The 57,671-nt window shown below is 70.2% G+C and carries 40 protein-coding genes and 2 pseudogenes; 30 read left to right on the top strand and 12 right to left on the bottom strand.

The genetic code is table 11. From position 1 onward, the window contains the following. The first annotated feature begins 363 nt into the window (after window positions 1-363). The 3 genes and pseudogenes from ACWCRD_RS28470 to ACWCRD_RS28460 all read left to right on the top strand — a co-directional run. A complete protein-coding gene (locus ACWCRD_RS28470; RefSeq protein WP_450968618.1) occupies window positions 364-1,047 on the top strand; it encodes a haloacid dehalogenase type II in 684 nt (227 codons plus the stop codon). Between the two features lie 278 nt (window positions 1,048-1,325). Continuing rightward, a complete protein-coding gene (locus ACWCRD_RS28465; RefSeq protein ID WP_450968617.1) occupies window positions 1,326-1,538 on the top strand; it encodes a hypothetical protein in 213 nt (70 codons plus the stop codon). Between the two features lie 274 nt (window positions 1,539-1,812). Beyond that, window positions 1,813-1,932 (top strand): annotated as a pseudogene (locus ACWCRD_RS28460) (hypothetical protein); the annotation flags it as partial. Between the two features lie 357 nt (window positions 1,933-2,289). Here the strand turns inward: ACWCRD_RS28460 and ACWCRD_RS28455 are convergent. The 4 genes from ACWCRD_RS28455 to ACWCRD_RS28440 form a co-directional block, all read right to left on the bottom strand. Further along, window positions 2,290-3,561 carry an MDR family MFS transporter gene (locus tag ACWCRD_RS28455; protein WP_450968616.1) on the bottom strand — a complete coding sequence of 424 codons (1,272 nt, stop codon included), beginning with the start codon at window positions 3,559-3,561 and terminating at the stop codon, window positions 2,290-2,292. Between the two features lie 11 nt (window positions 3,562-3,572). Further along, entirely contained in the window at window positions 3,573-5,342 is a 1,770-nt protein-coding gene (locus tag ACWCRD_RS28450; protein ID WP_450968615.1) for an ABC transporter permease subunit, read from the bottom strand. Between the two features lie 119 nt (window positions 5,343-5,461). Then, window positions 5,462-6,970, bottom strand: coding sequence for an ABC transporter substrate-binding protein (locus ACWCRD_RS28445; RefSeq protein WP_450968614.1), 1,509 nt, complete (start codon window positions 6,968-6,970; stop codon window positions 5,462-5,464). A 147-nt stretch (window positions 6,971-7,117) separates the two neighbouring features. Further along, window positions 7,118-7,795, bottom strand: coding sequence for a GntR family transcriptional regulator (locus ACWCRD_RS28440; protein WP_450968613.1), 678 nt, complete (start codon window positions 7,793-7,795; stop codon window positions 7,118-7,120). A 262-nt stretch (window positions 7,796-8,057) separates the two neighbouring features. Between ACWCRD_RS28440 and ACWCRD_RS28435 the strand changes: the two genes are divergently transcribed. The 5 genes and pseudogenes from ACWCRD_RS28435 to ACWCRD_RS28415 form a co-directional block, all read left to right on the top strand. Further along, window positions 8,058-9,446, top strand: coding sequence for an amino acid permease (locus tag ACWCRD_RS28435; RefSeq protein ID WP_450968612.1), 1,389 nt, complete (start codon window positions 8,058-8,060; stop codon window positions 9,444-9,446). Further along, window positions 9,443-10,207: an SDR family NAD(P)-dependent oxidoreductase gene (locus ACWCRD_RS28430; RefSeq protein WP_450968611.1), complete on the top strand. Its 765-nt coding sequence runs from the start codon at window positions 9,443-9,445 to the stop codon at window positions 10,205-10,207. The genes ACWCRD_RS28435 and ACWCRD_RS28430 overlap by 4 nt, the downstream gene beginning before the upstream one ends. A 22-nt stretch (window positions 10,208-10,229) precedes the next feature. Further along, entirely contained in the window at window positions 10,230-11,504 is a 1,275-nt protein-coding gene (locus ACWCRD_RS28425) for an aminotransferase family protein (protein WP_450968610.1), read from the top strand. A 5-nt stretch (window positions 11,505-11,509) separates the two neighbouring features. Beyond that, window positions 11,510-12,382, top strand: coding sequence for an aldehyde dehydrogenase family protein (locus tag ACWCRD_RS28420; protein ID WP_450968817.1), 873 nt, complete (start codon window positions 11,510-11,512; stop codon window positions 12,380-12,382). After that, window positions 12,313-12,861: pseudogene (locus tag ACWCRD_RS28415) on the top strand (aldo/keto reductase); the annotation flags it as partial. The gene ACWCRD_RS28420 and the pseudogene ACWCRD_RS28415, both read left to right, overlap by 70 nt. On the opposite strand, the gene ACWCRD_RS28410 reads toward ACWCRD_RS28415, so the two are convergent. The 3 genes from ACWCRD_RS28410 to ACWCRD_RS28400 all read right to left on the bottom strand — a co-directional run bounded on the left by ACWCRD_RS28410 (window position 12,792) and on the right by ACWCRD_RS28400 (window position 18,716). Then, window positions 12,792-13,262 carry a hypothetical protein gene (locus ACWCRD_RS28410; RefSeq protein ID WP_450968609.1) on the bottom strand — a complete coding sequence of 157 codons (471 nt, stop codon included), beginning with the start codon at window positions 13,260-13,262 and terminating at the stop codon, window positions 12,792-12,794. The pseudogene ACWCRD_RS28415 and the gene ACWCRD_RS28410 sit on opposite strands and share 70 nt — an antisense overlap. Before the next feature lie 265 nt (window positions 13,263-13,527). Continuing rightward, window positions 13,528-15,717: a catalase/peroxidase HPI gene (katG, locus tag ACWCRD_RS28405; RefSeq protein WP_450968608.1), complete on the bottom strand. Its 2,190-nt coding sequence runs from the start codon at window positions 15,715-15,717 to the stop codon at window positions 13,528-13,530. A 245-nt stretch (window positions 15,718-15,962) separates the two neighbouring features. Next, on the bottom strand, window positions 15,963-18,716 hold the full coding sequence (locus ACWCRD_RS28400; protein ID WP_450968607.1) for a SpoIIE family protein phosphatase: 2,754 nt from the start codon (window positions 18,714-18,716) through the stop codon (window positions 15,963-15,965). A 201-nt stretch (window positions 18,717-18,917) separates the two neighbouring features. On the opposite strand from ACWCRD_RS28400, the gene ACWCRD_RS28395 reads away from it, so the two are divergent. The 22 genes from ACWCRD_RS28395 (at window position 18,918) to ACWCRD_RS28290 (ending at window position 48,628) form a co-directional block, all read left to right on the top strand. Next, window positions 18,918-20,012 (top strand): PP2C family protein-serine/threonine phosphatase, encoded by a 1,095-nt coding sequence (locus tag ACWCRD_RS28395; protein WP_450968816.1) that lies wholly within the window; start codon window positions 18,918-18,920, stop codon window positions 20,010-20,012. Window positions 20,013-21,083: 1,071 nt separating this feature from the next. Then, window positions 21,084-22,562, top strand: coding sequence for a sugar transferase (locus ACWCRD_RS28390; RefSeq protein WP_450968606.1), 1,479 nt, complete (start codon window positions 21,084-21,086; stop codon window positions 22,560-22,562). A gap of 103 nt (window positions 22,563-22,665) precedes the next feature. Further along, window positions 22,666-23,982: a nucleotide sugar dehydrogenase gene (locus ACWCRD_RS28385; protein WP_450968605.1), complete on the top strand. Its 1,317-nt coding sequence runs from the start codon at window positions 22,666-22,668 to the stop codon at window positions 23,980-23,982. Further along, window positions 23,939-25,237 (top strand): glycosyltransferase family 4 protein, encoded by a 1,299-nt coding sequence (locus ACWCRD_RS28380; RefSeq protein ID WP_450968604.1) that lies wholly within the window; start codon window positions 23,939-23,941, stop codon window positions 25,235-25,237. Before ACWCRD_RS28385 ends, ACWCRD_RS28380 begins: the two co-directional genes overlap by 44 nt. Further along, window positions 25,234-26,604 (top strand): polysaccharide biosynthesis protein, encoded by a 1,371-nt coding sequence (locus ACWCRD_RS28375; protein ID WP_450968603.1) that lies wholly within the window; start codon window positions 25,234-25,236, stop codon window positions 26,602-26,604. Before ACWCRD_RS28380 ends, ACWCRD_RS28375 begins: the two co-directional genes overlap by 4 nt. Beyond that, on the top strand, window positions 26,601-28,118 hold the full coding sequence (locus ACWCRD_RS28370; RefSeq protein ID WP_450968602.1) for a Wzz/FepE/Etk N-terminal domain-containing protein: 1,518 nt from the start codon (window positions 26,601-26,603) through the stop codon (window positions 28,116-28,118). Before ACWCRD_RS28375 ends, ACWCRD_RS28370 begins: the two co-directional genes overlap by 4 nt. 3 nt (window positions 28,119-28,121) lie before the next feature. Continuing rightward, a complete protein-coding gene (gene asnB, locus ACWCRD_RS28365) occupies window positions 28,122-30,056 on the top strand; it encodes an asparagine synthase (glutamine-hydrolyzing) (protein WP_450968601.1) in 1,935 nt (644 codons plus the stop codon). Window positions 30,057-30,075: 19 nt separating this feature from the next. Further along, on the top strand, window positions 30,076-32,256 hold the full coding sequence (locus ACWCRD_RS28360) for a bi-domain-containing oxidoreductase (protein ID WP_450968600.1): 2,181 nt from the start codon (window positions 30,076-30,078) through the stop codon (window positions 32,254-32,256). Continuing rightward, window positions 32,253-34,211 (top strand): alginate lyase family protein, encoded by a 1,959-nt coding sequence (locus ACWCRD_RS28355; RefSeq protein WP_450968599.1) that lies wholly within the window; start codon window positions 32,253-32,255, stop codon window positions 34,209-34,211. Before ACWCRD_RS28360 ends, ACWCRD_RS28355 begins: the two co-directional genes overlap by 4 nt. Window positions 34,212-34,221: 10 nt before the next feature. Beyond that, window positions 34,222-35,763 (top strand): right-handed parallel beta-helix repeat-containing protein, encoded by a 1,542-nt coding sequence (locus ACWCRD_RS28350; protein ID WP_450968598.1) that lies wholly within the window; start codon window positions 34,222-34,224, stop codon window positions 35,761-35,763. 1 nt (window position 35,764) lies between these two features. Then, window positions 35,765-37,045 carry an O-antigen ligase domain-containing protein gene (locus ACWCRD_RS28345; protein WP_450968597.1) on the top strand — a complete coding sequence of 427 codons (1,281 nt, stop codon included), beginning with the start codon at window positions 35,765-35,767 and terminating at the stop codon, window positions 37,043-37,045. A 2-nt stretch (window positions 37,046-37,047) separates the two neighbouring features. Further along, the gene (locus ACWCRD_RS28340) at window positions 37,048-38,292 is read left to right on the top strand and encodes a glycosyltransferase (protein WP_450968596.1); all 1,245 of its coding nucleotides are present in this window, start codon (window positions 37,048-37,050) and stop codon (window positions 38,290-38,292) included. After that, the gene (locus tag ACWCRD_RS28335) at window positions 38,289-39,539 is read left to right on the top strand and encodes a methyltransferase domain-containing protein (protein ID WP_450968595.1); all 1,251 of its coding nucleotides are present in this window, start codon (window positions 38,289-38,291) and stop codon (window positions 39,537-39,539) included. Before ACWCRD_RS28340 ends, ACWCRD_RS28335 begins: the two co-directional genes overlap by 4 nt. Then, window positions 39,536-40,330, top strand: coding sequence for a sugar phosphate nucleotidyltransferase (locus ACWCRD_RS28330; protein ID WP_450968594.1), 795 nt, complete (start codon window positions 39,536-39,538; stop codon window positions 40,328-40,330). The genes ACWCRD_RS28335 and ACWCRD_RS28330 overlap by 4 nt, the downstream gene beginning before the upstream one ends. Further along, entirely contained in the window at window positions 40,327-40,974 is a 648-nt protein-coding gene (locus tag ACWCRD_RS28325) for a PIG-L deacetylase family protein (protein WP_450968593.1), read from the top strand. Before ACWCRD_RS28330 ends, ACWCRD_RS28325 begins: the two co-directional genes overlap by 4 nt. A gap of 3 nt (window positions 40,975-40,977) precedes the next feature. After that, window positions 40,978-42,003, top strand: a complete 1,026-nt coding sequence (locus ACWCRD_RS28320; protein WP_450968592.1) for an NAD-dependent epimerase/dehydratase family protein — start codon at window positions 40,978-40,980, stop codon at window positions 42,001-42,003. Next, window positions 41,991-43,274 (top strand): DUF4910 domain-containing protein, encoded by a 1,284-nt coding sequence (locus tag ACWCRD_RS28315; RefSeq protein ID WP_450968591.1) that lies wholly within the window; start codon window positions 41,991-41,993, stop codon window positions 43,272-43,274. Before ACWCRD_RS28320 ends, ACWCRD_RS28315 begins: the two co-directional genes overlap by 13 nt. Before the next feature lie 5 nt (window positions 43,275-43,279). Then, window positions 43,280-44,569 carry a hypothetical protein gene (locus ACWCRD_RS28310; RefSeq protein ID WP_450968815.1) on the top strand — a complete coding sequence of 430 codons (1,290 nt, stop codon included), beginning with the start codon at window positions 43,280-43,282 and terminating at the stop codon, window positions 44,567-44,569. Next, window positions 44,566-45,513: a glycosyltransferase family 2 protein gene (locus ACWCRD_RS28305; RefSeq protein WP_450968590.1), complete on the top strand. Its 948-nt coding sequence runs from the start codon at window positions 44,566-44,568 to the stop codon at window positions 45,511-45,513. The genes ACWCRD_RS28310 and ACWCRD_RS28305 overlap by 4 nt, the downstream gene beginning before the upstream one ends. Continuing rightward, window positions 45,510-46,730, top strand: coding sequence for a polysaccharide pyruvyl transferase family protein (locus ACWCRD_RS28300; protein WP_450968589.1), 1,221 nt, complete (start codon window positions 45,510-45,512; stop codon window positions 46,728-46,730). The genes ACWCRD_RS28305 and ACWCRD_RS28300 overlap by 4 nt, the downstream gene beginning before the upstream one ends. Next, the gene (gene rfbC / locus ACWCRD_RS28295) at window positions 46,727-47,278 is read left to right on the top strand and encodes a dTDP-4-dehydrorhamnose 3,5-epimerase (RefSeq protein ID WP_450968588.1); all 552 of its coding nucleotides are present in this window, start codon (window positions 46,727-46,729) and stop codon (window positions 47,276-47,278) included. The genes ACWCRD_RS28300 and rfbC overlap by 4 nt, the downstream gene beginning before the upstream one ends. A gap of 6 nt (window positions 47,279-47,284) precedes the next feature. Continuing rightward, window positions 47,285-48,628 (top strand): glutamate-1-semialdehyde 2,1-aminomutase, encoded by a 1,344-nt coding sequence (locus tag ACWCRD_RS28290; protein WP_450968587.1) that lies wholly within the window; start codon window positions 47,285-47,287, stop codon window positions 48,626-48,628. Window positions 48,629-48,630: 2 nt separating this feature from the next. Here ACWCRD_RS28290 and ACWCRD_RS28285 read toward each other — a convergent pair whose 3' ends face one another. The 5 genes from ACWCRD_RS28285 to ACWCRD_RS28265 all read right to left on the bottom strand — a co-directional run bounded on the left by ACWCRD_RS28285 (window position 48,631) and on the right by ACWCRD_RS28265 (window position 57,517). After that, complete coding sequence (locus ACWCRD_RS28285; protein ID WP_450968586.1) at window positions 48,631-49,317, bottom strand: phosphatase PAP2 family protein; 687 nt, start codon at window positions 49,315-49,317, stop codon at window positions 48,631-48,633. 145 nt (window positions 49,318-49,462) lie between these two features. Continuing rightward, on the bottom strand, window positions 49,463-51,643 hold the full coding sequence (locus ACWCRD_RS28280) for an RICIN domain-containing protein (protein ID WP_450968585.1): 2,181 nt from the start codon (window positions 51,641-51,643) through the stop codon (window positions 49,463-49,465). A gap of 165 nt (window positions 51,644-51,808) precedes the next feature. Further along, complete coding sequence (locus ACWCRD_RS28275) at window positions 51,809-53,080, bottom strand: SGNH/GDSL hydrolase family protein (RefSeq protein ID WP_450968584.1); 1,272 nt, start codon at window positions 53,078-53,080, stop codon at window positions 51,809-51,811. A gap of 69 nt (window positions 53,081-53,149) precedes the next feature. After that, window positions 53,150-55,567, bottom strand: a complete 2,418-nt coding sequence (locus ACWCRD_RS28270; protein ID WP_450968583.1) for a glycosyl hydrolase family 95 catalytic domain-containing protein — start codon at window positions 55,565-55,567, stop codon at window positions 53,150-53,152. Window positions 55,568-55,657: 90 nt separating this feature from the next. Beyond that, the gene (locus ACWCRD_RS28265) at window positions 55,658-57,517 is read right to left on the bottom strand and encodes an alpha-galactosidase D (RefSeq protein ID WP_450968582.1); all 1,860 of its coding nucleotides are present in this window, start codon (window positions 57,515-57,517) and stop codon (window positions 55,658-55,660) included. Between the last annotated feature and the right edge of the window lie 154 nt (window positions 57,518-57,671).

The raw sequence follows: 57,671 nt of genomic DNA, 5'->3' as shown, positions 1-57,671 counted from the left end.
TGCACAGGCACAAAATACGCGGTCGATCTCGCGGCCTCATGTCCCTTGTTGCCGGATTCTCGCCAGTGCTTCACTGATCATCACCCAGAGCCGGAGAGAGGCTCATCGCATCGGAGCAGCAACGATGCTGCCGCCGACTGCCTGATCAGCATTCGCCGTCCCGGGCCCCGTCCGGCGGCTCGTCCTCCAACGGCGACCCCTGGCCACCGCCCAGCCCCCATGCCCTCTTAACAGGTCGCCGCCCCAACGACTCGGCAGCCTCATGAACTTCCTATGCAGCCGACCTCATCTGGCCGCATTCAACTTGATCGTGACTCCCGGTAACCGGAATGTCCTGTATCCACGGAAAAGAGGTTGAACATCATGCGTCAGATCGTCACCTTCGACGCCTACGGCACCCTGGTCGACTTCCAGCTCGGCCCCACCACCCTGAAGGTCCTCGCCGACCGGCTGGACCTGGACCGTCTGAACGTCGACGAGTTCCTCGACGACTTCCGCATCATGCGGTTCCATGCCGTCCTGGAGGCATACCGCCCCTTCCACGAGGTGCTGCCTGCCAGCCTGGAGACAGCGATGCGTCTGCACGGTCTGGAGTACCGGCAGTCCGACGGCGAGGCCCTGGTCGCGGCCGTGCCCACCTTCGGCCCCCACCCCGAGGTCCCGGCCGCCCTGCAGGCGCTGAAGTCCCGATACGAGATCGCCATCATCTCCAACACGGACGACGACCTCATCGCCCAGAACCTGGCCCACATCGGCGTCGAGTTCGACCATGTCATCACTGCCCAGCAGGCCAAGGCGTACAAGCCGTCCCGGCAGACCTTCGAGTACGCCTTCCAGACCATGGACATCGACCCCGCCCAGGTCATCCACGTCGCCCAGGGCTGGGAGTACGACCTCATCCCCACCCGCGACCTCGGCCTCGCTCGCCGCGTATGGATCAACCGCTACGGCCACAACGGCTCGATCGGCGCCCGCGGCAGCGCCGACTACCAGCCCTTCGACGAACTGCCCGACCTGTCCGGCCTGCCGGCTCTGCTCGGCTGCTGAAGCAGGGACTCGGACGACACACCTCTGGACTACCAGGAAGACCCGAGGACGTACGTAAGCGCTACGGGCGGCCGCGGGCCCGGGAACTGTACGACGCCTTCCGCGAGGCGGTGGACGTGGTGGAGGAGCTGACGGTCGAAGAGCAGATCGAATGCCACGCGTAGGGCGTCTGGCCGTCGCCTTCAAGTCGCAGCACTTCCAGAGCATGCAGGCCAGGCAGCGCGACCTAGCCGACAACTTCGGTCACGGCACCACGCTGCTGAGCAAGAGCGATCTACGTGCCGAGCTGGGCTCCGACCACCACCACGGAGCCCAGCTCGACCCGGCTCATCGCGCACCTTCACGTCGGCAGATACGCCCATGGCCGGGCCGAGGCCGCCCAACGCGCCGAGGTTCAGGTCCACGAACGCAACGCCGCGACCGCGCTGCAGCGCCTCCCCGAGGGCGGTTTCCTCGTCGAGACCCTGCACGGCACCATCCGCGCCACGTAGGTCATGGCGGCCACCGACGTCTTCACTGACACGGCCATGCCATGGTTCGGCAAGCGGCTGATCTACGTCGGCAGCTTCGTCATCGTCACCGAGCCACTGGGCGATGAGCGGGCCCGGCGGCTCATCTCCAACAACGCGTGGTCGTGTCCTCCAAGAACATCGGCCACTACATTCGCATCACCCCGGACAACCGCCTGGCCTTCGGCGGCCGGGCCCGCTTCGCCCGTCAGACCCAGCCTCGGACGTGAAGAGCGGTGACGTCCTGCAGCGGGAGATGACCGAGATCTTCCCGCAGCTGGCCGGGGTGAAGATCGACTATGTATGGGGCGGCATGGTCGGCTTCTCCTACGACCGCGTTCCGCACGCGGGCGAGGCCAACGGCCTCTACTACTCCATGGGTTACTGCGGCCACGGCGTCCACAGGGCCACCTACATCGGCCGCGCCATGGCCGAGGTCATGGACGGCCACTCGAGGCCAACCTCATGCGGGGCCTCGGCCTGCCAGGCGCTCTCCGCTGCGGGATATCAGCTCGGCAAGCGCGCGGTTGACGCCACCGAATCCGATGAGGGCGAGATCGTATCGGCCCATGAGATCGCTCCTTCACAGTCCGCCGCCTTCACGGTGCGGCTGCTCAGAGCCTCGCTTCTCCGCCTGTCACCTGCTCCATGTCACAACGGCCACGATGCATGTCGATCTGCTGAGTTCCATGTCGAATCGCCCACCTCACCGCCGACAACCCCCTCGGAGACCTCAGGCCGAAGCAGGACCGCGGCGCGGCAGCAGACCCACCGCAAGGGCCGGTACGGCGGCGAGGACGAGCCACGGTACGGCGGCCGGGAGCCCCAGGTCGAGCAGGGAGCCGGTGGCCGAGCTGCCGATGAGGACGATCAGGCCGGAGACGGAGGACAGCGCGCCGGTGTAGAGGCCGATGCGGCCGTCCTCGGCGAGGTCGGGCACCCAGGCGCGGGCGGCGGGGACGACCAGCATCTGGCCGAGGGTGAGCAGGACGACGTATCCGGCGGCGGGCAGCAACCCCGGCACACCAGTCCAGCCGGCGGGCCGGGCGGCGGCAACGACCCCGAAACCGGCCGCGATGAGCAACAGCCCGCCCATCATTGAGCGACGTAGGCCCAGGCGGTCACCTGCCCAGCGTGTGACGGGCAGTTGGGCGCCGACGACCAGCAGGGAGGACAGGGCGAACAGCCAGGACAGGGCTGCCTGGGAGCCGGTCGCGCGCTGCACCTCGTCCGGCAGGGCGAGGTAGAGCTGGTTGTAGGCGAGCAGGTAGGTGCCGTAGGCGCAGCACAGGGCGAGGAAGCGGCGGTTGCGCAGCAGCAGGCGCGTGCCGCCCCGCTGCCGGGTGCGCGCTCGGCCGGGGATGTGCTGTGGCATGAGCCGGATGTGCCCGGCCAGGACGATGACGAAGACGGCGGCTCCGGCGAGGCAGGCGGTGCGGAAGTCCACGGCGAGCAGCAGGCCGCCGAGCAGCGGGCCGACGAAGGCACCGGCCTGTCCGGCCGCGCTCAGCAGAGCCAGTACCCGGGTGCGTGAACCGTGGCCCTCCTCCTCCCAGATCACCGCCTGCCGGGCCACTTCGGACTCCACCGCCGGGGAGAACAGCGCGGCGGCGAAGCCGATGAGGAGCACCGCGCCGATCACCGTCCAGGTCTGCTCCGCGTACCCGAGCCAGGCGAACCCGGCGACCCGCAGCACGCAGCCGGTCAGCACGATCGGGCGCACGCCGTAGCGGTCCACGAGTGCGCCGCCGACCACGAACAGGCCCTGCTGGCTGAAGGTCCGCAGGCCCAGGACGAAGCCGACCATCCACCCCGCCATGCCGAGCGTGCTGTCGAGGTGCTCGGCCAGGAACGGCAGGACGGCGTAGAAGCCGATGTTGAAGGTGAGTTGGGTCAGGATCAGCAGCCGCAGGAGCGGTGACAGGTGCTGCCAGGTCCGCTCACGTGAAGGCTTTGTGAACCGGACGGTTCGGTGGGTCAGGATGCGGGAGATGAGATCCGTCATGGAGGTGTCCATCACTTGCTGGGTGGTGTGAGTACGGGCGTACGAGGTGGCGCCGGCACCGTCTGCGCCGTCCCGCGGGGACGGTCCGTGGGTGCTCCCGGGTGGGACGGCGCCCGCCGCCTCGGCCGGGGGATGCGTACTCCACCGGCCGCGGTGACCGCGAGTGCGCCGAGCAGGGCCAGGACGGCGGCGGGGGCGAGGACGGCCCAGGGGGCGCGTTCGGCGTACGGCTGGTTCTCGGCGAGCAGCAGGCCCCATTCGGGGGAGGGGGGTTGGGCGCCGAGTCCGAGGAAGCTGAGCGCGGCCAGGTTCAGGGCGATGCCCGGCAGTCGGAGAAGGGTGTGGCGGACGACGGGCGGCAGGACGGCCGGGAGCAGTTCGCGGGTGAGCAGATACCAGTCGGTGGCGCCGAGGGCGCGGGTGGCGGTGAGGTGGGTGGTGGCGCGTTCCTGTTGGAGGAGGGCGGAGGTGTGGGTGGCCAGCGGGGTCCAGGCGCCGACGGCCACGGCGATGGCCGGGGTCCAGGGGCCGCTGCCCGCGAGGCCGGTGACGAGGAGTCCGGCCAGGACGGGTGGTATGGCGTTGATGGTGTCGGACAGGGGCCCGGAAAGGCGGGGGAGCAGGCCCAGCAGGACGCCGGTGGCGAGGGCGGCGGCGCTGACGGCCAGGGCTATGCCGAGGGTGGTGAGAACGCCGTGGGCGATGCGGGCCAGCATGTCGCGGCCGAGCGCGTCGGTGCCCAGCACATGTGCGTACGAAGGGGGTTGGAGCCGGGCGGCGGGGTCCAGGGCGAGCGGGTCCCGTGGCAGGCCGAGGCCGATGACGGCGGCCAGCAGTGCCCCGTACAGCAGGGGAAGGATGCCGCGCGCCGGCGGTGCGGGCGGATGCAGGGAGTGCAGGGCGCCGTCGCGCAGCGCGGGCCCGCTGAGCAGCCGGGCGGCGAGCCGCGCCAGGGCACTGGCGATCGCGGCGAGCAGGACCAGAGCGAGCGTGCCGGTCTGCAGGACGGGCAGGTCCTGGGCGAGGGCCGCCCGCAGGGTGAGCTGACCCAGACCGGGGATGTCGAAGATCTGCTCCACGGCGACGGCTCCGCCGGTGAGGCCGACCACGAACAGCCCCAGGTTGGGCAGAAGTCCGGGCACGCAGCGCCGCAGCGCCTTGCGGGCCACGGACCTGGGCGGGACGCCCCGGGCGGCGGCGGCCAGCGCCCACGGCTCTGCGAACGCGCCGGGCAGCAGGTCGTCGAGGAGCCGGCCAAGGACAGCGCCGGTGGGCAGCCCCAGCGCGAGGGAGGGCAGGACCATCCACTGGGGGCCGTACCAGCCGAGGGCGGGCAGCCAGCCGAGCTGTACGCCGATGACCGAGGCGAGCACGGAGGCGACGAGGAACTCCGGCAGCGCGGCCAGCACCGCCGATCCGGTGCTGCCCGGACGCCTGGTGCCGAGACGGCGCTTCGAGCCCAGCCACAGGGTGCGGGCGCACACGGCACCGGCCGTGCACGCGGCGACTGCGACAGCTCCGGCCATGAGCAACAGGGAAACGCCGAGGGCCTGTGTGACGGAGGGCAGCGCCTCGCTGCCGGAGACCCAGGAGCGGCCCGCGTCCCCGTGCAGCAGCCCGTCCAGCCAGCGTCCGAGCAGCAGTAACGGACCGTCACTCAGGCCGAGTTGGTCCCGTACGGCCTGTAGCGCCTCGGGGGTGGGATCGCGGTCGGCGGCGCGGGCCTTGAGTACGGTCAGCGCGGGGTCGGTGCGCGACAGCCACGGCAGCAGGCCGATCACGCAGACCAGGGCGGCGGTGAGGACGGCACGCCACAGCAGCGTGGGGCCGCCGCCCTGCGCGAGATCACGCAGGGCGGCAGGCAGGGCGGAGGGGCCGCCGTGGCGGCCGGATGTGCGGTTCAGCGCCGGGTTCCTGTTCCCACGTACTGGCGCTCGTCCCAGCTGAACAGCGCGCCCTGCACCGACTTGGCGATGCCCAGGACGGCCTTGACGTGGACGAGGGGGATCACCGCGTCGGTGCCGAGGATCGCCGTCTCGGCCTTCATGGCGGCGTCCTGCCGCCTGCCGGTGTCGGACTGTGCCTGGGCGGCGGCGACGAGCCGGTCGACGCTCTTGTCGCACAGCAGCGACAGGTTGTACGTGCCGTGGCAGGTGAAGTCGCTGGCCAGGACGGAGACGGGGTCGCCGGTGTCGAGCATCATGTTGCGGGAGGTCACGGCGGCGTCGTACTTCCCGGCCAGCATGTCGCTTTCGACCTGCGAGTCACCGCGCACCACCAGGTTCACCTTGAACCCGGCCTTCTGCAGGTCCTGTTGCAGCACCTGGGCGACCTCGGGCAGCTCGGGCCGGGTGGAGTAGGTGGCGATGGTGATGCTCTTGCCGTCGGGGGCGGTGGCCTTCGTCCGTCCGGTGGGCGCGACGCGCTTGCCGGCAGCCCAGGGCAGGGCGGGGCCGAAGAGGCCCTTGGCGGGTTCGGCGTATCCCTCGTACACCTGCTTGGCGATGACGGAGGCGCCGACGGCTTCGCGCGCGGCGGCCCGCAGTCCGGGGTCGGTGAAGGGGCCGGACCTGGTGTTCAGGTACAGGCTGGTGTCGCGGGCGGTGTCCGTCTCGTGGACGGTGCCCTTGTCCAGGGAGGCGATCTGCGAGACGGGGATCGCCTGCGCGATGTCCGCCTGGCCGGTGCGCAGGGCGTTGGCGCGGGCGGTGCCGTCGGCGATGAACTGGACATCGATGCCCGGGGCTTGCGCGCGGCCGGCCCAGTAGTCGTCGAAGCGGCTCAGGGTGGCTGCGGTGTCGCCGGTGATCTTCGTGATCTCGAAGGGGCCGGTTGCCGTGCCGGCCGGGTTCACCGTGCCGTTCCTTTCGTACGCCTTCGGAGAGAAGACCGCCAGGCTCGGGTTCGACAGCCGCAGCGGCAGCACCGGGTCGGCCGTGCCGGTGCCGACCCGCACCCGGTCCTTGCCCTCGGCCCGGGCGGTCAGCCGCACGCCGGTCAGCGCGGTGGGCGCCGGCTCGGCCCGGGCGGCGTGCGTGAGGGCGGAGGCCACGGCCTCGGCGGTGACCTCGGTGCCGTCCTGGAACCGGGCGTGCCGCAGCGTGAACACCCAGCTCCGGTCTCCCTTTTCGCTGTTCCACGACTCGGCCAGCGCGGGGATCGCGGTGCCGTTGGCGTCCAGCCGGGTCAGCCCCTCCGACACACCCAGCCGGGACATGATGAACGAGTCCTGGCCGTAAGGGGAGTAGTGCTCGGTCGGGGCGAAGGCCAGCGCCACGCGCAGCCGGGCTCCGGCCGCCGTGTTCGACGAGCCGGAGGGTGAGGAGTCGTCCTCTTGCGAGGCGAAACAGCCGCTGAGGAGGGGAGCGAGGAGCAGGCCGGCTATCAGCCGGCGGCGGGGTCTTCTCATGGTTCGCGTACGTCTTCCGGCGGTGGCGATCACGGGCGTCGACGGAAACATACATGAAAACCGTTTCCATTTCACCGGCGGGTTCGCGGTGTGGAAGCGTTTCCCCCACGGGGCGGTTCGGTCTTCGTCGTGCGCGGGGTGCCGGCGTCAACCGTCGTTGTGGGCAGCCAGGATGCGCTGCACTCTTTCGGCGTTCGTCTCGATGTGATGGCTCGCCTCGCGCTGTGCTCGCCGGGCGTCGCCTGCCCGAATCGCTTTCATGAGCGGCTCGTGCTCGCTGACCACCTTGCACGGGTTCTCGTACTCCCGCTCGTGCGCGGACAGTGCCATGAGGTAGAAGCGCAGTTCCCGGGTCAGTCCCGCATGGAACGCGTCGATGCGGCTGTTGCCGAGGGCTGCCACGATCGCCGAGTGAAAGGCCAGGTCCGCGGCCACAATGTCGGCACGCTCGTGTGAGGCGGTCACCGTCTCGAGGCGGGAGTAGGCCTCCTCCACGACCGCGAGTTGCTCGGCGGAGAGAGGGGTCGCCAGTGCGGCCGTCTCGAGGTGCCGGCGCGCGGTGTAGAGCTCTGCGACCGTCTCGTGGGTCGGAGAGATGATCACGGCCCCGCGGTTCACCTCGAACCGGACCAGGCCGCCGTGCTCGAGCAGACGGACCGCCTCACGGACCGTGTTGCGCGCGATGCCGAGTTCCGCGGCGATCGCACTCTCGCGCAGTCGCTCACCAGGCCGGAAGGCCCCCGCGAGAATCCGCTGCGAAAGACCGTCGGCGATCTGCTGTGCGGTCGTCGTCCTGCGGGCCACCAACCCGTCGAGTGCCGTCATGGCGTCATCGTACCGACTCGGAGCTCTAGCGCTCAACAGTAGAACTGTTCTACAGTTCCACACCGACGGCGGCACAGCTCGACTTTCCCCTGGGCCAGCGTCTCCGCTCCGTCGCCCGACGCGGCAAGACCTGCCCCCGGCACACCACCGCGAAGCCAGGCGCTCCACGTCCCCATCCGACCCGCAGACCGCCTGACGCTCACACGGCTCCCGTTGTCGCATGCGCGACCCCGGCAACGACGCCGCAGAAAGGCTCATAACAGTGCAGACAACCCCCGAAGTCACCACAGAGCGCCTCCAGACGGACGCGCCAGGACCGCTCAGACAACGGCACGTCCGAATGATCGCCCTCGGCGGCATCGTCGGCGCGAGCCTCTTCGTCGGCAGTGGAGCGGTCATCCATACCGCGGGTCCGGCGAGCATCCTCTCCTACGCCCTCGGCGGCCTCCTGGTCATCCTCGTGATGCGGATGCTGGGGGAGATGGCCACCGCTTCCCCCACCCTCGGGTCGTTCATGGAATACGCCCGCGCCTCGCTCGGCGGCTGGGCGGGGTACACCATCGGCTGGCTGTACTGGTACTTCTGGGTGGGCGTCGTGGCGTTCGAGGCGGTGGCCGGCGCGAAACTGCTCCTGCTGTGGATCCCGGGCGTACCCCAGTGGGTCTTCTCCCTGATCCTGATGACCCTGCTCACCGCCTCGAACCTCGTGTCCACCCGCTCGTTCGGCGAGACCGAGTTCTGGCTGGCCTCGGTCAAGATCGTCACGATCGTCGTCTTCCTTCTCGCCGGCACCCTCTTCGCGCTGGGAGTCTGGCCGGGGTCGACGCTGTCGGTCGGCAACGTCACCCACGGCGGCTTCGCCCCCCACGGTCTGTCGGCGATCCTGCACGGCATCGTGATGGTGATCTTCGCCTACGTCGGCACGGAGATCGTGACCATCGCCGCGGCGGAATCCGCCGACCCGGTGAAGTCGGTGGTCAAGGCGACCTCCTCGACGGTCTGGCGTGTGATCATCTTCTACGTCGGTTCGGTGACCCTGCTGGTGATGATCACCCCGTGGGAGCAGATCCCGACCCAGACCAGCCCGTATGCGGCCGCCTTCGGCAAGATGGGCATTCCGGTGGCGAGCACCATCATCAGCGTGGTCGTCCTCACCTCCGTGCTGTCGGTCCTCAACTCCGGCCTGTACACGGCCTCGAGGATGTTGTTCGCACTCCAGCGTCACAACTGGGCGCCGAGATGGGTCGCCGACCGCAACCGGAAGGGGACGCCCTGGAAGGCGATTCTGGCCTGCACGTCCGCCGGTTATGTCACCGTCGTCATGAGCTACGTCGCCCCGGACTCCGTCTTCGATTTCATCATCAACTCCGCCGGGGCCGTGGGGCTGTTCGTCTACGCGATCATCGCCGGATCGCAGCTGCGCATGCGGCGCCGGCTGGAGCGCGAGGCCCCCGAGCGGCTCAAGCTCCGCATGTGGGGCTATCCGTACCTGAGCTGGATCACCCTGGTGGGCATCCTGGCCGTGGTGGGCTCCATGCTGCTGGTTCCGGACGCCCGCTCGCAGCTCTACCTCAGCGTCCTCAGCCTGGCCGTCATCCTCGCCACGTACGTGGTTGTGCGGTACGTGCAGAAGGCCGCCGCACGTCGATGACGAGCGAGGTACCGACGCCGACCCGGGTGGCCCTTGTCACGGGCGCCACCTCCGGGATAGGCGCCGAAGCTGCCCGGCGACTCCACCATGACGGACACGCCGTGCTTTTCAGCGGCCGTTGCGGCGAACGCGGCGAGGCTCTGGCACGTGAACTCGGCCGGAACAACGCCTGCTTCGTCCCGGCCGATCTCACCGGGGACGGCGAACCCGACCGCCTCCTGGAACATGCCATCGACCGGTTCGGCAGGGTCGACGTCGTGGTGAACAACGCGGCAGCCGATCACACCGGAGAACTGCTGCACGTCCCGGCCGCCGAGATCCGCCACACCTTCGAGATCAACACCTTCGCCGCGATCGCCGTCCTCCAGGCGGCAGGGCGCGCCATGCGGCAGTCGGGAGGCAGCATCGTCAACGTCACCTCCCGGCTGGCCACGGTCGGCGTTCCCACGATGGGCGTCTACAGCGCCAGCAAGGGCGCGATGAAGGCCCTGACGGCAGCGGCCGCGGTGGAACTCGCGCCGTACGACATCCGCGTCAACGCCGTAGCACCCGGCATGACCCGCACCCCGCTCTACGAGGCCTGGCTCAGCTCCCACAAGAACCCGGAAGCCGCCGCCCGCCAAGTGGCAGACCGCATTCCGCTCGGCCGTCCGGCCACACCGCAGGACGTCGCACACGCCATCGCGTTCCTGGCCTCACCCGACGCCGGCTACATCACCGGCATCACCCTGCCCGTCGACGGCGGCTACACCGCCCAATAGCCCGCACACCCAGGGAAAAGTCATGTCCCACGAGAACCCGCCCGTCCTGACCGGTCCCGCCCTCTGGAGCGCCCAGGCCCACCTCCCGTCCGTCCTGGGACGCCAGCTGACCGTCGACCGCGCCGAAGGAAGCCACGTGTTCACCACGGACGGCCGCCGTCTGTTCGACGGCACCGCCGGCCTGTGGCACGCGAACGTCGGCCACGCCCGTCCCGAACTAGCCGAGGCCGCCTACGAGCAGATGCGGCGCCTGGAGACCTACCACATCTTCGGCCGCTACCTGAACGACCGAGCTGTCGAACTCGCCGAGCGCCTGGCCACGCTCTCGCCCATCGACGACCCCAAGGTCATCCTCAACAGCGGCGGCTCCGACGCCATCGACGTCGCCTGCAAACTCGCCCGCCGCCACTGGCAGCGCGAGGGACGCACCGGCAAGACGGCGATCCTCAGCCGCGAGTTCGCCTACCACGGCCTGCACGCCTACGGCACCAGCATCGCCGGCCTCGACTTCAACCGCGCCGGCTACGGCACCGAGTCCCTGGTGCCCGAGACCGCGCGTATCTCGACCCACGACATCGAGGCGGTGGAGCGCAGGGTGCGCGACATCCACCCGGAGAACATTGCGGCGGTCGTGACGGAGCCCATCCAGGGCACCGGCGGCGTCAACCCGCCCGCGCCGGGCTACCTGGAGGGGCTGCAGCGCATCTGCCGGGAGAACGACATCCTCCTGATCGTCGACGAGGTCATCACCGGGTTCGGACGCACGGGTTACATGTTCGCCTCCGAGCGGTACGGGCTGCGGCCCGACCTGATCACCTTCGCCAAGGGCGTCACGTCCGGCTACGCCCCACTGGGCGGCGTCCTCGCCGCGCCCCACATCTGGCAGCCGTTCTACCGCGACTCCTCCGACACCCCCGTCTTCCGCCACGGCGCCACCTACGCCGGGCACGCGACCGCCTGCGCCGTCGCCCTGCGCAACCTCGACCTCCTTGAAGAGGACAAGCTGCTGCCCCGAGTGACCGAACTGGAGCAGCTGCTGGCCCGCGAACTGAACGGCCTCACGGCCCGAACAGCGGTGGTGGAGACGCGTGTGGCAGGTTTCCTGGGCGGCATCACGCTGACGGACGACATCAGCGCCGAAGCGGTCACCGACGCACTGGTCGAACACGGTTTCATCACCCGACCCCTGCGCGGCAACACCGTGCAGATCAGCCCGCCGTTCATCACCACCGACGACGAGATCCGGCAGCTCGTGGCCGCCATCGACACCGTCCTTGCCGTACAGGAAGCCAAGTGACCACCATGCGCGCCCTTCCCGACGCCGATCCGACCGCCCTGGCCGACTCCGAGAAGGTCCTGGCCAACCTCGATCTCGCCGTGCCGGGCGTGAACCGCACCTTCGACGTCCACGACCCGTCCACCGGCCAGACGATCGCCCAGGTCCCCGACCTCGACGTCCAGCAGGCCCTGGACGCCGTCGCCCGCGCCGACGAGGCCGGCCGCTCCTGGTCCGCCACCACCACCCGGCACCGCGCCGACATCCTGCGCACCTGGTACGACCTGATCCTCAGCAACGCCGAGATGATCGCCCTGCTCATCACCCGCGAGATGGGCAAGCCGCTCCCCGAGGCCCGCGCCGAAGTCACCTACGGCGCGGACTTCGTCCGCTGGTACGCCGAGGAAGCGGTACGCCCCGCCGGAAACCTCCGCGATGCTCCCACCGACGGGGCCCGTCTGTTCACCCGGCGCGCACCGGTGGGGCTGTCGGTCCTCATCACACCGTGGAACTTCCCCCTCGCCATGGCCACCCGCAAGATCGCCCCGGCGCTCGCCGCCGGCTGCCCCGTCGTCATCAAACCCGCACCCAACACCCCCCTGACCACGATCTTCGCGGTCCAACTCGCCATCGCGGCCGGTGTCCCCGAAGACCTGGTGCAGGTCGTCACCACCACGGACGCCCCTGCTTTCAGCACCGCAGTGCTGGCCGATGCACGAGTGCGCAAGGTGTCCTTCACCGGTTCCACCGGGGTCGGCAAGGCGCTCCTGCGGCTCGCGGCCGACAACGTACTGAAGAGCTCCATGGAACTGGGCGGCAACGCCCCGCTGCGCACTGGGTCGCCGAGCGGCGCGGGCTGGCCCGGCCGCGCACCGAGCAGCCGGTCTACTCGATCCTGAACCGGGGCATCGAGCGCGAGGTGCTCCCGGTGGCGCAGGAGTTCGGCATGGGCACCCTGGTCTGGTCACCGCTCGGAGGCGGCCTGCTGACGGGGCGGTACCGCAAGGGCCAGGAGGCCGCGACGCACCGGTCGAAGTTCGGCTTCCGGCAGCACACGGACGACCGTCGGCTCGACGTGGTCGAGCAGCTCATCCCGCTGGCCGAGGAGGCCGGCCTGCCGCTCACGCATCTCGCGATGGGCTTCGTGCTCGCCCACCCGGGCGTGACGTCCGCCCTCCTCGGACCGCGGACCATGGAACACCTGGACGACCTGCTCGCGGGCGCCGACGTCACCCTCACCGACGATGTGCTGGACCGGATCGACGCGATCGCGCCGCCCGGCACCGACACCGGCACCCTCGACCACGCCTACCAGCCGCCGGCCATCGAGCGCCCCGAACTGCGCCGCCGACCGGCCGGCGAACGCACGGCGGCATGACGCCGGCTCCTGCCGGAGCCCTGCCTGGCGGTTGGAAGTTCAACGGCCAGTGGCCACAGTTCCTTGGCGGTTCCGTGCTTGTACCACTCCTCGACTATCCGCTCCAGGGGCGTCTGGCGCCGATGGCGAACGGCCCATTGCAAAGCGAACTGCCCGACGCGCTCTGCTACAGCAAGTCGCCCGTCCCTGCTGATGATCTCCAGGGCTTCCCTCTCGACCTTTAGGGTGTCGAGTTGTTCGGTCAGCTTCGCCGCCCTGGCGTAGACATGCCCGATCGGATCGCCGCGCAGAACAGCTGCAGCCAGCAGGAAGGTGCGTTCGAAGCTTGTACGGGACCGCCCTTCGGGTTCATGCCACGTGTAGAGCTCGTGGGGCCTCCCCCTGAGGGCAAGCCCAGACATGAGTCTTGGCCGCCGTGATGGCGACGATCGGGGACAGCGTGACACCCGCGCGAGCATTTCTGCTGTGGCCGAATCGTCCGAGAAGCCGAGGCTGGCTGCTTGCTGGAGAACTGACCCGGCGGCCTCAAGGAACAGTCCGGATACCGCGTAGCGAGTGACGCCCCGGGGCGGTGGGCACGCGTTCTGCCGCTGGAGTGCGCGTGCCCACGGGAGCGTCGCGGGGGCTCTGTGCTCGCCGCGTCATCGCCCCGACCGGGACATCGGGTCAGGAGAGGTCGAACCGATCGAGGTTCATCACCTTGTCCCACGCGGCCACAAAGTCACGCACGAACTTCTCTCCCGCGTCCTGGCACGCGTAGACCTCCGAGACGGCCCGAAGCTGGGAGTTCGAACCGAGGATGAGGTCGACCGCGGTGGCGGTCCACTTGAGCTCGCCCGTGGCGCGGTCCCGGCCTTCGAACACGTTCTCGTCCGAAGTCGATGTCTGCCACTGAGTGCCCATGTCGAGCAGGTTGACGAAGAAGTCGTTGGTCAGTGTCTCCGGCCGGTGCGTGAAGACGCCGTGCGGGGATCGCTTGAAGCCGGTGTTCAGGACCCGCATGCCGCCGATCAGCACCGTCATCTCGGGAGCGGTCAGCGTCAGCAGGTTGGCGCGGTCCAGCAGGAGGGTCTCCGGCGACAACTTCTCTCCCGTCCGGAGGTAGTTGCGGAATCCGTCGGCCCTGGGTTCGAGCACGGCGAACGACTCCACGTCGGTCTGTTCCTGCGAGGCGTCCGTGCGCCCCGGTGCGAACGGGACCGTGATGTCGTACCCGGCGTTCTTCGCGGCCTGCTCGACGGCCGCGCACCCGCCCAGGACGATCAGGTCGGCGAGCGAGACCTTCGTTCCGCCGGCATGCGAGAGGTTGAAGTCCTGCTGGATCTGCTCCAGCTTCTGCAACGCCTCGGCCACCTCGGGCAGCTGGTTGACCTCCCAGTCCCGCTGCGGTGCGAGCCGAAGCCGTGCCCCGTTGGCCCCGCCACGCTTGTCGGTGCCGCGGAAGCTCGCCGCCGCCGCCCAAGCGGTGGTGACCAGCTGGGAGATGGACAGTCCCGAGGCGACGATCCTGCTCTTGAGGGCGGCGATGTCCTCGTCCGTGACGAGCTCGTGATCGACCTCGGGGACGGGATCCTGCCACAGTTGCGGCTCGGGAACCCACGGGCCGAGGTAGCGCGCGACGGGTCCCATGTCGCGGTGCAGCAGCTTGTACCACGCTTTGGCGAACGCCTCCGCGAGCTTGTCCGGGTTCTCGTGGAAGCTCTTCGCGATCGGGCCGTAGACCGGATCCAGCTTCAGGGCGAGGTCCGTCGTCAGCATCATGGGAGCGTGCCTCTTCGACGGATCATGAGCGTCGGGCACCGTGTCCTTGGCCGAAGGGTCCGTGGGAGTCCACTGTTTGGCACCGGCGGGGCTCGTCGTCAGCTCCCAGTCGTACCGGAACAGGTTGTCCAGGTACCCGTTGTCCCACCTCGTCGGCTCGGTGGTCCATGCGCCCTCGAGCCCACTGGTGAGCGCGTCGGCGCCCTTGCCGCTGCCGTACATGTTCCGCCAGCCGAGGCCTTGCTGCTCGACGGGGCAGGCCTCGGGTTCCGGACCGATGTACGCCGGATCGACGGCACCATGGCACTTGCCGAAGGTGTGACCGCCGACGATGAGTGCGACCGTCTCCTCGTCGTTCATCGCCATGCGTCCGAATGTCTCGCGAACGTCCCGGGCGGCGGCGATCGGATCCGGGTTGCCGTTGGGCCCCTCCGGATTGACGTAGATCAGTCCCATCTGCACCGCACCGAAAGGCGTGGCGAGTTCCCGGTCGCCGCTGTAACGCTCATCTCCGAGCCAGGTGTCCTCGGGCCCCCAGAAGATTTCCTCGGGCTCCCAGATATCCTCTCGCCCGAAGCCGAACCCGAACGTCTTGAACCCCATTGATTCCATCGCGCAGTTGCCGGCGAAAACCAGGAGGTCGGCCCAGGAGATTTTCCGGCCGTACTTCTGCTTGACCGGCCAGAGCAAACGGCGCGCCTTGTCGAGACTCGCGTTGTCCGGCCAGCTGTTGAGGGGGGCAAAGCGCTGAGCGCCGCTGCCGCCACCGCCCCGGCCGTCGGCGATCCGGTACGTGCCCGCCGCGTGCCAGCTCATCCGGATGAAGAGCGGCCCGTAGTGGCCGTAGTCGGCAGGCCACCAGTCCTGCGACGTCGTCATCACCTCGAAGACGTCCCGCTTCAGCGCGTCCAGGTCGAGGGTCGCGAACTCTTTCGCGTAGTCGAAGTCCTCGTCCATCGGATTGGAGAGGGACGAGTGCTGGTGGAGAATCTGAAGGTCCAGCTGGTTCGGCCACCAGTCCCGGTTTGTCCTGGGCCGAGTCGGCGTGGGGGTCGGTGAGGGGATTGCTGGGTTCTCGCTTTCGCTGCCGGACACGTCCGTCCTTCTTTCTGTCTCCGTGTTTCCACGCACAATGCCGATGATGGTGATGTGTCGGCGTCCGTATGGTCGCGCACCGCACACCGCACCGCTACGAAACACGCAGAGCGCCCCGCATGACAGACGTGCGACGAGCGGCTGCTTTCTGCTCCCCCGGACTTCCGGCGCAAACCGATTCCGGGTTCCCGGATATTCTGACCGCAAACCGTCGGAAAAGTGGCCGGGAACTCACGCCGTCGCCCTCATGTCGGGGTTCCCGGGCCTGCCGCCTCCTCGTCAGGGGGCGTAGCCACGTCGGCCGGTGCCGGGACGGGCTGCTGGACGGCCTTGGGCAGGGCCTGTTCGGCCCAGATCACCTTGCCCTGTGGGGTGTACCGGGTGCCCCAGCGCTCAGCCATCTGTGACACCAGGAACAGGCCCCGGCCGCCCTCGTCCGTGGTCGCGGCGTACCGCAGATGCGGTGAGGTGCTGCTGCCGTCGGACACCTCGCAGATCAGCGTGCGGTCGCGGATCAGCCGTACGTGAAACGGCTCGGCGCCATAGCGGATGGCGTTGGTGATGAGCTCACTCAGGACGAGCTCCGTGGTGAAGCCGAGTTCTGACAGGCCCCAGGCTTCGAGCTTCTCGGACACGGCGTCGCGCATCCCCGCGACCGCCGCCGGGTCCGGCGGTACATCCCAGTCGGCGATCCGGTCGGGCGGCAGTTCCTGCGTGCGTGCGACGAGCAGGGCGACGTCGTCCTCGGGGCGCTCGGGGAGCAAGCTGTCCAGCACGTCCTGGCAGGTCTCCTCGGGCGGCCGTCCGGGGTGGCCCGTCAGCGCATCGCGCAGCAGTTCCATTCCCAGATCCAGGTCGCGCCTGCGGTCCTCGATGAGGCCGTCGGTGTACAGGACGAGCTGGGTTCCCTCCGCGAGGCACAGCTCCGCGGTCCGGAACGGCATGCCGCCGAGGCCGAGGGGCGGGCCGGCCGGCACGTCCGGGAAGGTGACGGTTCCGTCGGGCTGGACCAGTGCGGGCGCCAGATGCCCCGCACGCGCCGTGACGTAGCTGCGCGTCACGGGGTCGTAGATCCCGTACAGGCAGGTGGCGCCCACGAGGCCTGCGGCACTCTCGGCCGACTCGTTCTGGTCGATGCGGCCGACCAGGTCGTCCAGACGGCTCAGCAGCTCGTCGGGCGGCAGATCGAGGGAGGAGAAGTTGTGCACCGCGGTCCGCAGTCGACCCATCGTGGCGGCGGCGTGGAGGCCGTGGCCGACCACATCGCCCACGGCCAGTGCCACCCGGCTCCCCGGCAGGGGAATGACGTCGAACCAGTCCCCGCTCACGCCCGACTGGGCGGGGAGGTAGCGGTAGGCGATGTCGAGGGCGTTCTGCTCGGGCACGGCCTGCGGCAGCAGGCTGCGCTGGAGGGTGACTGCGAGGGCGTGCTCACGGGTGTAGCGGCGGGCGTTGTCGATGCTTGTCGCGGCACGGGCCACCAGTTCCTCCGCCAGCGACAGGTCCTCCTCGTCGAAGGGCTGACGTGGTCGCGCGCGCCAGAAGTTGGCCATGCCCAGCACGACGCCGCCGGCCTGGACGGGGGCGCTGATGAGGGAATGGATGCCGTAGTCGATGATCGCCTCGGCGCGCCCCGGGTCCTGCACGCGCCAGCCCGTGGCCGTCGGCAGATCGCTCACCAGCTGGGAGCGGCCGCTGCCGTAACCGCGCGCCTGGGGCGTGGAGGGAAGGTAGTCGAAAAGCCGCCCCTGCTCGGAGAGCGGATGGTCGTCCCGGATGCCGCGCACGGCACCGCGTCGCATGTCCTTCGCCGTGGGCGCCGGCTCCTCGCCGTGCAGGACGGCGTCGGCCAGGTCCACAGTGACGAAGTCCGCGAAGCGGGGAACGGGGACGCGCGCCAACTCGTCGGCGGTGCGCAGCACGTCCAGCGTGGTACCGATGTGGAGTCCGGCGTCGTACAGCAGCCTGAGCCGTTCCCGCGCCACATCTGCCCTGCCGGTCACCGCCTGCAGTTCGGTGGTGTCGCGCAGCGTCACCACCGTCCCTTTGGGGCCGCCCTCGCGATCCGTGGGCCGCTGGTTGACCGCGAGCAGCCGATCTCCGGCGAGGTGCACCTCGTCAGTGGCCTCGTGTCCGGAGACGAGAAGCGCCTTCGTCTCGGGATCGAGGCCCGGCAGATCCGAGACAAGCCGTCCCTCGACGTCCGGGGGCAGCTCCAGCAGTCGTCTGGCTTCGTCGTTCGCCAGCATCAGCCGCCCGTCGGCAGCCACGATCAGCACCCCTTCCTTGACGGAGTGGAGCACCGTGTCGTGGTGCTCGTACATCAAGGTCATCTCGTCCGGGGCCAGGCTGTGTGTCTGCCGCCGCAGCCGTCGGCCCACCAGGACCGTCACACCGGTGGACAACGCGAGCGCCCCGGCCCCTGCCCCCAGGATGATCGGTAGTTGGCGGTCCACCTGACTTTCGACGTTCTTGACCTTCATCCCGGCTGAGACGAGGGCCACCACCTTGCTGTCGGCGTTCTTGACCGGGACCGTGGCCTGCACCTCGCGACCGAGCGGGCCCTTGACGCTCTCCACGTAGACCTTCCCCGCCAGCGACGGCCCGATCTTGCCCACGAACCGCTTTCCGATGCGGTCCGGCAAGGGGTGCGTGTACCGGATGCCCTTGGTGTCCATGACCACGATGAAGTCGACGCCGGTGGCCCGGCGTGCCGCCTCGGTGAGCGGCTGGAGAATTTTGCTCGGCTCCGGGGCCCGCAGTGCCGCCAGGATGCCTGGTGAGTGTGCGAACGTCTGCGCGACGGCCGTGGAGCGGCGCTTGGCCTCGGCGCTGGTGTCCCGCTCCGACTGCAGGACGAGGGCAAAGACGCCGGCGGTTACGAGCAGCACCACCAGGGCCACCTGGAAAACCAGCACCTGCCCGGCCACGCTTCGCGTGCCCTTGCTGATCAGCCCCTTTGCTGAGGGGCGCTGAAAACGGGCGAAACGATTCGCCATGCGACCTTTCTAACACCGGTGATCCCAAGTGGCCAGGCCTGCCCGCGCTGCCCTTGCCCGGCTGAGTTCGGGTGTCTGTGTGGTCATGCGCGGTATGGGCCGGTCCTCAGGGCGGGGCAGGTCGCCCCGATCGCTCGCGTGACGTGCGTGACGTCCCCGCGACCGATGTCCGCTCAGGTCGATATGATGCATTTTGTGATCATGCTTGGGCGGCTGTGGCGCCGTCGTCCTGCCTACGGCGGCCGATGGGAAGCTGCCCGGCTCTCACCCGTGATCCTGACCGTCCTCATCGCCGGCCTGGCGTTCTCCACCCCCAGGGAAATCGCCGTCAGCCGCCTTCTGCCCGCCGCACCCGCCCTTGCCGCCGCGATGTGGCCCGTGCTCCCCACGATCCTGCTGGGGGCGTTCTGCCTGCTGACCATGATCGTTCTCAGCTTCTTCTACACCGATCTGGGCACGCAGTACACGTCGGCCGCGATCATCGCGGTCACTTTGGCGGCCGCGTACGCGAGCCATGTCCGGCTTCAGCGAGAGGAAATACTCTTCCAGGTCCGGCTCGTCGCCGACGCGGTCCAGAAGGTGCTGCTGCGCCCGCTGCCGCGCCGCATCGAGGACGTCGAGATCGAGTCGCTGTATCTGGCGGCCCAGGAGCAGGCCCGGGTCGGCGGCGACTTCTATGAGGCGATCGGTACAGCGCACGGGGTCCGGCTGCTCATAGGTGACGTACGCGGCAAGGGCATGGCCGCGGTGGGTGCGGCCTCGGCGGTGATCAGCTGCTTCAGGGAGGCCGCGTACGACGAGCCCGACCTGCAGGGCATCATCCACCGGCTGGAGACCACCATCACGCGCCACAGCGCTGCGTTTCCCGTCCAGGACCAGTCGGAGCACTTCGCCACCGCTCTCCTCGCCGAGATCCCGTCCGGCGGCGGCCACCTGCGACTGCTCAACTGCGGGCATCCCCCGCCGCTGATCGCGCACCGTGGGCAGGTCCGGATCCTCGAGCCCACCATCCCCTCGCCGCCCCTCAACCTCGCGGAGCTGATCGGTGACCGCTACTGGGTCGACATCGTCGCCATCGCCCCGGGTGACCAGTTGCTGCTGTACACGGACGGCGTATCGGAGACCCGGGACCACACGGGCCAGTTCTTCCCGCTGTCCGACTGGATGCGGCGGCAGGGCCTGGAGCAGCCCCGCGAGCTGCTCGACCGGCTGCACAGGGATCTGCTGCAGCACAGCGGCGGAAGGCTCGACGACGACATCGCCGCCCTCGCGCTGAAGTGCTCTCGGGGGCCATGACGGGAGGAGTTGCGGGGCGTCGTCCCACGGGCCCGCCGGCTTCGGCTGCGCGCTGCGACGCAGGTCGGCCGGCACCGAGTCAGCACGCCACCAACCCCGTGCTGGTTCCGTGCTGACTTCGAGGGCCAGAATCAAGTAAAACCGCAGGTTCTAGCCCCGATCGAATGAGTTGTCGTACCACTCGACGGTGGTGCCGATGAGGCTGGCGGCGACGATGCGGGGAAGGTTGGACGGGGCTGGCGGAGCGGTCGCGGGGGAGGACATCGGCACCACTTCCTGGCGGTCGACGGGGACGATTGCGTGTCGCCACACCGTAGGAACGGGCAGATCCATCGCTCAGATTGTCGAAAGTGACCCTTGACTTCCCCGCGGTCCGGGGTGAGCCGTCTGCGCAGCCTCGGCGTCCGCCCACCTGAACGGGGCGGCCAGATTCCGCTTTCCTGGTGCCTTCGACCGCTCCCACAGGCAACCACCGCCCCTCGCTCATCGACGAGATCTCGCCGGACAGACCCTGTCCGCGCCCGGCAGCACAGGTCACAGGCACGTCCTTCGTCGCTACGGCACCTGAGGGCGGGCACCGATCCATTGGAGCCATCTTCAAATCTCGGGCACAAATTCCACACGTTCCTCTCTCCAGGCGGGTTCCGATGGTCTAGATTGACCTTGCTTCGCATGCTGGGACACGAGGCGACAAATGGTGATCCATGGGTCGGTGATGCAGACGGGCGCGTAGCCGTGTCTCTGGCGCCGACGTGGGGGTGATCAATTCTTGGGGCCCGAAAGGGGCTTCGGGTGCGGGGAGCATCCGAGGTGTCGACGGGTTTCCGTACAACTCGAGAGTCTGGCCGGGCATGTGAGTGTGCCGCGGCCGGGGCGAGTTGTTCAGGTGCGGTTGCAGTAGCCGTGATGTCGTGCGCGGGAGGCGGGGGCCTCTTTCGGGAAGGGACAGCGCATCGCGGGGGGCGGGGACCTCCCAAGGGGAGGAAGCGTGCGGGAGGCGGGGGCCTCCCGTGGGGGAGGGGCAGCAGTGTTGGACGAACACGTCGTACCACTGGGGACCGGGGGGTTTCTGTGCGGCAGGGGGGAATAGTCGACCCTTTTTCGTCGGCGCGCGGGCGTCTGGCGAAAGAGGCGATCAGCCGGCCCGCGAGCGACTGGGAGCAGCGGTACCGCCGTACCGTGATCACCAGCGACACCGTGGCCACCGCCTCGGTGGTGGGGACGATAGGCAACTTCTTCGGGGCCCGGGACGCGGCCAACTGGCACGAGAAGTGGGGGATACTCGCCTTCGGCACCTGGCTGCTCGTGCTGGCAGCGCTTGCGGTCGGACGTGCCTGGGCTCCGGCCGTGCTCGGCCAGGGCGCCGAGGAATTCCGAAGACTCGGACGCTCACTGTTCGCGGCGACCGTCGTACTGGCGCTCGGCGGGATAGCCCTCACCTCGCGCAACATCAAGCTCTGGATCTTCGTCGCGATCCCCGCGATCGCGGTGGTCACCATGACGGAGCGGTATGTGCTCCGCCTCTGGCTGCACAAACAGCGCAAGGAAGGCCGGTGCCTGAGGCCGGTGCTCGCCGCCGGAAGCCCGGCCACCGTGCGCGACCTGATCACCCGAACCCGCAAGTTCCCGCACATCGGCTGGCGCGTTGAGGCCGTGTGCACGCCGGACGGTCGCGGACGCGACGGCGACCAGCTGGACGGCGTGCCGGTGGTCGGCCGGCTGACGGACGTCGCCAAGCACGTCCACCACGACGGCTACCGCGTCGTCGCCGTCACACCCGACCCGCACTGGACGCCGGACCGGCTGCAGCGGCTGGCCTGGAACCTCGAAGGCAGCGACGCCGAGATGGTCGTGGCGCCGGTGCTGATGGAGGTGGCCGGCCCGCGGCTGCACGTCGACGCGGTGCTCGGTATCCCGCTGCTGCGGGTCAGCCTCCCGGCCTTCACCGGAGGCCGCCGGGCCATCAAGGCGGTCGTCGACCGGGTCGGCGCTGCGGTCCTGCTGATGCTGTTCGCGCCGCTGATGGCGTTCGTCGCGGTGCTCATACTGGCGGACAGCCGGGGCGGAGCCTTCTACCGCCAGCGCAGGGTCGGCAAGGACGGCCGCGAGTTCACCATCCTCAAATTCCGCACCATGGTCGTCGACGCCCACCGGGCACGTGCGGAACTCGCCGACCAGAACGAGGGCGCAGGGCTGCTGTTCAAGGTCCGCCACGATCCGAGGGTGACCCGGGTCGGGGGAGTGCTGCGCCGGTACTCGATCGACGAACTCCCGCAGCTCTTCAACGTGCTGACGGGATCGATGTCGCTCGTCGGTCCACGGCCGCCCCTGCCGGAGGAGTGCGCCGCGTACGACCCCGACATCCGGCGGCGGTTGCTGGTCAAGCCCGGGCTCACCGGTCTGTGGCAGATCAGCGGACGCAGCGACCTGCCGTGGGAGGAGGCGGTCCGCCTCGACCTCAGGTACGTGGAGGACTGGTCGCTCGCCCTGGACACGGTGATCTTGTGGAAGACGATGCGTGCGGTGCTTCACGGGCAGGGGGCCTACTGATGCGCGGGGGGCGTCGTCCGGCCGACATGTGGACGGCAGGCCACAAGGGCCTTGCTGGGGGGATCGCAGGCCACAAGGGCCTGTGTGGGGGGAGGAACGGGTCATGAGAGTCAGCGTTTTCGGGCTCGGCTACGTGGGCTGCGTATCGGCCGCGTGCCTGGCCAGCATGGGGCACGAGGTCATCGGCGTGGACGTCAACCAGGTGAAGGTCGACCTGGTCAACGACGGCAAGGCCCCGGTGGTCGAGGAGCGGATCGGTGAGCTCATCGCCGACGTCGTGCGGACCGGAGCCCTGCGCGCCACCGCCGACGTCCGCGAGGCCATCATGGACAGCGAGATCTCGCTGGTCTGTGTGGGCACGCCGTCGGAGCCCAACGGCAGCCTGTGCACCACGTACTTGGAGCGGGTCACCGAGGAGATCGGCGCCGCGCTCGCCGAGCGCGGCGGGCGGCACACCGTCGTGTTCCGCAGCACCATGCTCCCGGGCACCTGCCTGAACCTGCTGGTGCCGATCCTGGAGAAGAACCTCGGCGGCACGGTCGGGGTGGACGTCGGGGTCGCGGTCAACCCGGAGTTCCTGCGCGAGGGCACGAGCGTGCGGGACTTCTTCGACCCGCCCAAGACCGTCATCGGTGAACTCGACCCGGCCAGCGGCGACGCCGTGATGGCGCTGTACGAGGGCCTGCCCGGCGAGGTGTTCCGGGTGCCGGTCCCGACGGCCGAGGCGATCAAGTACGCGGACAACGCGTTCCACGGACTGAAGATCGGCTTCGCGAACGAGCTGGGCGCGGTGTGCCAGGCGCTCGGGGTGGACTCGCACCAGGTGATCGACGTGTTCCTGGCCGACCGCAAGCTGAACATCAGCCCCGCCTATCTGCGGCCCGGCTTCGCCTTCGGCGGCTCCTGCCTGCCCAAGGACCTGCGCAGCCTCGTCCATGCGGCGCAGCGGGCGGACGTCTCGGTGCCCATCCTCTCCCATGTGCTGCCCTCCAACGCCGACCATCTGCAGCGCGCGGTGGACCTGGTCGAGCGCACCGGAAAGCGCCGGGTGGGAATGTTCGGGCTGTCCTTCAAACCCGGCACCGACGACCTCCGCGAGAGCCCGCTCGTCGAGCTGGCGGAGCGCCTCTTCGGCAAGGGGTACGACCTCAAGATCTACGACGCCAATGTGAGCCTGTCCCGGCTGCTCGGCGCGAACCGCGAGTACATCGAGAACCGGCTGCCGCACCTCGCGCAGCTGCTCGCGGAGTCCGTCGAGGAGGTGCTCGACCATGCCGAGGTGTGCCTGGTCGGGACCAGGGACCCGGCCGTGCTGTCGGTGCTGCCCCACGGGAATGCCCCGGTGATCGTCGACCTCATCCACCTTCCCGACGCCGATGCGCGCCGGACCGAACCGGGGTACGTGGGCCTTGCTTGGTAATGCAATCAGCGGTGAGGGATCCGGGCGACGCGCCCTGATCCTGGTGGAGAACCTGTCGGTGCCCTTCGACCGGCGGGTCTGGCAGGAGTGCACGACGCTGCGCGACGCGGGCTGGACGGTGGACGTCATCTGTCCGCAGGGCACCAAGCGCGACACCGAGCCGGAGGCGGTGATCGACGGGGTGCGGATCCACCGCTACCCGCTGCGCGCGGCCACCGGAGGGCCGGCCGGCTATCTCAAGGAGTACGGATCGGCGCTGTGGCACACGGCCCGGCTGGCCCGCAAGGTCGGCCCGGTCGACGTGGTCCACGCCTGCAACCCGCCCGACCTGCTGTTCCTGCCGGCCCTGTGGCTCAAGCGGCGCGGCGCGCGGTTCGTCTTCGACCAGCACGACCTGGTGCCCGAGCTGTACCTGTCCCGGTTCGACCGCGGCAAGGACCTGCTCTACCGCGGTGTGTGCGCGCTGGAACGGCGGACCTACCGGGCCGCCGACATCGTCCTCGCCACGAACGAGAGCTACCGCGACGTCGCGGTGCGCCGCGGCGGTAAACGCCCGCAGGACGTGTTCGTGGTGCGCAGCGCTCCCCAGATCGAGCGGTTCCAACCGGTGCCGCCCGAGCCGGAGTTGAAGCGCGGCAAGCCCCATCTGCTGTGCTACCTCGGCGTCATGGGCCCCCAGGACGGCGTCGACTACGCCCTGCGGGCCCTGGCGAAGCTGCGCGACGAGCTCGGGCGGACCGACTGGCATGCGGTCTTCGTCGGTTCCGGCGACGCCTTCGACGCGATGGTGGAGCTGTCCAGGAAGCTCGGCCTCACCGAGCAGGTGCAGTTCACCGGGCGCATTCCGGACGCGGACCTGGTTCGCTACCTGTCCACCGCGGACGTGTGCCTGTCTCCCGACCCGCGCAACCCGCTCAACGACGTGTCGACCATGAACAAGGTCCTCGAGTACATGGCGATGGGCCGGCCGATCGTCTCCTTCGAGCTGAAGGAGGCGCGCGTCTCCGCCGGTGACGCCGCCGTCTACGCACCCGCCAACGACGAGGCCCGGTTCGCCGAACTCGTCGCCGAGTTGATGGACGACCCGGACAGGCGGGCCCGGATGGGCAAGACCGGCCAGGAACGGATCAGCGGGCCGCTGTCCTGGGAGAACTCACAAGCGTCGCTGCTCGCCGCCTATGCCGCCGCCTGCCGTGACCACACCCCGGTGTCGGCGGTCGAGCCGGTCCGGACAGGGAAGAGGCAGCGCAGTTGAGCGAGGACACGATACGCCTGGTCACCATCGGGCGGATATTCAGCCGGCGCTGGCGGCTGCTCGCCGTCCTCACCGTCGTGGGCGCGCTGGTCGGCTTCGGCGCCTCGGTCGTGGTGTTCCCACCGCGGTACACGGCATCGGCACCGGTACTGCTGCCGGGACTGTGGGAGGAGCGCGAACTGCTCACCCAGGTGGACCTCGCCACCAGTTCGGCGGTCGTCGACCGCGCGGCCGACGCTCTGCACTGGTCCGGCGTGGGCACCTCCGACCTGCGGAAGCAGGTCAGCGCCAAGGCCGCGGACGGGAACATCATCACGATCGCGGGTACGGCCGACACTCCGAAGCGCGCGCAGCAGCTCGCCGACCAGGTGGCCCAGCAATTCGTGCAGTACACCGCGCAGATCGCGGGCAGCGGCACGGACTCCGCAACAACCACGGCGAACGACACGCTGCGCAAGCAGGTCGAGGAGACCAACCGCCGCATCAGCGACCTGGCGAAGGCGGCCGATCCCGGTCAGACCGTGGAGAGCGTGCAGGCCCGTACTGCGCTCGAGAACCTGCGCACCTCGCTGGAGGGGGCCATGAAGAAGGTGGACGAGGCCAACCCGGCGACCAACAAGGCAGGCATGGTCGTCATGGGGCCCGCCGCCCCGCCGAACGGCGAGGCCGCGCCGACAAGGATCCAACTCGTCGTCGGCGGCGCACTGCTGTTCTTCCTGCTCGCCGTCATCGGCCACCTCGTCGCCGCCCGGATGAACCGCCGACTGCGCACCGAACCGGAGATCGCCGCGGCGCTGGGTTCGACGCTGCTGGGCACCGTCGACGTGGCCGGTGAACGGCGCGCGCACCGGCCGGCAGGCGGGGGCCCACGAGCCGTGATCCGCCGACTCCTCGGCCTCGACACCCCCTGGGACCTACCGGCCCCGCAGAAGTCCGGCGACGAGGCCGGCCGACGGCTGCGCTACCGGCGGGTGTGTGCCCGGCTGAAGGAGCGACTGCCCTCCGCCCAGCGGCTGTTGGTCGTCGTACCGGAAGGCGACGACATCGCCCGCCGGGCCGCAGGACAGCTCGTGGCCGAGGCCAGGAGCGGTCCGATGCTGCGGATGGTGGAGGTTTCGGTGGACCGCCCCGTGGTCCCGGACCGCGAGAACGAGTCCGGCGCAGTGGTGGTCCTCAGCGCGGACAGCTGGACCGCGGAGGAGCTCGTCGGCATCGCGGAGGCGTGCGCGGACGGCAGGCACGAGGTCGTCGGCATCGTCGTCGCCGACCTGGTCCAGGCCCGCCCCACCAGGTCCGCCGGCCCGCTTCCGGACGACGCCACGCTGGCGCTCGCGGTGCGCGGCCACGCAACGGGAGGTTCAGCGTGACGACAAGCACGACTTCGGAGTCGTCGGCTGCCACTCCGCTCATCGACCTGCAGGCGCTGGTGGTGGCGGTGCGCAGGCGCCGTCGCCTGTGGACGGCCATGGCGCTCCTCGGCCTGCTGGCCGGCGCCGCGGTGGCGGTCCTGATGCCGCCTCCGCCGACCGCGGTGACCAAGGTGCTGGTCGCGCACGCGGACGACCAGCCGAACGACACCGGAACGCTGATCCGCACCGACGTCCAGCTGCTGCAGACCACCCAGATCGCCGACAAGGCCCTGCAGGCCCTGAAGTCCCCGGTGAAGCCCGAGGACTTCATGAAGGACTACCAGGGCGCCGGTCTGACCAACAACCTTCTGCAGATCACCGTGACCGGCGACAGCGAGGCACAAGCGGTGGCCCGCGCCAAGGCACTGGCCGACTCGTTCGTCGCCGACCATGTACGGCGGATGAAGGACACCGCGCAGGCCGAGGCCAAGGCCCTGCTCGACCAGCGTGACCGCATGCGGGTCGAACTCGCCCAGGTCAACAAGCAGATAGGAAACCGCTCCCCGGACAGCGACCCGAAGGCGTCGGCGGGCATCGAGACGCTCTTCGCCCGCCGGGCCGAACTCAACTCGCGCATCTCCGACTTCGACCAGCGCGCCGCGGACGCCCGCACCGGCACGCCCCAGGTCATCGCCGGCACGCAGATCGTGGACGCGCCGCGCGCGGTGCCCCACTCCCTGCCCAAGGCCCTGGTCACCGACGCCGCCGTCGGGGGGATCCTCGGGCTCGTCCTCGGGCTTGCCATCGCCGCGGTCGGCACGGTGGTGGCGGACCGCCCGGTGCTGCGCCGGGACATCGCCGCGAACCTGGGCGCCTCCGTCATCGCGGAGCTGCCCCGCCGCTCGGGCAAGCTGTGGCGGCGCCGACGCACCCGGGTGACCCGAGAACGGCTCACCGCGACCCTGGCCCGTACCACGGGGGACTCCACGGAACCGGTGTCGCTGCTGGAACTGGGCTGTGCGCGCAGCACAAGCGTGATCGCCCTGGACCTCGCCCGGGCCCTGGCGGCACAGGGGCCCGTGACCGTCGTCGACGATCTGCCGGGCGGACAGCTCGAAGGCCGTAAGAAGCCGGGAGATCCGCCCGTGGTCAGCGGCGAGCGTGCCGCAACCCTGTCGCCTTCGGAGCGCCGCATCGGCGTCGGCTCGGTGGCGCCCGGCACGGCGTGGACCGACCTGCGCCACCTCGGCACCCAGACCGTGCTCGTCGTGCGGGCCGGACACGGCAGCGCCGCCTGGCTGCACACCGTGGCACGGCAGCTCGCGGACCAGCGCATCCCGGTGATCGGTGTGGTGCTGATCGACCCCGATCCGCGCGACCGCACCGACGGCACCCTGTGGGACGGGCTGCACACCGCGCTGCGCGGCCGTGCCGAGCGGCCGGCCCGGCAGAACGGCACCAACCAGCCGCGGACGGAGCGGCAGCCGATCTGGGCCGCACACGTCCCGGGCAACGACCAGGACGGGCGGTAGCACATGTGTGGCATCGCAGGCACCTATCGCTGGCCGGACGGAAAGGTCGTGACCGACCGGCTCACCGAGACCCTCGCCCACCGCGGCCCGGACGGAGCGGGCCGCTACGGCCACCCCGTCGGTGACGGCGAGGTGCACCTCGGGCACCGCCGTCTCTCCATCATCGACCTGACCGAGACCGGCGCCCAGCCGATGGTCTCGGACGGCCTCGCCCTGACGTACAACGGCGAGCTGTACAACGCCCCCGAGCTGCGCGCCGAGCTGGAGGCGGCCGGAGTGCGCTTCCGCGGCACCTCCGACACCGAGGTCCTCCTCGAGGCCTGGCGGCGCTGGGGCACGGACTGCCTGCCCCGGCTGCGCGGCATGTTCGCGTTCGGGATCTTCGACGAGCGCACCGGTGAACTGGTCCTGGTCCGCGACCAGTTGGGCATCAAGCCGCTGTTCCTGCTGCGGCGCGGCGAGGGCCTGGTGTTCGCCTCCGAGCTGAAGGCGCTCGCCGCCGCCACCGGCGGCAAGCTGGAGGTGGACCACGCGGCGCTGGTGGCCTCCCTCCTCTATTACTGGGTGCCGGACTCGCGGTGCGCGTTCCGCGAGGCGGAGAAGCTGCCGCCGGGCAGCTGGCTGCGGTGCCGGCCCGACGGCCGGGTGGAGCGCGGCCGGTTCTGGGACCTGAAGGACGTCGCCGCCGAGGGCCGCGAGCGGGCCCGGGCCGGCGAGCAGCCCGACCTGGCCGCCGTCGTCGAGGAGTCGACCCGGCGCCACCTGCTCTCCGACGTACCCGTGGCCACCTTCCTCTCCGGCGGCCTCGACTCCAGCTATCTGACCGCGCTGGCGGCCCGCCACCAGCCGGGCATCTCCGCCTACACGATCGGGTTCCGCGCCGAGGACGCCAAGTTCGAGGCGATGCCCGACGACCTGCGCTACGCCCGGCAGGTGGCCCAGCGGTTCGGTGTCGACCTGCACGAGATCGAGATCGCCCCGAACGTGCTCGACCTGCTGCCGCAGATGACGTACAGCCTGGACGAGCCGATCGGCGACCCCGCCGCGATCAACACGTTCCTGATCTGCACGGCCGCACGTGAGGCCGGGGTCAAGGTGATGCTCTCCGGAATGGGCGCCGACGAGCTGTTCGCCGGCTACCGCAAGCACCTGGCCAACCTGATCGCGCTGCGCTACCAGGGCGTCCCGCGGCCCCTGCGGCGCGGGGTGTCCGCGGCCGTGGACCGGCTGCCGGTCGCCACCTCCCGCCGGGGATTCCGGTCGGTGCGCTTCGCCAAGCGGTTCCTTTCCTTCGCCGAGTTGCCGGAGGAGACCGCCTTCCGGCGCAGCTACACCATGTACGACCAGGACGAACTGCTCGCCCTGCTCGACCCGGACCTGGCCGGCACGGTCGACGACGTACTGACCGAGCACGCGGACGTCTACCAGGACAACGACCTCGACGACTTCGTCAACCGGATGTGCCTGACCGACGCCCGGATGTTCCTGCCGGGCCTGAACCTCACGTACACGGACCGCTCCAGCATGGCCGCGTCGACCGAGGTACGGACGCCGTATGTGGACGTCGAGGTGGTCAAGGCGGCGTTCGCCATCCCCGGCGACCGCAAGATCGCCGGACGGCAGGGCAAGGCGGTCCTGAAGGAGGCGGCCACCTCGATCCTGCCCCGGGAGATCGTCTACCGGCCCAAGGGCCTGTTCAGCGCCCCGCTGCGGGCCTGGATGAGCCGCGATCTGGCACCGCTGGTGCGCGAGGTGGTCAACGACGGCGAACTCGTCCGCTCCGGGATCCTGCGCCGCGACGCACTCAAGCGGATGGTCGCCGAGGACGCGGCCGGGCAGCAGGACTTCTCCAAGCATCTGTGGCACGTACTGACGCTCGAGTACTGGTATCGCGACGCGACCTCTGGGTCCGGCCAGAGCACTCGTTTGACGGCTTAGGAATTTCAGAGGAGTTCGGGTGAAGCAGGTTGTGCAGAACTACAAGAGCGGCGAGCTGGCGGTGCTCGACGTTCCGGTACCGGGGTGCAAGCCGGGAGGGGCGCTGGTCCGCAGCGCCTACTCGCTGATCTCCACCGGCACCGAGATGATGAAGGTGTCCGAGGCCGGCATGTCGATGCTGGGCAAGGCCCGCTCCCGTCCGGACCAGGTCGCCAAGGTCATGCAGAGCGTGGCCACCAACGGGGTGCCCGCCACCTACCGCAAGGTGATGGGCAAGCTGGACTCCTACACACCGCTCGGCTACTCGCTGTGCGGGGTCGTCGAGCAGGTCGGCGCCGGCATCGACGACGTGAAGGTCGGCGACCTCGTGGCCTGCGCGGGCAACGAGCACGCGCTGCACGCCGAGCTCAACTGGGTGCCGAAGAACCTGTACGTCCCGGTGCCGGACGGCCTCGCGCCGCAGCACGCGGCCTTCGGCACCGTCGGCTCGATCGCCATGCAGGGCGTCCGCCAGGGCGAACCGCAGCTCGGCGAGGTGGCCCTGGTCATCGGCCTCGGCCTGATCGGGCAGCTGGTGGTGCAGCTCCTGGCCGCCTCGGGCGTCCGCGTCGTCGGCGCCGACCCCGACCCGGCCCGCTGCGAACTCGCCGAGCGCCTGGGCGCAGCGGCGTGCGGCGACCCCGCCTCCGCCGCCGTGGAGAACGCCGTCGCCGAACTCACCGACGGTCACGGAGTGGACCAGGTGTACCTGGCCGCCGGCGGCGGCAGCAACCAGCCCGTCGAGCTGGCCGCCAAGCTGGCCCGGGACCGCGGCCGGGTCGTCGACATCGGCAAGTGCCGCCTCGACCTGCCGTGGAACGCGTACTACGAGAAGGAACTCGACGTCCGCTTCTCCCGCTCGTACGGCCCCGGGCGCTATGACCCGGAGTACGAGCTGGAGGGCCGCGACTACCCGATCGGCCACGTCCGCTGGACCGAGCGCCGCAACCTGGCCTGCTTCCTCGACCTCGCCGCCCGCGGCAGGATCGACGTGGAACCCCTGATCTCCCACGTCGCCGACTTCGACGACGCCGTCGAGACCTACCAGCGCCTGAAGGACGGCGAGCTGAAGGCCATCACCGCGCTGTTCCGCTACCCCGGACAGTCGGGGGAAGCGGAGGAGGCAAAGGCCCCCGCGATGGCCGTGCCGGCCGTGAACGTCAAGCCGAGCCCGGCTCGCGCCGCCAGGACGCGGGTCAAGCTGGCGTTCGTCGGCGCCGGCAACTACGCGACGTCGATGCTGCTGCCGCACCTGGCACAGCGCGAGGGCGTCGAGCTGTCGACCGTCGTCACCACGACCGCGCTGTCCGCGGCCAACGCGCAGCGGAAGTTCGGCTTCACCGAGGCGACCACCGACCTCGACGCCGTGCTCGGCGACAAGTCCATCGACGCCGTGTTCGTGGTCACCCGGCACAGCTCGCACGCCGACCTGACCCGCAAGGCACTGCTGGCCGGCAAGACGGTGTTCGTGGAGAAGCCCCTGGCCCTCACCGAGGACGAACTGGCCGGGGTGCTCGCGACGGTGGAGGAGTCCGGCAACGACCGGCTTCAGGTGGGCTTCAACCGCCGCTTCGCGCCGCTGCTGCAGGAGGCCAGGAAGCAGTTCGGCACCCGCTCCGGCCCGGCGAGCCTGCGCTACCTGGTCAACGCGGGCCGGCTGCAGCACGGCAGCTGGTACCTCCAGCAGGGCACCGAGGGCTCACGCTTCGCCGGCGAGGGCGGCCACTTCATCGACACGGCGAGCTGGCTGCTCGACGCCGACCCGGTCTCCGTCTACGCGGTCGCCCCGTCCGGCAACGAGGACCTGCAGGTCGTACTGCGCTACCCGGACGGGTCCTCCGCCACCATCAGCTATGTCACCACCGGCGCGGCCGGCTTCCCCAAGGAGACGCTGGACCTGGTCGCCGACGGCAAGGTGCTGCGGCTCGACGACTTCGTCCGCGCCTCGGTCTACGGCCCCAAGAAGTGGGTCAGTTCGCGCCTGCCCAAGGCCCGGGACAAGGGCCAGAACGCCGAACTGGCCGCGTTCATCAAGGCCGTTCGGACCGGCGGGCCGATGCCGGTGCCGCTTCGGTCGCTGGTCGCCACCACCGCGGCCACCCTCGCCGTGCAGGCCGGCCTGGCCGGCGGCGCTCCGGTGACGTTGGAGAACGCACGATGACGATGAGCGCGGGCTGGTACCTGCGACGGCTGTCCCGGATGGGACCGCAGGAGGTCGCGGGCCGGGTGGGCGACACGCTGCGCCGACGGCGGTGGCGGTCCGCGCCGCCGGCCTGCCCGAGCGTGACCGGCGCCCGGTTCACCGCGGTGCTGCCCGCCGAGGCGATCGCCGCGGTGCCGTCGGACGCCGCGAAACGCCTCGTCGCCGAGGCCGACCGGCTGATGGAGGGGCACGTCGAGTACTTCGGGGTGGCCCGCGACGACCTCGTCGACCCGGACTGGTGGTACGACCCGAAGACCGGTCGCCGGGCCCCGTCCGGCTACGCCTTCGACGTGCCGTACCGCAGCGAGGACGCGGTCGGGGACATCAAGCAGATCTGGGAGCTGTCCCGGCACCACCACCTCACCCAGCTCGCCGCCGCCTACGCGATCACCGGGGACGAGCGGTACGCCGAGCGCGTGGCCGCGCACCTGCGGTCGTGGTGGGAGGCCAACCCGCCGCTGCGCGGGGTCCATTGGATCAGCGGCATCGAGCTGGGCATCCGGCTGCTGTCGTGGGTGTGGGTGCGCCGGCTGCTGGAGGGCTGGCCGGGTGCGGCCGGGCTGTTCGAGGACAACCCGGTGGCGCTGAACCAGATCTGGCACCACCAGCGCTGGCTGGCCGCCTTCCCCAGCCGGGGGTCGTCGGCGAACAACCACGTCATCGCCGAGGCCGCCGGGCAGTTCGCCGCGGCCTGCGCGTTCGGCTGGTTCCCCGCCTCGGAGCGGTGGCGGGCCGACGCCCTGCGCTCGCTCGACCGGCATCTGCGCAGCAACACCTTCCTCTCCGGCCTCAACCGTGAACTGGCCTCCGAATACCACGGCCTGGTGCTGGAGCTCGGTCTGGCCGCCGTGGCCGAGGCGGACGCCGCAGGCGTGCCGGTGCCCGCGACCGTCCGTCTGGTGCTGCTGCGGATGACCGACGCGCTCGCCGCCGTCGTGGACAACCGGCTGCGTCCGCCCCGCCAGGGCGACGCGGACGACGGGCACGGCCTGATCCTGGACGGCGAGGGCACCGACCGCTGGGGCTCGCTGCTGTCCACCGGGGAGGCGGTGTTCGGCCGGCTCGACTGGTGGCCGACGGTGACCGGCACCGATGTGCGCACCCCACTGCTGGCCGCGCTCATCCGGCCGTACGCGAAGAACGGAACCGGACCGGCCGTGTCCCGCCCGGCAAGCAGGCCAGGTCACTTCGCCGACGCGGGGATGACGATCCTGCGCGGCCCGGAGGAGATCTGGTGCCGCTGCGACGGCGGCCCGCACGGCTTCCTGTCCATCGCCGCGCACGCCCACGCGGACGCACTGTCCGTGGAGGTCCGCCACGACGGCGTCGACGTGCTCGCCGACCCGGGGACGTACTGCTACCACGGACAGCCCGAGTGGCGGCAGTACTTCCGCTCGACCCTCGGCCACAACACCCTCGAAGTGGACGGCGCCGACCAGTCCGTCTCCGGCGGCCCGTTCCTGTGGACCCGGCATGCCGACACCCGCGTACTGGTCGCAGACCCGTCCGGCGAGGGAGCGGCCCGCTGGAGCGCGGAGCACGACGGCTACCAGGGCTCGGTGCACCGCCGCCAGGTGGAACTCACCCCCGAAAGCCGGGAGTTGAGGGTGATCGACGAGGTGCGCGGCCCGGGCGGGGCCGTGCGGCTGGCCTTCCACCTCGGCCCGGCGATCACCGCGCACCTGGTGGACGACCGGGCCGAACTCACCTGGACCCGGGACGGCGAAGACCGATCCGCGGTGCTCGACCTGCCCGGGCAGCTGTCCTGGCAGGCGCATCGCGGCGAGACCGATCCGCCGCTCGGCTGGTACTCCGCGGGATTCGGGCGCAAGGAACCCGCCACCACGCTGGTCGGCACCGGCTTCACCGACGGCACGGAGGGCTTCACCACCGTGCTCAGGTTCCGCGGCTAGGGGGCGGCACGTGGGGATCAAGAGGCGGCACTGGGCGTGGGCGGCGGCACCGCTGACGCTGGCCCTGCTGGCGTTGACCGGCTGCGACAGCACACAGCCCGCCGAGGCGAAGACGACGACCGCCGCGCCCACCATGTCCGGGGCGCGGTCCACGGCCGTGGCCCGGGTGTGCGCCAAGCCCGAGGCCGGGCCGGCGAAGGCACCGGCCGGCGCGGTGACGGTCGACCCCGCGAAGGTCGGTGACCTGGCGGAGAAGACCAAGAACAACCCCCCGAACACCACGTTCTGGCTGCGACCGGGCAAGCACCGGCTCGACCCCGACCGCTACGCCCAGGTCATCCCCAAGAAGGGGGACCGCTACCTCGGCGCGCCCGGCGCGGTACTCGACGGCCGGAAGACCAACCAGTACGCGTTCGCCGGCACCGCCGAGGGCGTCACCGTCGGCTACCTGACCGTGCAGGGCTTCGTGCCGCCGCAGAACGAGGGCGTGGTCAACCACGACTCGGCCGACGGATGGGTGATCGAGCACTCGACGATCCAGAACAACCTGGGTGCCGGGCTGATGGCCGGAGCCCGCCAGCAGGTCCGCGGCAACTGCCTGCGCGCCAACGGCCAGTACGGCATGAACGCCTACAAGGGCAGCGGCCGTATCAGCGGCCTGGTGGTCGAGGGCAACGAGATCGTCGGCAACAACACCGGCGACTGGGAGCGGCGGCAGCAGGGCTGCGGCTGCACCGGAGGCATCAAGTTCTGGGCCGTCGACGGCGCCGACGTACGCGGCAACTGGGTGCACGACAACCGCGGAACCGGGTTGTGGGCGGACACCAACAACAACGACTTCCGCATCGAGGACAACGTGCTGGAGGCCAACGACGGCGCGGCGCTGATCTACGAGACCAGCTACAACGCGGTGATCCGCAACAACACGATCCGGCGCAACAACTGGGTCGAGGGCCGCAAGGCAGCAAGCCGCGGTGACACCTTCCCGTTCGCGACCGTCTACCTGTCCGAGTCCGGCGGCGAACCACGCGTCAAAGCCCGCACCGACAAGATCGAGATCTACGGCAACCTGATGGAGAACAACTGGTCCGGGATCACCCTGTGGGAGAACGCCGACCGGTTCTGCAACAGCCCGGCCAACACCTCCTCCGGCGACTGCACGCTGCTGGTGAAGAAGACCAGCCGCTGCACGAAGTCGACGATCACCAAGGCACCGCTCTACGCGGACTGCCGGTGGAAGACCCAGCGGGTGGACATCCACGACAACCGCTTCGTGCTGGACAAGACCGTGCTCAAGTGCACGACGAAGTGCGACCGCATGGCCGTGCTCTCCAACTACGGCACCTATCCGGACTGGTCGCCCTACAAGGGCGAGGCGGTGGCCGACGCGATCACGCTCAAGCAGCACAACCGCTGGCACGACAACGTCTACGTCGGGCCGTGGGCGTTCGTGGTCCACGACCCCAGCAAGGTCCTGGACTTCCAGAGCTGGCAGGGCGTGCCCTACCAGCAGGACGCGGGCAGCACGATCAGCGGACAGGCGGGTGGTTGAGATGAGCACGCTGTCCGGCCCCGAACCGCGTCCTGTGGTCACACCGAGGATCATCGGGATCGTCTGGGGGCTGCTGGTCCTCAACACGCTGGGCTCCGCCGGGGCGAAGACCATCGTCCCGCTGCCCCGCTCCCTGATCCAGATGGTCACGATGGGCGCCCTGGTGGCCGCGTTCACCCTGGCGCTCGCGGTCAACCTCCGGCTGCGGATCCGGCCCAGCGCCTACGTGCTCCTGCTCACCCTGCTGCTGGTGTCGAGCATCATCTCCAGTGCGCACCTGGAGTCCGGTTTCGGCGCGCTGTTCCGCTGCTTCCGGCTGACTCTCTTCGTCGGCACCCTGTGGCTGCTCACCCGCTGGTGGAACGGCGGCCTGACGTTCGTCCGGCACCACATCCGGATGTACTTCGCGGTGCTCGGATCGGTGGCCGCGGGCCTCGCCGTCTCACCGGGCGCGGCCCTGCCCGACCTCTACGGCGGGCGCCTGGTCGGGGCGTTGTGGCCGCTCACCCCGCCGCAGATCGGACAGTACGCCGCGGTGATCATCGGGCTCACCGTGCTGCTCCTGCTGGGCCGCCGGACCGACAAGAAGAGCGCGGCGGTCATCATCGTGCCGTCCCTCGTCCTGCTCGCGCTGACCCATACCCGTACGGCCACGCTCGGTCTGATCGTCGGGCTGGTGCTGGCGATCGGCTCGCTCCTGCTGACCAGCGCCGCCGCCCGCCGCTTCTTCAGCTGGACGGTGGTGTTGGCCGCGGTGGCCGCGGTGGGGTTCGCCTCCGCGCTGCAGAGCTGGTTCCTGCGCGGGCAGAGCCAGGAGAACTTCTCCAGCCTCACCGGCCGGGCCAAGGTCTGGGATGCCCTGCTGGCCGCGCCCCGCTCGACCTCGGAGCAGTTGTTCGGCGTGGGCCTGGGCGACAAGTCGTTCGGCGGGCTGCCGATCGACAACAGCTGGCTGGCCGTCTACAACGAGCAGGGCCTGATCGGTGTGACCCTGGTCGCGGTGATCATCGTGGTGCTGGGCGGTGTCGCGCTGCTGCGGCCGCCGTCGCTGCAGCGGGCCTGCGCGATCTTCCTGATCAGCTACTGCGCGATGGCCTCCTACACCGAGGCAGGTCTCGGCGACGCCTCGCCGTATCTGCTGCATCTGGCCCTGGCCGCCTCACTGCTGGCGGCACCGGCCGGGGCCACCGTCCTCGCGAGTCCCGAAGTCCCCCGGCTTGCGATTCCGGAACTCCCTCGACAGCGCGTCCCGCGCTGGGCCCGCCGATCGGAGGTGACCTGAGCATGCACATCCTCGTGGTGCACAACCGCTACGCCTCGGCGCAGCCGAGCGGGGAGAACAAGGTCGTCGACCAGGAGGTGGAGCTGCTGCGCGCGGCCGGCCACCGGGTCGAGGTGTTCGAGCGGCGCAGCGACGACATCGGCGCCATGTCCCTCCTCGGCAAAGTCGCGGTGCCCCTGCGGGTGCCGTGGAACCCGGCGGTGCGCACGGAACTCGCCGCCAAGCTGCGCACCGAACGGCCGGACGTGGTGCACGTCCACAACGTCTTCCCGCTCCTGTCGCCCGCGGTCCTGGCCGCCTGCGCCGACGCCGGCGTGCCCGCCGTGGCCACGCTGCACAACTACACCCAGGTCTGCCCGCCCGGCACGCTGCAGCGGGACGGCCGGCCGTGCACCGAGTGCGTCGGATCCACGGTGCCGTTGCCCGCCGTCCGGCACGGCTGCTACCGGGGCTCCCGCCTCGCCACCGTGCCGCTCGCGGTCAGCATGTCGGCCAACCGGCGGCGCTGGTGGTCCGGCGTGGAGCGGTTCTTCTGCATCTCAGCGGCGCAGCGTGACACCCTGGTGCGGGCCGGCATGCCGGCCGAGCGGCTGGCGGTGAAGCACAACTTCGTGCCCGACCCTGGCGACCGGCGAGCAGGCGAGGGCGAGCATCTGCTCTATCTCGGCCGGCTCGCGGAGGCCAAGGGCGTACGGCTGCTCATGGCCGCGTGGGACGAGCTCGCGGCGAGCGGTGGGGTGGGCGTGCCGCTGGTGATCGCCGGCACCGGGCCGCTGGAGCCGGAGGTGACCGCCTGGGCGGCCGGCCGGGACGACGTGCGCTATGTCGGCCTGTTGGACACGGCGGAGTGCCAGAAGGCCATCGCGCAATCGGTCGCGGTGGTGGCTCCCTCGACCTGGCTGGAGGCGTTCGGCCTGGTGGTCGTGGAGGCCATGGCCGCGGGGGTCCCGGTCGTCGCGGCCGGGCACGGCGCCTTCGTCGAACTCGTCGAGGACGGCGTGACCGGGCTGCTGCACCAGCCGGGCGAGTCCGCCTCGCTCGCGTCCTGCATACGCCGGATCGCGGCCGAGCCGGACGGCAACCGGGAGATGGGCCGAGCGGCCCGGCTCCGTTACGAACAGGGTTTCAGCCCGGCGGTCGGTCTCGACCGCCTGGTTGACGAGTACCGCACCGCGATCGCGGGGCGGTCAGCACAGACTCGCGGCGGGGACACCCCCGCGAGCAGGGGGGATGGGGACAACAGATGACACGATGCCGACTGTGCGGCTCCCAGGCGACGGCGAGCGTCGTCGACCTCGGGGCGACGCCACCGTGCGAGAGCTTCCTCGCCGCGGACCAACTCGACCAGCCGGAACCGGCGTACCCGCTGCACCTGCGGGTCTGCACCGACTGCTGGCTGGCGCAGATCCCGCCGCTGATCACGCCGGAGGAGACCTTCAAGGAGTACGCGTACTTCTCCTCGTACTCGACCTCCTGGGTGGAGCACGCCCGCACGTTCGTCGCCGACGCCGCAGAGCGCGTGGGTCTCGGACCTGACGCCTTCGTGGTCGAGGTCGCCAGCAACGACGGGTACCTGCTGAAGCACGTGGTGGACCGCGGGATCCGCTGCCTGGGCATCGAACCGTCGGTGAACGTCGGCGCGGCGGCACGGGACAAGGGTGTGCCCACGCTCACGGAGTTCCTGAGCCCGCAGACCGGCGCGGCCGTCCGCGAGGAGCACGGCCCGGCGGACCTCGTCGTGGCCAACAACGTGTACGCGCACATCCCCGACGTGGTCGGCTTCACCCAGGGGCTGCGCGCCCTGGTCGCCGACGACGGCTGGGTCTCCATCGAGGTGCAGCACCTGCTGACCCTGATCGAGGAGAACCAGTACGACACGATCTACCACGAGCACTTCCAGTACTACACGGTCGCCTCCGCGATCCAGGCCCTGGCCAGCGGCGGACTCACGCTCGTGGACGTCGAGTTGCTGCCCACGCACGGCGGCTCCATCCGGCTGTGGGCCCGGCCCTCCGAGGTGGCCGGCGAGCCGACACAGCGGGTCGCCGACGTACTGGCCCGGGAGAAGGCCGCCGGGCTGCAGGAGCTGTCCGGGTACACAGAGTTCTCCGCGCGGGTGGCCAAGGTGCGCCGGGACCTGCTGAAGTTCCTCATCGAGGCGGCCGAGCGCGGCGAGACGGTCGTCGGCTACGGCGCCCCCGGCAAGGGCAACACCCTGCTCAACCACTGCGGCATCCGCCCCGACCTGCTTGCGTACACGGTCGACCGCAACCCGTACAAGCACGGCAGGTTCACCCCGGGCACCCGCATCCCGATCCTCGCGCCCGAGCAGATCGCCGCCGACAAACCGGACTACGTCCTCGTCCTCCCGTGGAACCTGCGGGCCGAGCTGGTCGAGCAGCTGTCCTACGTGCACGAGTGGGGCGGCCGCCTTGTCTTCCCCATCCCGGAACTGAGCATCGTCGAAGCCGCGTCCCGAAAGGTCACAGCATGAAGGTCGTCCTGTTCTGCGGCGGTTACGGGATGCGGATGCGCAACGGAACCTCCGACGACGTGCCCAAGCCGATGGCGATGGTCGGCCCCAGGCCGCTGATCTGGCACGTCATGCGGTACTACGCGCACTACGGGCACAAGGAGTTCATCCTGTGCCTCGGCTACGGCGCCCACCACATCAAGGACTTCTTCCTCAACTACGAGGAGACGACGTCCAACGACTTCGTGCTGCGCAAGGGCCAGACCGAGCTGCTGTCCACCGACATAGCCGACTGGACGATCACGTTCGCGCAGACCGGCATCGAGTCGCCGATCGGGGAGCGGCTGCGCCGGGTGCGCCACCACCTGGACGGCGACGAGATGTTCCTCGCCAACTACGCCGACGTCCTCACCGACGCACCGCTGCCCGAGATGATCGAGAAGTTCTCCCAGCGCGACGCCGGCGCCTCGATGATGGTTGTGCCGCCCCAGTCCTCCTTCCACTGCGTGGAGTTGGGCGAGGACAACCTGGTCGGCGGCATCACCGCCGTGAGCGACATGCCGCTGTGGGAGAACGGCGGCTACTTCGTGCTCCGCCAGGAGGTCTTCGACCACATCCCGGAGAACGGGGACCTGGTCGCCGACGGCTGCGCCCAACTGGCCAAGCAGGGCCGACTGGTGGCGCACCAGCACCGCGGCTTCTGGAAGCCGACCGACACCGTCAAGGAGCGGGCCGCGCTCGACGAGGCCTACGCCCGCGGCGACCGTCCGTGGGCCGTGTGGGAACACGACAACGCCGGGGTGCACGCGTGATCCGCCTCGAAGCCGGTCACCTGGACCGGATCGTCGCCGTGGGCGCGCACTGCGACGACATCGCCATCGGCGCCGGCGGCACCCTGCTGACGCTGTGCCACGCACGGCCCGGCCTCCGCGTCGACGCGCTGGTCCTCTCCGGCGGCGGCAGCGAGCGCGAGCAGGAGGAGGCGGCCGCGCTCGCCGCCTTCTGCCCGGGCGCCGACCTGCGGCTGACCGTGCACAAGCTGCCGGACGGCCGGCTGCCCGTGCACTGGGACGAGGCCAAGGCCGCGGTCGAGGAACTGCGCGCCCAGACCGACCCGGATCTGATCCTGGCCCCGCGCACCGACGACGCCCACCAGGACCACCGCGGCCTGGCCCAGCTGATACCCACCGCGTTCCGCGACCACCTGGTCCTCGGCTACGAGATCGTCAAATGGGACGGCGACCTCGGCCGCATGGCCGCCTACCAGCCGCTGTCGACGGAGATCGCCGAAGAAAAGGTACGGCTGCTGCAGGAGCACTACGCCTCGCAGCGCCACCGGCCCTGGTACGACCGCGAAGCCTTCCTGGGTCTTGCACGGATCCGCGGCATCGAATGCCACGAGCGATACGCCGAGGCGTTCGCCGTCACCAAACTCACGCTCAACCTGGGGGGTTGAACCATGCGCGTACTCCTGACCGGACACCAGGGATACCTGGGCACCGTGATGGCCCCGGTCCTCGCCGCCGCCGGACACGAGGTCGTCGGCCTCGACTCCGGCCTGTTCGCCGACTCCGTCCTCGGCGAGACACCCGCCGACCCGCAGGGGCACCGGGTGGACCTGCGCGACGTCACGGCCGAACACGTGGCCGGTGTGGACGCCGTCATCCATCTGGCCGCGCTGTCCAACGACCCGCTGGGCTCGCTGGCGCCGGAACTCACCTACGACATCAACCACCACGCGTCCGTACGGCTGGCCCGGCTGGCCCGCGAGGCCGGAGTGCGGCGCTTCCTGTACGCGTCCACCTGCTCGGTCTACGGCGCCGCAGGCGGCGACGACCTGGTGGGCGAGGACGCCCCGCTGCGCCCGGTGACGCCGTACGCGGAGTCCAAGGTGCGCGTGGAGGACGACCTGCACGCACTGGCCGACGACGACTTCACCCCGGTGTACATGCGCAACGCCACCGCCTTCGGCTACTCGCCCCGGCTGCGTGCCGACATCGTGCTGAACAACCTGGTGGGCCACGCACTGCTGTCCGGTGAGGTGCTGGTGCTCTCCGACGGCACCCCCTGGCGCCCGCTGGTGCACGCCGCCGACATCGCCCGCGCCTTCACGGCCGCGCTGACCGCGCCGCGCGAAGCGGTGCACGACCGGGCGTTCAACATCGGCAGCGAGACCAACAACGTCACGGTCGCCGAGATCGCCGAGCAGGTCGCCGAGGCGGTGCCCGGCGCGAAGGTGCGGATCACCGGGGAGAACGGGGCCGACCCGCGCTCCTACCGGGTGGACTTCTTCCGGTTCCGCGCCGCGATCCCCGGCTTCGACATCGAGTGGTCGGTCAAGCGCGGTGCGCTCGAACTCGCCGACGCCTACCGGAAGTTCGGCCTGACCAAGGAGGCCTTCGACCAGCGCTTCACCCGGCTCGCCGTGCTGCGCGCGGCGTCCGAGGCCGGCACCGTCGACGACACCCTGCGGTGGCGCCGATGACCCGTCCCGGGGAAGAAATGCACGCCCTGGTGGAGCGGATGTACCCGCTGTGCCGGAGCATCACCGGCGACGGTGTCCGCGCCACCCTGGACATCATCGGCGAGTACCTCCCGCTGCAGGTGCACGAGGTGCCGACCGGGACCCAGGTGCTCGACTGGACGGTGCCGCAGGAGTGGAACATCCGCGACGCCTACATCGCCGGCAGCGCGGGGAACCGGGTCGTCGACTTCGCCGCGTCCAGCCTGCACGTGCTCGGTTACAGCATGCCGGTGTCGGCGACCATGCCCCTGTCCGAGCTGCGTGGACATCTGCACACCCTGCCGGACCAGCCGTCCTGGGTGCCGTACCGCACCAGCTACTACAAGCCCGAGTGGGGCTTCTGCCTGGCCCAGGAGACCCTGGACGCGATGCCGGACGGCGAGTACGAGGTCCGCATCGACTCCACGCTCGCCGACGGCCACCTCACCTACGCCGAGCACGTGGTCCCGGGGCAGGTCTCCGACGAGGTGATCGTCTCCTGCCACGTCTGCCACCCGTCGCTGGCCAACGACAACCTGGCCGGCATCGCGGTGGCGACGTTCCTGGCCCGGGAGCTGGCCGCGGAGACGCCGTACTACACCTACCGGTTCATCTTCGCGCCCGGCACCATCGGGGCGATCACCTGGCTGGCCCGCAACGCGGAGCGGGTGGAGCGGGTCAAGCACGGCGTCGTGCTGGCCTGCGCCGGGGACCGGGGCCAGTTGACGTACAAGCAGAGCAGACGCGGCGACGCGGAGATCGACCGGGTGATGCGGCACGTCCTGACCGCGTCCGAACGGCCGCACCGCGTCAACGAGTTCACTCCGTACGGCTACGACGAGCGGCAGTACTGCTCGCCCGGGTTCAACCTCGCAGTGGGCTCGCTCACCCGGACCCCGTACGCCGGTTACCCCGAGTATCACACCTCGGCGGACAACCCGGACTTCGTCTCCCCGGAGGCGATGGCGGACACCCTCGCGGTCTGCCGTGAGGCGTTCGCCGTCCTGGACCGCAACCGGAGCTACCTCAACCTCAGCCCCTACGGCGAACCGCAGCTGGGCCGGCGCGGGCTGTACGACGCGCTCGGCGGCCGCAGCGACACCAAGCAGGCCCAGATGGCCATGCTCTGGGTGCTCAACCTCTCCGACGGCGAGCACAGTCTGCTGGACGTCGCCGAACGGTCCGGGCTGCCGTTCGACACCGTCGCCGCCGCGGCCGACGCCCTGCACGGCGCCGGTCTGATCAAGGCGTGACGCAGATGACCATGGAGGGGGAGAAGACGACGGCACCGGCCGGGTCCGCCAAGCGGGCCCTGGTCGGCCGGCTGTCCTGGGGGCTGGCCGACCAGGCGGCCTCCAGCATGTCCAACTTCGCGGTGGGCATCTACGTGGCCCGCTCGCTGGGGGTGACCGCGTTCGGCGTGTTCAGCCTGGCCTGGGTGACCTACGGCGTGGTGCTCAACGTCTCCCGCGGCCTGTCCACCGACCCGCTCGTGGTCCGCTTCAGCGGTGTCCCGGACGCGTCCTGGCGCGGCGCGGTCGCCCGGTCGACGGGTACCGCACTCGGCGTCGGCACCGCCATAGGCGCCGTGTGTCTGCTGGCCGGGCTCGGTCTCGGCGGTCGGCTGGGGCCCGCGTTCGCCTGCCTCGGCGTCATGATGCCGGGCCTGCTGCTGCAGGACGCCTGGCGATTCGGGTTCTTCGCCGCCGGCAACGGGCGCAAGGCCTTCGTCAACGACGTCGTGTGGGGCGTCGCGCTCGTCCCCGCCATGGTCGTCGCGGCCCATGTGGGCAGCGTGGCCGCCTTCGTGCTCGCCTGGGGCGCGTCCGCCACCGTGGCCGCCGCGTACGGCTGCCTCCAGTCCGGCATCCGGCCCCGGATGGCAGAAGCACGCGGGTGGCTTCGCGAACAGCGCGATCTCGGCTACCGGTACCTGGTCGAGAACGTCAGCCTCAGTGGCGCCAGCCAGCTGCGGGCGTACGGGCTCGGCGCGATCGTCGGGGTCGGCGCGGTGGGTGCGGTGCGGGGCGCCGAACTCCTGATGGGCCCGTTCCTCGCCGTGCTGATGGGCCTGTCGCTGGTCACCGTCCCGGAGGCGGCACGCGTGCTGCGCCAGGCCCCGCACCGCCTCGGCGCGTTCTGCCTGCGGCTGGGCGGCGGGCAGGCCGTCGCCGCGCTCCTGTGGGGCGGGGCCCTGCTGCTGATGCCCGACCGGCTCGGCGACCTCGCGCTCGGCGACGTGTGGCACTCCTCCTCGCACCTCATCGTGGCGATCACCTTCAGTGTCGCGGGCGCGGGCCTCGGCACCGGCGCGGCGGCCGGGCTGCGCGCGCTCGGCGCGGCCCGGCGCAGCCTGCGCTGCCAGCTGTTCGCCTCCGCCTGCTATGTCGGCGGCGGGCTCGGCGGCGCTGCCCTGGCCGGCACGGTCGGCTCGGCCTGGGGTGTCGCCGCCGCGACCGTCAGCGGCTCGGCCGTGTGGTGGCTGCAACTGCGGTCGGCCCTGCGCGAGCGCGACCACAACTCCGTTCCCGAAGTGAGGACCTCATGACCGCCCAACACAGGCTGAGTATCGGCCTGCCCGTGTACAACGGCGAGGAGTACCTCGCCGAGTCGCTCGACGCCCTGCTCGGGCAGACCTACGAGGACTTCGAGCTGGTCATCTCCGACAACGCCTCGACCGACGGGACCGAGGACATCTGCCGCAAGTACGCCGCGCAGGACTCCCGCATCCGCTACATCCGGCTGCCCCGGAACGTCGGGGCCACGCCGAACCACAACTACGTGTTCACCCAGTGCCGCGGCGAGCTGTTCAAGTGGGCCTCGCACGACGACCTCTACGCCCGCGACCTCCTGCGACGGTGCATCGAGGCGCTGGACGAGCAGCCCGACGTGATCCTCGCCCACGCCGACCAGGCCGTCATCGACGGCGACGGCCAGGTGAAGGTCCCCTACGAGTACACGCTCGCCACCGACTCCCCGCACGCGCCGGAGCGCTTCCGCAGCCTGCTCTTCGAGCCGGGCGGCGACGACTTCTACGGCGTGATGCGGGCCGACATGCTGCGCCGGGTCAAGCCGCTCGACAGCTACCACCACGCGGACCGCACCTTCGTCGCCGAGATCACCCTGCACGGGCGCTTCCACCAGGTGCCCGAGCTGCTGTACTTCCGCCGCGACCACCCCAACCGCGCCGAGCGGGCCAACCCCTCCAAGCGCGCCCGGTGCGTCAACCTGGACCCGCGCCGGGCAGGCCCGATGCACCCGACTCCCCGGCTGCTCGCCGAGTACATCTGGGGCTTCGCCGCGGCGATCCGGCGGGCGCCGCTGTCCCCGGCCGACCGGCGCGAGTGCTACCGCCACATGGGCGCCTGGATGACCAGCCGGGTACGGCCCGGCGCCGGCGAGCGGGTCGAGGACCGCGCCCCGGTCGACCCGGCAGCGCTCAGCGTCTTTGTCGACGACCTCGTCGCGGGCCGCGAGGGGCGGCGGGCATGAAGACGGCGACACGCGTGGGCGTGTTCGGCCTCCTCGGCTCCGGCAACCTCGGCAACGACGGCTCGCTGGAGGCCGTACTCGGATACCTGCGCACCGAGCACCCGGACGCGGCCGTGGACGCCCTGTGCGGCGGACCCGAGGCCGTGACCAGCCGGTTCGGGATCCCCGCCACACGGCTGCACTGGAACCGCGCGGAGTACCGGACCGCGTCACGTGCGAGCGCGATCGCGTCGAAGGGCCTGGGCAAACTCGTCGACGTCTTCCGCACCGCCGCCTGGGTGCGCCGACACGACGTGGTGATCGTGCCGGGCATGGGCGTCCTGGAGGCCACGCTGCCACTGCGGCCCTGGGGCTTCCCGTACTCGCTGTTCCTGCTCTGCGCGAGCGGCCGGCTGCTCGGCACCCGTGTCGCGCTGGTCAGTGTCGGCGCCGCCGAGATCCGCAACCGGCCCACCCGGGCCCTGGTGCGCTGGTCGGCTCGACTGGCCGCCTACCGCTCCTACCGGGACGAGCAGTCCCGTGACGCGATGCGGGCGATGGGCGTGGACACCGCCCGCGACGAGGTCTACCCGGACCTCGCGTTCTCCCTGCCCACACCGCCGTCGAGCGCGCCCCCCGGCTCGCCGGGCACCGTCTGCCTCGGCGTCATGGACTTCCACGGCGGAAACGACGACCGCGCCCGGGCCGACGAGATCCACCGCCGCTACCTCGACGGGACGATCCGGTTCGTCCGCACGCTGGTCGAGGAGGGCAGGGCCATCCGTCTGCTCACCGGCGACCAGTGTGATGTGGCGGTGGTCGAGGCGATCCTCGACGCGGTGGACTCGCCGCTGGTCACCGCCGCCGAACCGGCGTCACTGGCCGACCTGATGAAGGAGATGGCGGCGGCCGACACCGTGGTCGCGGTCCGCTACCACAACCTGATCTGCGCGCTGAAGACCGGCACCCCGGTGCTCGCCCTCAGCTATGCGGCCAAGAGCGACGCGCTCATGGACCGGATGGGCCTCGGCGCCTTCTGCCACCCCGCGCGCGAGGTCGACGCCGACCGGTTGCTCGAACAGTTCCGGACGCTGGAGAAGAGATCGGCCGAGCTGCGGCAGGTCCTCACCGAGCGCAACCAGGCCGCGGCAGAGCAACTCGCCGAGCAGTTCGCCGCGTTGACCGCGGCCCTGTTCCCGACGACCGACCACCCTCACACCCTGCGGAAGGCTCGATGAAAGCGACCGAAGTCCCGGAGATCGCCGGCGCGTACCTGTTCGAGCCCACGCCGTACGCCGACGAACGCGGCTTCTTCTGCCGCACCTTCGACGCCGACGTGGTTCGCTCGGTGGGCCTCGACCCGAACGCCTTCGTCCAGGACAGCGTCTCCCGCTCGGTCCGGGGCGTGCTGCGCGGCCTGCACCTGCGCTCAGGGGCCGGCGAGGCCAAGCTGGTGCGCTGCTCGTACGGGAAGATCTTCGACGTCGTCGTGGACCTGCGCCCGGGCTCACCGACGTACCGCAACTGGGCCTCTTTCGAGCTGTCCGGTGACACGCAGAAGACCGTGTACATCCCGGCGGGGTGTGCCCACGGCTTCCAGGCTCTTACCGAAATCGCAGACACCTCTTACCGTATCGACCGTCAGCACGATCCGTCCGAGGACGTGACGATCGCCTTCGACGACCCGGAACTCGCCATTCCCTGGCCGCTGCAGGTCACGTCGATGTCCCAGCGGGACCGGGAGGCGCCGAGCCTCGCCGAGGTCCTCAAGCACCAGGAAGGGTGAAGTCGGTTGACCACCGAACACACCGAAGCGACCGCGGAGTTCGTCCTGCCCCGGTCACGGGCGGCGAACGAGCGCCTGCACGCCATGATCCCCGGAGGCGCGCACACCTACGCCAAGGGCGACGACCAGTACCCCGAGAACCTGGCCCCCGTCATCAGTCACGGCCGCGGCGCCCATGTGTGGGACGTCGACGGCAACCGCTACATCGAGTACGGCTCCGGCCTGCGCTCGGTCAGCCTCGGCCACGCCCATCCACGCGTGACCGAGGCGGTACGGCGGGAGATCGACCGCGGCAGCAACTTCGTCCGGCCCTCCATGGTGGAGGTCGAGGCCGCGGAACGCTTCCTGGCCACGGTGCCGACCGCCGAGATGGTGAAGTTCGCGAAGAACGGCTCCGACGCCACCACCGCCGCGGTGCGCCTCGCCCGCGCCGCCACCGGCCGCCCGCGGGTGGCCCTCTGCGCCGACCATCCGTTCTTCTCCACCGACGACTGGTTCATCGGCACCACCCCGATGTCCGCCGGCATTCCGCAGACGACGAACGAGCTCACCGTGTCCTTCCCCTACGGGGACCTGGCGGCCACAGAGGAACTGCTCACCCGCTACCAGGACGAGATCGCCTGCCTGATCCTCGAACCCGCCACCCAGACCGAACCGCCGCCCGGATACCTCGCCGGACTGCGCGAACTGGCCGACCGGCACGGCTGCGTGCTGATCTTCGACGAGATGATCACCGGCTTCCGCTGGTCCGAGGCGGGCGCCCAGGGCCTGTACGGCGTCGTCCCCGACCTCTCCACCTTCGGCAAGGCACTGGGCAACGGCTTCGCCGTCTCCGCGCTGGCCGGTCGCCGCGAGCTGATGGAGCGGGGTGGGCTGCGCCACTCCGGCGAGCGGGTCTTCCTGCTGTCCACCACGCACGGTGCGGAAACGCACTCGCTGGCAGCCGCGATGGCCGTGCAGACCATCTACGCCGAAGAGGGCGTCACCGCACGGCTGCACACGCTCGGCGAGCGGCTGGCGGCCGGTGTCCGCGAGGCCGCGGCCGGCATGGAGGTCGGCGAGCACATCGTGGTCCGGGGCCGGGCCAGCAACCTGGTCTTCGCCACCCTCGACGAGAACGGGCAGCCGTCGCAGGAGTACCGCACCCTGTTCCTGCGCAGGCTCATCGAGGGCGGGGTGCTCGCCCCGTCGTTCGTGGTGAGCAGCGCGCTCAGCGACGACGACATCGATCACACCGTCGATGTGGTGGCCCAGGCATGCGCGGTGTACCGGAAGGCACTGGACGCCGGTGACCCCACTCCCTGGCTGGCCGGACGACCGGTGAAGCCGGTGTTCCGACGCTTGGCGTGACGTCAGCGACGCTCCAGCCGACCGGCGTCGGCCGTGCGAACGGCCCGCCGGTCGGCCGCACGGTCGACCAGCCAGGCGGTCGCCGGTACCACCGCGAGTGCGGTGCACCAGCCGCCCAGCGCGTCGGTCGGGTAGTGCGCACCCAGGGCGACCTCCGCCCACCCCATCGCGGCGCCGGCCATGAGCGCCACGGTGAGCACGAGTGACATGCCGGCGGCCCTGCCGAGGCCGAGTCGGCCGGTCGCGGGCAGCGCCGCCGTGAGGGCGAGCGCGGTGAAGAAGGCGGTGTGCCCGCTCGGGTAGGACAGGTTGTCGGCGCCGTGGATGGTGCGTCCCACCACGTGCTTGAGCAGCGTCGCCGTCCCCACGGTCAGGCCGGCACCTGCCACGACGAGCACCGCGACGCGAGGACGCCGAAGCAGCAGACATCCCGCCACCGCGGCCAGGATCACCATCACCGATCCAACGGGCTCCCCCAGGAAGTCCAGGGTCAGCGCGACATACCGCCACGGCGGCCGCACACTGTCCGCGGTCGGCGCGATGATCCAGCGGTCAACTCTGCCGGGCTCGCCGTGACCGGCGTACAGGATCCCGATCGCGGCGACCACCAGCGCGGCGAGGACCGAGATCAGCCCGAGCAACGGGCGCAACGACAAGGGCAGCACCTCGGGCGCCGGCCGGCCGGTCACACGCACACCGCGTCCGGTCGGCCCGCGCCGACTTCCGGGCCCGCTCCTGCCAGGCGATCCAACGCGAGCCCCCCGTCGTGTCCGATTCCCCCCTCCAGCGATCATAACGGCCGCGTGGACACCCGTTCTGGGGCTTTTACGTGTCCTAGGGATAGCTGGTCAGGTCGGTCACGTTGGTGCCGGAGTTGGAGGGGCCGCCCGTGTTGTTGATGACGTGGCTGATGGTGCCGGTGCCGCCGAGGGAGACCGTCACCATGCTGGTGAACCGGACGCCCGCATTGTTCGGCGCCTCGATGGCGTGCGCGGCCACGACACCGGGGTTCACGTTGAAGTAGCAGTAGCTGCCGAGGCCGTACGCCTGGTGGCTGGTCACCGAGTCGGCGACCTTGTAGGCCGCGTAGCCCTGGGTGGAGCCGTTCATCCAGGCCGCCTGGTTCGGTGGGTCGTAGGGCATCTCGTTCTGGAAGAAGTAAGTGCGGCCGCCGTTGCCGTTCCAGACGGTCTGGTACTTCTGGAAGTGCTCGACGAACAGGCCGTACATCGTCACGGCGTCACCGTTGACGATCATTCCGGTGTCCGCGGTGTTGCTGGTCCAGCCGACGCCACTGCCGTGGTCGGCGCGCCAGATCCACATGTGGTCGCCGATGACGTTGTCGCTGTTGACGATCAGGCCGGTGGTCACCTTGCCGACGCCCGCGCCGCCCACGCGGAAGTAGACGTCGTGCAGAGAGGTCGGGTCGGCCGTGTGGGAGGCGGCGGAGCCGCTGGGCCCGACCTCCAGCAGGCTCGGCGAGTTGGTGGTGCCGGCGTCGAACAGCAGGCCGGCGATCTTCACGCCGTCGACGTCGGCGACCTTCATGGCGGTGATGCCGTTGTCGGGGACGAAGGTGGCCAGTCCCAGACCGAGGACGACGGTGTCGGCGCGGTTGATCTGCAGGGTCTGGTCGAGGTGGTAGACGCCCGGGGTGACCAGTAGGTTCTTGCCCGCCGCGAGGGCGGAGTCGATCTGCGAGGCGGTGGCGCCCGGCTTGACGACGTAGAAGGAGTCCAGCGAGAGCGAGGAGCCCGAGGCGCCGCTCGACCAGCTGGTGCCCGAGGAGTTGGACCGCGCAGACGGCACGAACACCTGGTAGGCGCCGTTGCCGTCGACGTACAGGAACGGCTTCTCGCGGGAGACCGGGCTCTGCGCGACTGTCGTGTAGGGCGGGTTGGGGAAGCTGGTGGCGGGGACGCCCGTGCTGCCGGTGAAGACCATGTTCCAGTTGGCGCCGGTCCAGCTGCCCAGCTGGGAGTTACGGGTCAGCCACTGCTGCTGGGTGCCCGAGTCGACCCGGCCGTCGATCTTGCTGTCGGCGATGAGGCCGCCGCTGGACCAGCCGCCGTCGTCCAGGGCGAGGTTGCCGCGCAGATGCATCCGGCGGTACGGCGCCGCCTGCGAGACCGCCCAGCGGTCGCTTCCGCCGCTGGGGTTGACCGACAGGTTCTCCGCGCCGCGCCAGAAGTTCTGGGTGGCGTTGCCCTGGAACCAGTCGGCCTCGGCGTGCACCGCCCCGTTGATCGTCACCGCGTCGGGCGACAGGCCGAGGCCCAGCACCTGGGTGTAGAAGCCGACGTTGACGTCGGCGCCGTAGGCACCCGGCTTGAACAGCACGGCGTAGCGCTGGGAGCCGAACTGGTTGGTCTCCTGCTGCTGGAAGATCGTGTTCAGCTTGCTCTGGATCGTCGAGGACGACATCGAAGGGTCGAAGACGACCACGTTCGGACCCAGGTCGTTGGCGGCCGACTGGGTCACCGGTACGACCTGGAAGCGCTGGGCCGCGGTGCCGTTGCAGGTGTACTGCACGAACTGCACGCTGTCGGCGGTCGAGGCCGCGGGGTCGTCGAGGCACTTGCCGCTGTTGCGGTTGACGAAGTGGTAGGCGCCGCCGCCGTCGTCCACCGGCAGCCACTGCTGATTGCTGCCGCCGCCGTAGGCCCACAGGTGGACCAGTGCGTTGTCGGCGGTGGAGACGTCGGCGACGTCCGCGACCTGGTTGGTGTCGTTGGCGTTGCTGATCCGGACGTATCCGTCGCTCGTGGCGGTGAGGCTCCACTGCTGTGCCGCGGTGCCGTTGCACGAGTACTGCTGCACGGCGGTGCCGTTGGCGGTGGCGGCCGCCTTGGCGTCCAGGCACCGGCCGCTCGCGGCGTTCATGACCGTCGCGAAGCCGGTGGGCAGGGCCGTGGCCGCGGCGTGCGCGGGGGCGCCGGTGAGCAGGCCGGCGGACAGGGTGAGAGCGGTGACCGCCAGGGTGGCGGATACGGGGAGCCGTCTGTGTCTGGGCATGACGGGGCGCCCTTTCGTGGGGGGTGGGTACCCGCGCCGCGTTCACCGTGTGAACGGGCCAGTATGCGCGCGGGGTTGGGGTCGCTCGGTGAAACTAAAGGTACGGACCACTTTCGTCAAGGTGTGAAGTAAGCATTGACGAAAGGTGTTTGCCGGGTCGGGTACTCAGCTGCGCAGGAGCCGCAGATCGATCGCGTCCGCCATGGCCTTCATTCCCGCGTCGTCGGGGTGGATGTGGTCGCCGGAGTCGTATGCCGGGTTGAGGGCGGCCGGGTTCGCGGGGTCGCGCATGGCCCGGTCGAAGTCGATGACGCCGTCGAAGGCGCCGCTGGTGCGGATCCACCGGTTGACGCTCTGGCGGATCGCCTCGGCGGCGGGTGTGTAGTAGCCGTTGCCCTCGTCGGGCATCAGGGTGGCGCCGATGACGTGGACATGGTCGGCGTGTGCCTGGTCGATCAGGGTGCGGTAGCCGGCGATGAGGTCCCGGGCGGTGAGCGGCCGGCCGTCGGGACCGGCGTTGTTGCCGATGTCGTTGATACCTTCGAAGAGGATCACGTCCTTGACGCCCGGCTGGCCGAGGGCGTCGTGCCGGAACCGTTTGAGGGCGCTGACGCCTTGCCACGGGTTCGGGACGTCCGTGAGGACGCGGTTGCCGCCGATGCCGGCGTCGACGACGCTCAGCCGCTGCGGGCCCGGTCCGGCGCCGAGCCGGCGTGCGAGGAAGTCGGGCCAGCGGGTGTAGGCGCCGGTCGAGGAGTGGTAGCCGTCCGTGATGGAGTCGCCGAAGGCAACGACGGTCCCCCTCGCGGTCGATGGCAGGACGTCGAGGCCCGCCAGGTAGTACCAGGAGGTCGTGGTGGTGCCGAACGCGGCGGCGCTGTCGTCACCCGTGTGGTTGCCCGAGGCGATGTAGGTGGTGTCGAAGGCGTCGGAGTGCCAGGTCGACATGCCTGTCGCACCGGGGGCGTACAGGCTGACGAGCAGGTTCTCGCCTGCGCCGACCGGGATCGGGACGATGTCACTGACCGCCTCCTCGCCCACCGGGATCGTCAGGTGGCGGGAGCCGGCGAAGGTGACGTTGCGGATGGTGCCGCGCGTCCCCTCGCCGCCGTCGGCCTGGACGGCCAGGTCCACCTCGCCGACATCGAGCGGGACGTTGCTGTACCGGTTGGACAGGGTGAGGCGTGCGCCCGACCCCGCCACGCTGCTGTGCACCACCATCCGGATGGTCTGGTTGTCGAAGGACGGGCCGCCGGTGGTCATGCCGGGCGACCAGGCACTGACCCTGGTGGCCTTGCCCTGCGACGCAGAGGTGGCCGCGCCTGCCCGGCCGGCGGTGCTCAACGGAACGACCGTGAGCGCCATGCCGGTCAGTGCGGCGCACACGGACAGCAGCGGTCGGCGGAACGCCGCCGGTCTTCCCTTTGCAGAGGACATCGTCGTTCTCTCCGCTCATGTCGGGGTGTCGGGGTGTCGGGGAGTCGGGGGATTGGGGCCGGACCGCACTCAGCCGAAGTCGCTCAGGGTGACGGACGCGCCGGGCTTGAGGCTGACCTTCCGGGAGGTGCTGCCCGCGAAGACGGTCGTGTCGCGGCCGCCGACGCTCCTCAGCGTCAGCTGCGTGACCTTGCCGCCTCTCCACTTGAGGTCGGCGACGAAGCCGCCGCGGACGCCGACGCCGGACACCGAGCCCGATCCCGCCCATGCGGCGGGAAGGGCGGGCAGCAACTCGATGTGACCCGGCCGCGAATAGACCAGCATTTCGATCATCGCGGAGGGCGTGCCGAAGTTCGCGTCGATCTGGAAGATGCCGCGGCCGCCTCCCATGTCCATGATGTCGAAGAGGTTGGAGGCGCTGCCGTTGCTGCCGTTCACCGACGGCTTCAGGTTGTTGACGACCAGTTGGTAGGCCTTCTCCGCGTTCTTCAGCCGGGCCCAGCACAGGCTGCGCCAGGCGTTGGACCAGCCGTAGCTGTTCATGCCGCGGGCGGTCAGCAGGGCCGTCGCACCAGCGAGGATGTCCTTGGGCGTGGAGCCGTCCGGGCGGATCCGGTCGCCGGGGAAGAGGCCGAACAGCGGGGAGAGATGACGGTGTGTGGTCTCGCCGAGGTCGTCGGGCGACATCCACTCCTCCAGCCAGCCGGTCGTGGGGCTGACCACAGGCAGGTACAAGCGTTCGCGCAGGCGGTCGACGGTCGTGCCGTAGGAGAGGTCCTTGCCGAGTACGCGGGTGGCGGTCCGGTAGTTGCCGAAGAGGTTCCACACCGCTTCCTGGGCGTAGGTGATGCCCTTGGCGTCCTGCGGGCCCTGCTCGGGCGACCAGTCGCTGTCGTCGACGAGGACCTCGCGCGAGACCCCCGAGGCGTCGGTGACGGTCGTGGTGATGAGGCGGGCCTCCCAGAACTCCACCGCGCCCTTGAGGAGGGGATAGATCCTTTCGAGGTAGGCGTGGTCCTGGGTGAACTCGTAGTGCTCGAACAGGTTCTGGCAGAGCCAGGCATTGCCCGCCGGGTGCCACCACCAACCGCTGCCGCCGTAAGGGTTGGTGGAGAAGGCCACAGCCCAACCGGCGACCCTTCCGCTGGAGTTGCGGAACCTGTTGGTCGCGGTGTTGAACAGCCGCCGCGTGACGTCCGTCCACGAGGGCAGCTGTGCCAGGCAGTAGTCCGCGAAGGCGTCGAAGCAGTCCGGCAGGCCTGTCCGGTCGGCCATCCAGTAGTTCATCTGGACGTTGACGTCGGTGTGGTAGTCGCCCATCCAGTCCGGATCGTTGCCGTCCAGCCACGGGCCTTGCAGGCCCATCGGCAGGCTGCCCCGTGACCCGGAGATCATCAGATAGCGGCCGAACTGCAGGTAGGCCGCCTCGAGTTCGGGGTCGGGGACGTCGTCCCGGTAGCGCGCCTGTATCCGCTGCCAGGTGTCCAGTCTGCGCTGGGCGGTGGACGACGTGCCGAGGTTGATGTCCTGCTGCTCGAACACCGGGCGGAAGTCGGCGACATGGGTGTTCAGGAGGGTGCTCGCGGAGTGGCCGGCGGCGGCCAGGGCCTTGGTTCGCGCCAGGCGCTCCGGATCCACCGACGGGTCGCGGAACCCGGCGGCCGCGTCAGGGGCGTAGTCCGTGCCACCACTGACCACGACGGTCAGGTCCTTGCAGTCGCGGAACGAGAGCGCCGTACCGTCGACCGCGACCGAGCCGGTGCTGCTGTGGGCAGTGACGGCGGCGCCGTACTTCAACCCGTTGGCGAAGGAAGCACCGAACGAGGCACAGCGCCCCGTGCGGTTCGCCGTGGTGGTCTCGCCGTGCGTGCCGGTGAGCGAGACGGTGCCGGTGTAACTGCCGCCGCCCTGCTGGGAGAAGTGCAGGACGATGACGTCGTCGGGGCGGCTGGCGAAGACCTGCCGCAGGTAGGTGACGCCGGACAGGTCGTACGAGGCGCTGACGAACCCCTGGGCCAGGTCGAGGGTACGGCGGTAGTTGTCGACCGAGCCCAGGTCGTGCGCGGGGATGGCGACGGTGAGCTCGGCCAGCAGCGTCAGGGAACCGAAGTCGCCACGTCCGTAGGGGAATTGGCCGTCGCTCTGCAAGGTGTCGTTGAGGCCGCCGGTCCACAGGGTGGCGTCGGTGATCGTCAGCAGTTCGGCGGCGGGATCGTTGCTCGTGAGCGCTCCGAGGCGCCCGTTCCCGACCGGCAGACCCTGCTGGATCATCGAGGTGGGGGAGCCGGGCGCCCGCCACCACAACTGGTTCTTCGCGGCGGCGGCCGCGGACAGCAAGGGGGAGGAAGCGGGCCGGAGGGGGGCCGCCGAGGCGGTGAAGGCGGGCAGACCGCCGAAAGCGGCGATCGCGCCGGCTGTGGAGGCGAGTGTCAGAAAGCGTCTGCGGCTCGGGCGGTTGTCGGATGGCCCGGGGTGCTGAGTGTCCACGTTGTGCACTCCATGTCCGAGGGGAGGGGCGCATGCGGGAGCGACGGACAGGGGCCGTCGGGAGGCAGAGTGATCAGGGCGGGGGGCTGGTCAGGCGGACTTGGGTACGTCGATCCGGTCGATGTCGGGGGCGTAGTCCCAGCCGCTGTCGAACGTGATCGTGTTGGAGCCCGCCTTCAGGGCCAACTGGACGCTGACGGTCTCGACCGTGCTCCAGTCGCCGGTGGAGGGGAACCTCAGGCTGGTGCCGTGGCCGCTGTTGGAGTAGACGGTCACCGAGCGGGGATCGCCGCTGACGTAGCCGACGTTGACGGTGTAGATGCCGTCCTTCTTCACCGTGATGTCGTTGAACTGCAGCTTGCTGTCGAGGTAGAGGTTGCCGACCTTCTTGCCGGCGGAGCAGGCGTCGCACGAGGCCACGGAGGCGTTCCCGGTCAGGGTGTTGTTGCCGGACTCGGCCTCGTAGCGGGTGGTCGCGAGAGGAGCGCCGCCGGGCTTCACGGTGAACAGCCGGGAGCCGTGTGCGGGCAGCGTCGAGGTGATCCGGTTCTTGTACGTGCCGAGGTTCTGGTGGTTCCACAGGTCGCGCACGGCGGCCGCACCGGTGAAGCCGAAGGACGCCCAGTCCGCGGTGACGGAGGCGGGCGAGCCGCCGAGGTTGAACAGCGCGACGGTGTAGGTGCCGTCGGGGTTCTTGGTTCCCCAGACCTGCTGGTCGCCCATCGGGGTGACGGGACGTGCGACGGGCGAGGAGTTCTGGTCGACCGCTATGACCTCCTGGTTGGTGAGCAGGGAGAGGCCATAGCTGTCGAGCTGGGTGAGGTCGTCACCGGTGAACAACGGCGACTTGTCGATGGCCCACAGCGTCATGTAGCTCTGCCGCTCGGCCTTGGTGAGGCCGTCCATCGCGCCGTTGCCGACGTCGATCGCGTCGAGGTCGTTCCAGCCGCCGGGGCCCGCCTTGCGGCTCCATGCGGGAGCGTCGTTCCACCGGTCGTCGACCGAGTTCTCCCAGGTGACCAGGGTGTTGCAGTAGCACTCCACGTCGGTGTCGATGCGCCAGCCGTCGGAGTACTTCTTCCAGTCCGCGGCATGGGAGATGTCGAGCGACCAGGACAGCTCCAGGTGGATCGGCCGCCCGGTGTCGGCGATGGCCTGGTGCCAGGCGGCGACGTCCGCCACGTTGTTGTGGTTGTCACCCGACTGGGACGAACCGGGGCCCACCCCGTCGAGCTTCAGGAAGTCGTAGCCCCAGCCCGCGAGCAACTGCGCCTGCGAGTCTATGTACTTCTGCGCGCAGGGGTTGCCGAAGTTCAACTTGTAGGCGCTGTCCCAGCCGTTGGTGGTGCGCAGGTCAGGGTAGACGACGTCCGCGGTGGTGCAGCCCGGGGCGTCGTGGATCGGCACCTTGCCGTCGCCGTACGCCCCCTTCTCCAGGCCGACGGGCAGATAGATGCCGGCCTTGAGGTCCTTGGCGTGGATGTGGTCGGCGACCGACTTCATGCCGTGCGGGAAGCGCACCGGGTCGGGGGTCTGCCGGCCGTACTGGTCGAACTCGGAGGTCCAGTTCTTGTCCATCCACCAGCCGGCGTCGATGTTGACGTGGTCGTAGCCGTACTTCTTCAGCGTGGTGGCCAGGGCGTCCGTCTGCTTCAGTACGTTCGTCTCGGTGAGGTAGCTGTAGTTGCCGTCCGGGTTCAGGCCCGGGTACTGGGAGGACTGCATGCTCCAGCTGGACCAGCCCATGTACGGCTTGGCCGCCGGGCCGACGTCCGCTGCGGAGGGAGCCGAACTGACCGCTGCGGGCGCGGACTTGGAGGAGACGGGCGCTGCCTGAGTGGCGGCGGCCGGGACCGCGGTGCCGAGCCCGGCCGTGACGGCCAGGACCAGCACGGCTCTGAGGGGACGGCGCGTGAAGCCGGAGAGGGTTCTGGAGGGGGATGAGGGCATGGCTCGCCTCCTGCTTGTGCGGTGAGTGGAGTGGTGCGGCGGTACCCGGTGGGAGCGGGGGGTATGGGGGGAGACCTGGCTAGGGGAGGTCGGCGGCTGAGGCGGATTGCGGGCTGCGGCTCTGCGGCGTCATGGCTGCTCCTCGTACGTCTCC

Source organism: Streptomyces sp. NPDC002092 (assembly GCF_053593775.1).
This window is presented reverse-complemented; position numbering and strand designations above follow the sequence as displayed.

Coding starts and splice junctions, on each gene's coding strand:
- ACWCRD_RS28470 (WP_450968618.1), top strand. CDS start 364: ATGCGTCAGATCGTCACCTTCGACGCCTACGGCACCCTGGTCGACTTC.
- ACWCRD_RS28455 (WP_450968616.1), bottom strand. CDS start 3,561: ATGACGGATCTCATCTCCCGCATCCTGACCCACCGAACCGTCCGGTTC.
- ACWCRD_RS28445 (WP_450968614.1), bottom strand. CDS start 6,970: ATGAGAAGACCCCGCCGCCGGCTGATAGCCGGCCTGCTCCTCGCTCCC.
- ACWCRD_RS28440 (WP_450968613.1), bottom strand. CDS start 7,795: ATGACGGCACTCGACGGGTTGGTGGCCCGCAGGACGACGACCGCACAG.
- ACWCRD_RS28430 (WP_450968611.1), top strand. CDS start 9,443: ATGACGAGCGAGGTACCGACGCCGACCCGGGTGGCCCTTGTCACGGGC.
- ACWCRD_RS28425 (WP_450968610.1), top strand. CDS start 10,230: ATGTCCCACGAGAACCCGCCCGTCCTGACCGGTCCCGCCCTCTGGAGC.
- ACWCRD_RS28420 (WP_450968817.1), top strand. CDS start 11,510: ATGCGCGCCCTTCCCGACGCCGATCCGACCGCCCTGGCCGACTCCGAG.
- ACWCRD_RS28410 (WP_450968609.1), bottom strand. CDS start 13,262: ATGTCTGGGCTTGCCCTCAGGGGGAGGCCCCACGAGCTCTACACGTGG.
- ACWCRD_RS28400 (WP_450968607.1), bottom strand. CDS start 18,716: ATGGCGAATCGTTTCGCCCGTTTTCAGCGCCCCTCAGCAAAGGGGCTG.
- ACWCRD_RS28395 (WP_450968816.1), top strand. CDS start 18,918: ATGCTTGGGCGGCTGTGGCGCCGTCGTCCTGCCTACGGCGGCCGATGG.
- ACWCRD_RS28385 (WP_450968605.1), top strand. CDS start 22,666: ATGAGAGTCAGCGTTTTCGGGCTCGGCTACGTGGGCTGCGTATCGGCC.
- ACWCRD_RS28380 (WP_450968604.1), top strand. CDS start 23,939: ATGCGCGCCGGACCGAACCGGGGTACGTGGGCCTTGCTTGGTAATGCA.
- asnB (WP_450968601.1), top strand. CDS start 28,122: ATGTGTGGCATCGCAGGCACCTATCGCTGGCCGGACGGAAAGGTCGTG.
- ACWCRD_RS28355 (WP_450968599.1), top strand. CDS start 32,253: ATGACGATGAGCGCGGGCTGGTACCTGCGACGGCTGTCCCGGATGGGA.
- ACWCRD_RS28345 (WP_450968597.1), top strand. CDS start 35,765: ATGAGCACGCTGTCCGGCCCCGAACCGCGTCCTGTGGTCACACCGAGG.
- ACWCRD_RS28340 (WP_450968596.1), top strand. CDS start 37,048: ATGCACATCCTCGTGGTGCACAACCGCTACGCCTCGGCGCAGCCGAGC.
- ACWCRD_RS28335 (WP_450968595.1), top strand. CDS start 38,289: ATGACACGATGCCGACTGTGCGGCTCCCAGGCGACGGCGAGCGTCGTC.
- ACWCRD_RS28330 (WP_450968594.1), top strand. CDS start 39,536: ATGAAGGTCGTCCTGTTCTGCGGCGGTTACGGGATGCGGATGCGCAAC.
- ACWCRD_RS28320 (WP_450968592.1), top strand. CDS start 40,978: ATGCGCGTACTCCTGACCGGACACCAGGGATACCTGGGCACCGTGATG.
- ACWCRD_RS28310 (WP_450968815.1), top strand. CDS start 43,280: ATGACCATGGAGGGGGAGAAGACGACGGCACCGGCCGGGTCCGCCAAG.
- ACWCRD_RS28305 (WP_450968590.1), top strand. CDS start 44,566: ATGACCGCCCAACACAGGCTGAGTATCGGCCTGCCCGTGTACAACGGC.
- ACWCRD_RS28300 (WP_450968589.1), top strand. CDS start 45,510: ATGAAGACGGCGACACGCGTGGGCGTGTTCGGCCTCCTCGGCTCCGGC.
- rfbC (WP_450968588.1), top strand. CDS start 46,727: ATGAAAGCGACCGAAGTCCCGGAGATCGCCGGCGCGTACCTGTTCGAG.
- ACWCRD_RS28280 (WP_450968585.1), bottom strand. CDS start 51,643: ATGCCCAGACACAGACGGCTCCCCGTATCCGCCACCCTGGCGGTCACC.
- ACWCRD_RS28275 (WP_450968584.1), bottom strand. CDS start 53,080: ATGTCCTCTGCAAAGGGAAGACCGGCGGCGTTCCGCCGACCGCTGCTG.
- ACWCRD_RS28265 (WP_450968582.1), bottom strand. CDS start 57,517: ATGCCCTCATCCCCCTCCAGAACCCTCTCCGGCTTCACGCGCCGTCCC.